Genomic DNA, 57464 nt, shown 5'->3' on the forward strand with positions numbered 1-57464 from the left:
CAGTACAGCCCCACCTCCGAGATCGGCAAGATCACCAAGTCGACGCCGATGGGATCCCTGGACGCCCCGTTCAACCCGGTCTCCCTCGCCCTCGGTGCCGAGGCGTCGTTCGTCGCCCGCACCATCGACTCCGACCGCAAGCACCTCACCGACGTGCTCCGCCAGGCCGCCGCCCACCCCGGCACCGCCCTCATCGAGATCTACCAGAACTGCAACATCTTCAACGACGGCGCCTTCGAAGCCCTGAAGGACAAGCAACAGGCCCAGGAGACGGTGATCCGGCTGGAACACGGACAGCCCATCCGCTTCGGCGCCGACCTGTCCAAGGGGGTCGTACGGGATGCGGCCACCGGCGACCTGAAGGTGGTCGCGGTGACCCCGGAGAACGAGGCCGACGTCCTGGTGCACGACGCGCACTCCGCCTCGCCGACGACCGCGTTCGCCCTCTCCCGGCTCGCCGACCCCGACACCCTGCACCACACCCCGATCGGCGTGTTCCGGTCCGTGGAGCGGCCGGTGTACGACACGCTGATGGCCGACCAGCTGGAGCGGGCCGTCGAACTGCACGGCAAGGGCGACCTCGCCACCCTTCTCACCGGCAACGACACCTGGACCGTGGGGAGTTCCTCATGACGTACGTGATCGCCCAGCCCTGCGTCGACATCAAGGACAAGGCCTGCGTCGACGAATGCCCCGTCGACTGCATCTACGAGGGGCCGCGCAAGCTGTACATCAACCCCGACGAATGCGTGGACTGCGGGGCCTGCGAGCCCGTGTGCCCGGTCGAGGCGATCTTCTACGAGGACTCGCTGCCCGACGAGTGGGCCGGCTATCTCACCGCCGAGCGGGACGTGTTCGCCGTGATCGGTACGCCCGGTGGCGCGAGCGCGGCCGGACCGCTGGCCGCGGACCACCCGATCGTCGGGGGCGAGCCGGTCCCGGTGGGCTGAACGCCCAGGTGGGGGCGGTAACGAGCGTTCGCTTCAGTGCGGCTTCCCCGGTCCTTCAGCGGAGTCGGGCAACGTGCTCTCCGTCAAGCGCACGTGCCCAGCCAGCCTTCCGCAGAGCCGCCGGACACCGCCGCAGAGGAAGTCCATGGACACCTACACCCCCACGTACACCCCCACGTCCCCCACCTCCCCCTCGCTCCTCGGACCCCACCATCTGGTCCACAGGCCCGGCAGCCCCGAGGCCTTCCTGTTCAAAGCGACCGCGCCGGTTCGGCAGAACTTCGCCTTCTCCGCGCAACTGCCCGAAGAACACCCCCTCTTCGGCGACTCCGTGTCGCGATACCACGACCTGCTGTTCCCCATCGAGTCGCTGCGCCGGACGATGCTGTTCGCGGCTCGCCGTTACTTCAGGGTGCCGGCGGACCGGCGGACCGTGCTGGGCTGTGCCGGCGCCGCGATCACGGGTCCGGACGCCTGGCGCCGCGACGGCGCCGGGACCAGGATCGCCCTGGACCTCGGCATGACACCGCTCGACGTGGTCGGCGGCGTGCCGCGCGGCCTGGAGTGCGAGGCCGCCGTCTCGATCGACGGCGAGCGCTGCGGGACCGCCTCGGCGCGGCTGGTCTTCCCCGTCCAGGGCGTCCGCCCCGGCGGTGCCGTGCTCGGCCGGCCGGAGAGCGAGGAATCGGCGGCGGCAGAGGGCGGCGTTCCGGCGTCGCCCGGCGTGCCGCTGCCCGAACAGGTGGGGCACCTCGACAGCCGGCACGTCCTCGTCGGACTGCCCGCGTACGCCGGGGCGGAGGGCGGCGACGGCCTGGTGTTCCCCGTCCACGCACCGGCGGCCGCCGGGGTGCCGAGCGAGGTGCCCGGCGTGATGGAGCCGACGCTGTTCCTGGAGGTGTCCCGCCAGGTCGGGCTGCTCGCCGCCGCCGAACTGCGCGGCTTCGTGCCGTCGTATGCCGTGCTGTCCCGGTGGCAGGCCTCGTTCGAGGGTGTCGCCGAGTCGGCCCTGCCGCTGCGCTGCGCGGTGCGCGAGGAGGCGCGCCGTGCGGACGGGCGGGTGTCCCGGGACGCGGAGGGCCGGCCGGTGATCGACCTGCGGATGTCGTTCTCCCAGGGCAGCCGGGTCGTGGCGCGCGTCTCCGCGGCCGTGCTGCAGGACTGCTGAGGCGCGCGATGAGATACCGCGTGCTCGGACCCGTGCACATGTCGCCCCGTACGCCGTCCGCGGCCAAGCCGCGCGCGGTCCTGGCCACCCTGCTGGTGCAGAGCAACACGGTGGTGTCGACCCACACTCTGATCGACGAGCTGTGGGGTTCCGAACCCCCGCGCACGGCCACCACCACCCTCCAGGTGTACGTCTCCCAGCTGCGCAAGGCCCTGCTGGCGGCGACCGGTGAGGCCCCGCCCGGAACGGACGCGACGCAGCCGCTGCTGACCCGCCCGCCCGGCTACCTGGTGCGGGTCGCCCCCGGTGATCTGGACCTGTCCGTCTTCGAGTCGCTGCGGGCCGAAGGCCGGGCCGCTTACGGCAGGGGCGAGTACCAGGCCGCCTCGCAGGCGCTGAGCCGTGCGCTGGGGCTCTGGACGGGGCCCGCGCTCTCGGGCATCCCGCACGGACCGTCGCTGCAGGCCTCCGCGATCAGACTGAACGAGTTGCGCGCCGAGGTGCTGGAGCAACGGATCTCCGCGGATCTGCGGCTCGGGCTGCACCAGGAGCTGATCGGCGAGCTGATGGCGCTGGCGCACGAGCATCCGCTGCGTGAGGCGCTGCACGGTCATCTGATGGTGGCGCTCTACCGCTCGGGCCGGCAGTCCGACGCCCTGCAGGTCTACCAGCGGGCGCGGCGGGCGCTGGTCGACGAACTGGGCGTGGAGCCCGGACCGGTGCTGAGCGGACTGCAGGAGCGGGTCCTGGCCTCCGACCCCGCACTGGCCTGGCGCGGCGAGCCCGAGCGCCGGCTCGTGCCGGTCGGCGGCCCGGCCGCCCGCCCGGCCGAGGGGTCCGGGAACGTGCGGCCCGAGACGGGTACGGGGCCCGGGAGAGACGCGGGGCCGACGGTGTGGCTGCCGCCCGCGGTGGCCGACTTCACCGGGCGCGAGGACCAACTGGCCGACGGTGAGCAGCTGTTGGCGGATGATGCCCCCGGCCGGACCAAGGTGCTGGTGCTGTCGGGCCGGGCGGGCGCCGGTAAGACGGCGCTGGCCGTGCGGCTGGCCCACGGAGCGGCCGGCCGGTTTCCCGACGGGCGGGTCCTGGTGTCGTTGCGGGATGCGGGCGGGCGGGCCGTCGAACCGAGGACGGCGCTGACGACCCTGCTGCGCCGGCTGCGCGGCCCGCGGGCGGCCGGGGAGGGGACGGACTCCGGGACGGAGCCGTTGCCGTCGTCCGAGGCGGAACTCGCGGAGCTGCTGCACAGGCGCACCGCCGGCCGCAGGATGCTCTTCGTCCTGGACGACGCGGTCTCGGAGGCGCAGGTCCGGCCGGTGCTGTCGGCCGTGCCGGACAGCACGGTGATCCTGACGAGCCGGCATGTGCTCGGCGCGCTGGGCGGCGTGCGGCGGCTGACCCTCGACGTGCTGTCCGCGCCGGAGGCCGAGGCGCTGCTCATGGCGTGCGGCGGGCGGCGGATGCGGGACGACCCGGAGGCGGCGGACGAGATCGCCCGGCTGTGCGGCCGGCTGCCGCTCGCGCTGCGGGTGGCCGCCGCCGGGCTCGCGGCCCGGCCGCACTGGACCGCCGCCGGGCTCGCCCGTCGGCTGCGTGACGAACGGACGCGGCTGGCCGCGCTCGCGCTGGGCGATCTCGACGTACGCAGCAGCCTGCTGACCGCCTACCGGGATGTGGACGAGGAGGCCCGGCACGCCTTCCGGATCCTCGCGCAGGCCTCGCTGCCCGACTTCGCCCTGTGGAGCGCGGCCGCGCTGCTCGGCACGGACCTGGCGGAGGCCGAACGGCTCACCGAGGAGCTGGTGCAGGCCCATCTGCTGGAGGCGCGGCGCCGGCCCGGACGGTCGGCCCCCGTGCGTTACGGCTTCCACGCGCTGCTGCGCTCGCTGGCCCTGGAGGTGCCGGCCGGGGAGGACCCGCGGGAGGGCCGTGCGGCCGTGGAGCGGCTGTGCCGTGCCTTCCTGGCGCTGGCCAGGCACGCGGACGCGCGTCTGACGCCCGGCCGGGTACTGCTCGCGCACGAGGCCGAGCCCCCGGCCGGGGTCTTCCCGGAGGAGGTGGTCGGCAGTGCGCCGCTGCGGTGGTTCCAGGAGGAGTCCGCAGGCCTGTCGGCGGCCGTACGGCAGGCCCACGCGGCCGGGCTGTGGGGCCTGTGCTGCGCCTTGGCGTCGGCATCGGCCGGCTACTACGAGGCGGCCGCGCTGTGGGAGGAGTGGGAGTCGACCCACCGCCTCGCGCTCGACGCGGCCCGCGGGTCCGGCGACGTCCACGCCGAGGCCGTCGTCCTGCGGTCCCTGGGTGACCTGGACTGGCAGCGCCAGCAGACGTCGGCGGCGATCGACCGGTACCGCCTCGCCGGGGAGCTGTTCACCCGGCACGGCGACCGGGCGGCGGCGGGCCGCTGCCTGTCCGCGGAGGCGGACGCGCTCCTCGGGACGGGGCGGGTCGCACAGGCCGGACGGGCTTACGCGCACGCCCTGTCGGTGAGCCGGCCGGCCGGCGACGTGCGCGGCACGGCCGAGTCGCTGCGCGGACTGGCGCTGGTGGCGGTACGCGAGGCCCGCCACGAGGAGGCGCTGGCCCGCCTGGCGGAGTGCGAGAACGCGGCGCGCTTCGCGGGCGACCGCCGGTGGACCGAGTACGCCCGCCGCACGGCATCCGCCCTCCGCGCGGCCCTCGGGTCCGGCGGTCCGGGCGCGGCGGCCTCGATGCCTCTCGAAGTCCGCCCGGGAGTCTGGCTGTTCTGCCCGTCGGAACCGGCCCGCCGGGCGGCGTGAGCCCCCGTCCCGCCCGCTGCCGGACACCGTCCCCGGCAGCGGGCGGGCGCCGCGCCGCGGATGCGGCCACGCCCGCCGCCCCAGCCCCGCACGAGACAGTGACCGTCGGCCCGACGAGCCACCTCACGGCGGACGGCACGGCCACCCTCTCCGACACCTGCCACCGCCCCGGCACCGGTGCTTGTGCGGCTCCGCCGGGCGGGCGTCAGCCGCCCGCGCCCGGCACCCGCTGCCGGCCCCACCACCGGCACCGCACCCGCTGCCGGCGCCCACCACCGGCGCCCGCGCGTACGGACCCCGTCTCACCACCCGTCGGCGGCGGCCGTCTCCCGCTCGTCCGCCGGCTCCCGCTCCGCCAGCGCCGCCGTCACGGCGTCGACGATGCCCGGGTCGAGTGCCGTGCCCGCCGCCGTGTCCCCCGTACGGCCGAAGCCCGCGTCCTCGACGGCGACGGCGACGGTGTAGCGGTCGCCGAGCGACCACGTGCGGAAGGTCCAGCTGCCGACCGGCGCGGGGGTGCCGTCGGGGCGCAGCACAGCCCGGGGCGCCCGGTCCGGGGTGAAGCCGAAGTCCGTGAAGCGGAAGCGCAGGCCGAGGCCGAGGGCCTTGCTGTAGGCCTCCTTCAGGGTCCACAGCCGGAGCACGGCGGGGTTGCGTTCCGCGAGCGGCAGGGCCTCGACGCGGTCCAGTTCGAACGGGGTGCACAGGTGCCGGTCCAGCCCCGGGCCGTACAGGATCCGCTCGGCGGGCTCGGCGTCGACACCGATCGCGCCGTCGGCGGCCAGGCCGACCAGCAGCAGGCCGTCGGTGTGGCTCAGGCTGACGTGGACGCCGTCGTAGCCGCGCAGGAAGGGGCGCCCGGTGAGGCCGTAGCCGATCTCGACCGACTCGGGCGGCACCCCGAGCGCGGCGGCGGCCGCGAACTTCAGCAGCACGCGCGAGGCGGCGAACCGGCCGCGGACCTGCGGGTGCGTCAGCTCCAGGTAGCGGTCCCAGTCCCGGCCCAGGAGCGCGCGCAGCCGTGGCAGGCCCGCCCGCTCCGGCCGCCAGGCGTCCCGGCGGGCGAACAGCACCGCGGCCCCGTGCCGGTCCAGGTCAGCGCGTACTCCGCCCCAGTCCCCCGACGGGCCGCGGATCGCGATCGGCTCCCCGAGCGTCCGTCCCGGGCCACGATGCTGTGCCGGCGGTGTCGCCTGCGCCGTCGGCGCCGTCCGTACTGTCATCGAACGCCTCCATCGTGTCGTGGAGATCGGACAGCACGTCGGCCGCGGTCGCGCCGTCGATCACCCGGTGATCGAAGGTGAGGCCGAGCCGCATCACGGGCGCGGGCACCACGACGCCGTCGCGCACCACCGCGCGGTCCGCGACCCGGCCCGCGCACAGGGTGACCGCGGTGCCGCCGGCCGAGTGGAAGCCGTCCACGGTGCGATGGCCGAGCGAGCTGACCGAGACGGTGCCGAACACGTCGGCGCGTCGGCGCGGATCGCGCAGCGCCGCGGCGAACGCGGCCCGGCCGAGCGGAACCGGGAGCCGGCCCAGCATCCGTACGCCCTTGAACTCGGGCAGTTCGGCGGCCTGTTCGCCCCGGTAGCGGTCGACGCGTTCCTGGATCTCGCCCAGGGTCGCCGACTCGAGGCCCGGCACGAGCGCCGAGAGCACGGTGCGCTCGCCGTCGACGGGCCGGTCCAGGGCGAGCTTGGCGGTGACGCCGTCGAAGCGGACGGTCCTCGGGCGCCGCAGCGGTCCGGGCCAGCCGGGGGCCATCGCGGCGTTGGCCTCCGGGTGGCGGTCCAGGACCCGGCCGGCGGCGTACAGCAGGTAGCTGACGACCGAGTAGCGCCGGCCGTCCGCGCGGGCGGCGGCGCGGTGCGCCTGGACGCGGGTCATGTCGATGTCCGTGTCCAGGTGCACGGGCCGCTGGGCCGCCGCCCACTCCAGGAAGTACAGGGTGTGGCGGCGGCGCCGTTCGGCGGTGACGGTGGGGGTCACCCGAGCACCGCCAGTTCGTAGATCTCCTTCAGGCTGCGGGCCTCCAGGACCTTGCCGACGGCGATCTTGCGGCCGACGGCGGTCTCCAGGGCGGTCACGAGCTTGAGGAGGTACAGCGAGTCCCAGTCGGGGAGTTCGTCGAAGTCGGCGGCCACCTGCCCGGCGGCGAGCGGGATCCCGATCTCCTCGTCGACGAGCCGGACGTAGTCGTCCAGGGTGAAGCCGCCTGTGGTGGGAACTGTGCTGTCGACGCTCATATTTTCTCCAGGGCGAAGCCGGCCTTGATCCACTTGCTGGACTCGACGGCGACGGCGAGGGCCTTCTCGCCGTCGGACATCCGTTCCAGCAACTTCTCGATCTGCAGGAAGGGCAGGGCGTTTCCGTTGTTGCCGGTGTCCGCGACGCAGCTGATGTCCTCGGCGGTGGGCACGTCGAGTTCCTCGGTGATGCGGCGGGTCATCCGGCCGGACAGCTGCGGCGGCAGCAGATAATCCAACTGGTCGGCCTCCCAGTCGAGTTCGCCGAGCATCTCCCAGAGGATCTCGACGGCCATGACGGGCACGGACTCCTCGATGGCCTTGTAGTCCTCGGTGAGGGCCTGCCGGTCGTCGTACCGGTCGGCCAGCCCGAACCACTCGATGACCTGGCCCGGCGCGCGGCCGAGGCCGGTGAAGCGGTTGAGGACGTGGCGCAGCGCGAGACGCTGTCCGCGCGGCTCGGCGGTGACGACGGCCGCGCCGGCGCCGTCGCCGAACAGGACGTAGTTGACGAGGTCGCCGGGGGCGGCGCCGGCCACGTCGCGCTGGAGGTCGAGGTGCTTGCTGCACACGTCGCCGCCGATGACGAGTCCGGAGCGGTACTGGCCGGAGGCGATCATCGTCTGCGCCAGGGAGAGGGCCTGTACGGCGCCGGCGCAGCCGGACTGGAGCTGGAAGGTGGGCACCTGGTCCAGGCCGAGCTGGTCGGCGACGTGGTTGACGGTGGCGGGCATCAGGGTGTCGGGGGTGGCCGTGCCGAGGACGACGAACTCGACCTCGGACGGGTCGACACCGGGGGCGGCGAGCGCCTTCTCGGCGGCCTGCGCGCAGAGGTCGGCGAGCGACCAGCGGACCACTCCGGTGCCCAGGTCCCGGGCGAAGTGCCGGGTCCTGGTGCCGATGAAGACCTCGATCCAGTCCTCGTTGATGCCGAGCACCTTGGACAGGGTGGCGTTGTCCACCGGGTCACCGGGCAGTGCGGTGCCCAGGGAGGCGAGATGGGCCGTGACAGCCGTCGGGGTGGTCATGCCGTCCTCTCTTCTTCCATCAGCTCCCGCCCGTCCGCGGGCTCGGCGGGGCCCGCGGGACCGGGGGCCGCGGCGCCGGACTCCCGCAGGAAGGCGACGAGGTCGCCGACGGAGGACAGGCGGGGCAGCAGGTCCTGGACCGTCAGGGCGCCGATGCCGGTGAGCCGGGACTCCAGCCGGTTCTTGAGCTCCATGATCATGACGGAGTCGAAGCCGAGATCCTCGTAGAGCCGGTCGTGCGGGCCGATCTCGGTGTCGGTGTAGCCGCCGACGGTCCGGACGGCGGCGAGGACGGCGTCCTCGACGGGGTCCGCCGGGCCGCCGGGCCGGTTCAGGGTGTTCAGGGTGTTCAGGGTGTTCAGGGTGAGGACGGCGGCGGGTGCGGTCTGCGCCTCCCCGCTACCCGTGGACGCAAGGTCCGCCGGCTCGTCGGCCGTCGCCCGGCCGCGCACCGGATTCCTCGCCCAGTAGCGGTGCTGCGTCGAGAACGCGTACGGCGGCAGCGGGTGCGGGACCCGCTCCCCGGGCGCGTACACGGCGTCCCAGTCGGGTTCGACGCCGCCCCGGTACAGCTCGGCGAGGGCCTCGGCGAGGTCCCGGCCGGCGGACTCGGGGCCGCGCACCGGCAGGACGTGCGCCGGGCCCGCACCCGGGCCCGCGGTGGCGCCGGGGAGGCGGCGCACCAGCCCGGAGAGCACCGGCCGGGGACCGATCTCCACCAGGTGGGTCGGGCCGTCGGCGAGGAGCGCGGCGGCCGCGTCGCCGAACAGCACGGTGGCGCCGATGTGTTCGACCCAGTACGCGGCGTCCATCGCCTCGCCGTCGAGCACCCGGCCGCGGACGGTCGAGTACAGCGGGATCTCGGGCACTGTCCCGCCGACCTCCTCGGCGATCTCCGCGAAACGGTCCAGGACGGGCCGCATCAGCGGTGAGTGGAAGGCGTGCGAGACGGTCAGGCGGCGGGTGTCGACTCCCTCGGCCCGCAGTTCGGCGCCGATCTTCTCCAGGGTCTCCAGGTCGCCGGAGAGCACCGTGGACGTGGGGCCGTTGACCGCGGCGACGCCGACCAGGGGTTCCTGTTCGATCCGGGCCGCCAGCCGCGCGCAGGGGGTGCGGACGGCCAGCATGCCTCCGCCGTCCGGGAGTTCCTGCATCAGGGCGCCGCGGGCGGCGATCAGCCGGGCGGCGCCGTCCAGCGGGAGCGCCCGGGCCAGGACGGCGGCGGCGAACTCGCCGACGCTGTGGCCGAGCAGCATCTCCGGGTGGACGCCGAGTTCCGTCAGGGTCCGGCCGAGGGCGTAGCCGACGGCGAACAGGGCGGGCTGCGTCCACCGCGTGTCGTGGACGGCCGCGTCGCCGGCGAGGAGCAGGTCGCGCACCGACTTTCCGGTGTGCGGCAGCAGCGCGGTGTCGGCCTCGTCGAGGAAGTGCCGGTACAGCGGCGACTGTTCGTACAGCGCGGCGGTCATCCGCGGGTACTGCGAGCCCTGCCCGGTGAACAGGAACGCGGTACGGGGCCGCTCGGCGGGCCTGCCGGAGAGCCGGGCCAGCAGCTCCGGGTCGGCGGCCGACTCCCGCAGTCTGGCGACGAGTTCGCGGGTGTCGGTGGCCGCGGCCGCGAAGCGGTGGCGGTGTCCGGCCTTCACGCGGTTGCTCGACCTGGCCAGCGGGCCGAGCGGTACCCGGCGGGCCGCCGCCGCGTCCGCCTGGGCCAGCAGGTTGCGGCGCAGCGCGTCGGCGTTCGGCGCGGTGAGGGTGAACACCGCGGCGCCGATACCGCCCGGCGCGGCGCTGTTCGCCGGTTCGGGGCGCGCGGCGTGTACGGGCGCGGACTCCAGGACGGCGTGGGCGTTGGTGCCGCCCATGCCGAAGCTGCTGAGCCCGGCGACTACGGGGCCGGCGGGCAGCCGCAGCGGTGCCTTGAGCAGCCGCAGGCCGTGGTCGCGCAGTTTCAGCCGCTTGCTCTCCCTGGCCGCGAAGCGGCTGGCGGGGACGATCCGGTGGTGCAGCGACAGGGCGACCTTGATCAGTCCGGCGATGCCGGCGGCGCCCTCGGTGTGGCCGAGGTTGCCCTTGACCGAACCGAGTGCCATGGGCTTCGCGGCGCGGCCGGCGTGGTGGTGGCCGAGCGCCTTGACCTCCATCATGTCGCCGAGGGCGGTGCCGGTGCCGTGCGCCTCGGTGAAGACCACGTCGGAGGGCTCGACGCCGGCCCTGCGGTAGGCGGCGCCGAGCACCTCCTGCTGGGCCCACCGGTTGGGCGCGGTCAGGCCGTTGCTGCGGCCGTCCTGGTTGACGGCGGTGCCGCGGATGACGGCGTACACGCGCTGGCCGTCGGCGACCGCGTCCCGCAGCCTGCGCAGTACGACCACGCCGACGCCCTCGCCGCGGCCGATGCCGTCCGCCTCGGCGCTGAAGGGCTTGCAGCGCCCGTCGGGGGCGGACAGCCCGGCCTGGGTGTAGAAGATCGACAGGGCCGGGGTGAGGGCCACGTTGACGCCGCCGACGAGCGCGTGGTCGCACTCCTCGGCCAGCAGCGCGTTCGCCGCGAGGTGCACGGCGACCAGCGAGGAGGAGCAGGCGGTGTCGACGGCGAGGCTGGGGCCCTTGAGGTCGAGGTGGTAGGAGATCCGGTTGGCGGTCATGCAGTAGCCGTTGCCGGAGCCGACCTGGGCGGTGACGTTGCCGTAGTCGGTGAGGTGCAGCTGCGCCCACTCGTTGCCCATGATGCCGACGAACACGCCGGTCCGGCTGCCGGCGAGGGTCCGCGGCGGGATGCCCGCGTCCTCGACCGCCCGCCACGCGGCCTGAAGCAGCAGCCGCTGCTGGGGGTCCATGGCCGCCGCCTCGCGCGGCGAGACGGTGAAGAACTCGTTGTCGAAGGCGTCCGGGTCGGCGATGAAGCCGCCCTCGGTGGTGTTGGAGTGTCCTTCGTCCCCGGCCGCCGAGTAGAACTCCTTGGCGTCCCACCGCAGCCGGGGCACCTCCCCCACCCCGTCCGCGCCGCGCATCAGCAGGTCCCAGTAGGCGCCGGTGTCGGGCGCCCCCGGGAATCTGCAGTCGATGCCGACGATGGCTATGGGCTCCATCAGGCGCCGCCGTCCTTCGCGGTCTGGGCGGCGAGTTCCTCCACGAGGTGGCCGGCGAGCGCGTGGACGGTCGGGTAGTCCCAGGCGGCGGTGGGCTCCATCACGACGTCGAAGTCGTCCTCGATGTCCCCGCACAGGCTGAGGGCGGCGACGGAGTCGAGGCCGTACTCGGCGAGGGGCACGTCCGGGTCGATCTCGGCGGGCCGCCGCTTGAGGTAGAGGGCGATGCGCTCGGCCAGCCACGTGGTCAGGGACTCGGTGGTGTGTGCGGTGGTGGGAACGGACATGGTGCACTCCTCGCGAGGGTGAGCGGTTGTCGCGTGCTGTCGGATGGTGGTCCGGTGGCCGTCACGGACGGGCGCTCCGTCACGGACGGGCGCTGTACGTCCCGGACGGGCGCTGTACGTCCCGGACGGGCGGCGTCCGGGGCGGCCGGCCGGTGTCCGTCAGCCGGCGAGCGGGGTGTCGTACAGGTCGTAGCTGGTGCGGGCGTGGAATCTGCGCAGGACTTCCTCGTGCACGCGGTCGTCCACGGACGACGGGAGGGCGGCGGGGCGCCGGCCGAGCCGGCGGGCGAGCCGGTGCAGTGCGGCGGCGAGCCAGGCCGGGTCGGCGAGGAACGCGTCGCCGCCGTCGTGGGACGCCTGCTGCCAGACGCCGGTCACGGCGGCGGCCGCGAGCAGGACGGCGTAGCGGTCGGCGAGGGCGAACGCGGCTGGGCCGGCGAGGGCCGTGCGGTCCCCGGGGGCGAGCGCGCGGCTCGCCTCCCCCACCTGCCGCAGTTCGTCGACCAGTTGCAGGGCGAGCGCCTGGACGGCCCGTTCCTCGGGTGAGGCGCCGGGCAGCCGGTCCACGGCGGCGACCAGGGTGGCGCTGAGCCCGTCCCGTCCGCTCGCCAGGGTGAGCCGGTCGTAGGGGAGGCCGGGCAGGTCCGTGCGCGGCTGGAAGAGTTCCGCGGGGGCGGGTTCGTCGCTGAACCAGGACCGCCGGGCGAGCCGGGACAGCTGGGGGATGATCGTGGCCTGGCAGGCCGCGGAGCCGGCGTGACCGAGGCTGAGCACCGGCAGGTCCCGCAGGTGCTTCTGGAAGATGCCGTGCTCGCCGTCGCGGATGTAGAAGCGGGCCCCGAGCACGACGGACAGCTCCTGCGTCGCCTCGGCGAGCACCTTCGGGACGAGGTACTTGGTGGCGGCGGCGAAGACGCTGGTCTGCTCGGGCAGCAGGTGCACCGCCCGGGTCGCGGCCAGCGAGAGACTGTCGCAGGTCAGCAGGTCGGTGAAGGCCCCGGACAGGGTGCCCCTGGCGTGCGGGATGTCCATGACGGACTTGCGGTAGAGGCGTCGCCCCAGCGCGAAGCGCACGACGGTCCGCAGGGCCGTGTCGGTGGTGCCGACGGCCATGCCGGGGAGCGCGGAGCGGGTGATCTGGAAGGCGCGCAGGGCGGTCTCCACGCCCTTTCCCTCCTCGCCGACGAGGGCCGAGGCGGGCACCGGGGTGCCGTCGAAGCGGAGTCCGGACAGCAGGCAGCCGCGCACGCCGACGGCGTCGTAGCGGGGCAGCACCTGCCAGGAGTCCGGGTCCAGGCCGTCGCGTTCGACCAGGAGCACGGAGTGGCTGCGGCTGCCCGGCGCGGGGCCGGTGCGGCTGAACAGGACCCAGGCGTCGGCGCGTGCGGCGTTGTTGATGACCTGCTTGGCGCCGTGCAGCCGGTATCCGCCGCCGTCGGCGGGGCGGGCCTCGAACTCGTTGCGCACGAAGTCGTTGCCGTGCGCGAGTTCGTGGTAGGCGACCGAGACCTTGCCGCCGCCGGTGAGGATGTGCGCGAGCCGGGCGCGCTGCGCGGCGTCCCCGGAGGTCCAGACGTTCACGGCGGCCATGAAGGAGGTCACGCCGTAGCCGAGGCCCAGGGCGACATCGCGGCGGAACACCTGCCGCATGACCCGTACCAGGGTGTCGAGCCGCTCCAGGCGGCCGCCCTCGGCGCGCGGCACGAAGTCGGCGCCCAGGCCGAGTTCGTCGAGGGCGCGCTCGCCGGGTGCGGAGAGTTCACCGGCCTCGTCCGCCTCCAGCAGCCTGGCGTACGACAGCTCGTTGCGCTCGTCGGTGGGGTCGCCGAGGCGCCGGTCCAGTTCGGCGACGCGGGCCGCGGCCCGGGCCTCCTGGTCCGTCGGTGCGGTCGCCGTCCGCGCGTCCTGGGGTTGAGTGCCGGTCAGCATGACGTCCTCTCCGTTCCGCCCGCGTCGGCACCGGCCGACGCGGGCTGCCGCTCGGGCAGGCGCTGCGGCAGCAGCGAGAACAGGCGGCCCGAGGAGCGGGCCGCTCGCAGGGCGCCGAGCAGTTCCTCGTACGTCTCCTCGCCGGCCGCCGCCGGTTCGCCGAGGCGGACCAGCAGCCGGTCGAGGGCGGTGTGCAGCCACAGGCCGTCGCGCCACAGCTCCCCGGTGGCGGGGTCGTCGGCGAGGTGGCCGGTGCTGTGCGTCCACAGGCCGAGGCAGGCCGCTCCGGCCCAGCACAGGGTGTAGCGGCGCGCGACCTCGAAGGCGGCGGGCGGGACCTCGGTGAGCACGCCCTGGTGTTCCTCCGCCTCGGCGTGCACCGCGCGGGTGACGTCGAGCAGCCGCCGCGCCGCCTCGGCCACGGGCGCGAGCGCGGGGTCCGCCTCGGCGCGCCGGGTGATCTCCTCGACGCAGGCCGGGAGGGACGCCGTGACCCCGCTGCCGTGCCGGGCGACCAGCGACAGCTGCGCCGGGTCGAGGGCCGGCAGCGGTGCGGCGAGGTCGAAGGCGGCGCCGGCGCCCGCCGTGTCGCCGGTGGAGCGGCGGAACCCGCGGACCAGCGAACGGAACTGGTTCACCAGGGAGTTGAGGTTCACCAGGGTGTTGCCGTCGAAGAGTCCGACGATGCGGTGGTCGCGTACGACCTTCTGGAACCGTCCGCCCGCGTGCACGCCCTTGAGGAAGGCGCGGGCGCCGAGCAGCCCGGTCAGGTCGGCCAGCACCTGGTCGGTGCCGGTGGGCAGCAGGTACTTGGTGACGGCCGAGGTGACGCCGAGTTCGGCGGTCTGGGTCTGTACGGCGCGGGCGGCGACCAGGGCGACCGCCTCGTGCAGCAGGACGTCGGCGGCGGCGCCGGCCAGCACGTGCCGGGCCTGCGGGAGGTCGATCAGCCGGCGGCCGTACAGCTCGCGGTCCTCGGCGAAGTCCAGGCCGAGCCGCAGCCCGTGGTCGGCGGCGCCGAGCGACAGCGCCGCGCACATGGTGCGGGTGAGCTGGAGCGCCTTGAGCACGATCTCCAGGCCGGCGCCCTCGGCCCCGACGAGGGCGCCGCGCGCCACGCGGGCCCCGTCGAAGGCGATGCCGGAGATGTCGGCGCCGCGGATGCCGTGGGTGCGGATCTTCGGCAGGTGGCGGTAGGTGCCCGCGTCGAGTTCCCGCTTGTCCACGAGGAGGACGCTGAAGCCGCGGGGGCCGCCGTCCGGCCGGGTGCGGGTCAGCAGCGACAGCACCGAGCCCCGCGTGGCGTTGTTGATCAGCCACTTCTCACCGCTGACCAGCCAGTGCCCGTCGGTGTCGGCCGCCTTGTCGTCGGTGCGCACGTCACCGGCCAGCAGGTCGCTGCCGTGGTCGCGTTCGGTGAGCCCGAGGGAGACCGGCACCCCGGCCATGATGTCGGCGCCGAGCCGGGCGCCCTGCTCCGCGGAGCCCGCGACCCAGACGCAGACCCCGCCGAGGTAGGTCTTGCCGTGGCCGATGGCGCAGGTCAGGTCGCGGCGGGCGACGGCGCGGACGAGTTGCAGCACCCGCTCGTAGTCGCGCAGCCGGCCGCCGTGCTCGACCGGTACGTACTGCGCGGGCAGGCCCCACTCCTCGAAGCGGCGGCAGATGTCGGCGGGGAACTCCTCCCGCTCGTCGAGCTCGGCGCAACGCGCGTAGGAGAAGACCTCGTCGGGGTCGTCGGGGTCGCCGAGGAAACGGTCGAACTCCTCGGCGAGCCGGTAGGACTGGTGTTCCATGTCAGACCACCGTTTCCAGGGACGGGGTGGCGTCGGCGTCGTCGTCAGCGGCAGCGGCGGCGGGGGAAGCGATCAGGTCGCGGACGGCGTCCTCCAGGACCTCGTGCAACGCGGTGATCCGTCCGTCGAGGAACAGCCTGCGCATCAGGGTCCGCTGGATCTTGCCGCTCGTGGTCTTGCGTACGGTGCCGGGCCGCACGAGCAGCACGTTGCCGGCGGGGACCGTGAACTCCCGGCTGATGAACCGCTGGACGTCGGAGGCGAGGGTGGGCAGGTCGGTGGAGACGGCGGCGGGGCGGACCTCCTGCACCGCCACCAGGTGCTCGCGGTCGGTGTCCACGGCGAAGACGGCGCCGGCGCCGGTGCCGAAGGCCGGATCGAGGGACTGCACGGCGCGTTCGACGTCCTGCGGGTAGAGGTTGCGGCCCGCCAGGATGACCATCTCCTTGAGCCGGCCGGTGACGTAGAGCTCTCCGCCGTGCAGCACGCCCATGTCGCCGGTGCGCAGCCAGCCGCCGCCGTCCTGGCCCCCGGCGCCGTCGGAGATCGCCGCGTCGAAGACCTCCTTGTTGGTCTCCGGCCGTTTCCAGTACCCCTCGGCGACGCTGTCGCCCTTGAGCCAGATCTCTCCGACGTGTCCCCCGGGCCTCTCGACGTGGGTCTCCGGGTCGACGACGCGGATCTCGAAGTCCCGTACGACTCCGCTGCTGACCAGGGAGCGGCTGGGCTCGTCGCCGCGCGGAACGGCCAGTTCACCGCGTTCCAGGGCCGCGGCGTCGACGTCGAGCACCCGGGGTCCTGCGGTGCGCGGGATGCCGGAGACCAGCAGGGTCGTCTCGGCCATGCCGTAGCAGGGGAAGAACGCCTCGGGGCGGAATCCCGCGGGCGCGAAGCGCTCGGCGAACGCGCGGATCGTCTCGGCCCGCACCGGTTCGGCGCCGTTGTTGGCGGTCGTCCAGGTGGACAGGTCCAGCGTCTGAAGCTGCGCGTCGGTGACCCTGCGCACGCACAGGTCGTAGGCGAAGTTGGGGCCGCCGCCGGTGGTCACGCCGTAGTCGCCGATCATCTTCAGCCAGCGGTGGGGGCGCTTGAGGAAGGTGAAGGGGGCCATCAGGACGGCGGGAACGCCGAGGTAGAGGGGGTGCAGGATGTGCCCGATCAGGCCCATGTCGTGGTAGAAGGGCAGCCACCCGCCGCACACGGTGTCCGGGCCGGTGCCGATCGACCGCTGGATCGCCGCCTCGTTGGCGAGCAGGTTGCGGTGCGAGACGGCGACGCCCTTGGGGTCGCTGGTCGAGCCCGAGGTGTACTGCAGGAAGGCCAGGCTCTCCGGGGTGAGGGAGGGCGCGTGCCAGGCGTCCGCGTCGCCGCCGGCCGGATCGTCGGTGGCCAGGCAGGGCACGTCGGTGAAGCCCTCCGCGGCCAGCCAGGCCGAGATCTCGGGGGCGTTCGCGGAGTCGGTGAGCACGGCGACCGCCTCGGCGTCGCGCAGGATGCCGGACACCCGCGTGAACTTCTGCCCCTGTTCGGTGGGCAGCGGCGCGGGCACCGCCACGGCGCCGGCGTACAGGCAGGCGGTGAACGCCTTGATGAAGTCCAGGCTGGACGGATAGAGCAGCAGGACCTGCCGGTTCGCCGCGCCGCGCGCCTGGAGCCAGGACGCGATCCGGCGCGCCTCCCGGTCCAGCCCGGCGAACGTGAGGTGCTGCGGCACCGAGCCGCGGGCGTCGTCGGGCAGGAAGACGAAGGCATCCGCGGCGCTGCGGGCTTCGGTCCGCTCCAGAACCAGTTCCGTGAAGGTTCGGAAGTTCGTCAACGTCTTTCTCCGACCTCTCCGAGATCCGCTGGCGTGGCGCCGGCACGGGTCGCTCTGACATCACGATCGTCGTCCGCGGCGCTAAGGAGACGCTTGTGCGCTCCGCTCCGCGGTGGGGGCGTGGTACGGCGTGTTACGGCGTGGGGTCCCGGTCATCCGGCGCCGTGGGCGGCGCCGTGGAAGTCCGCGGCGAGGCGCACGTGCGCGGGGACGTACGGGAGTTCGGTGAGCGCATGGCGGAACTCGAGCGTGCCGTCGGCCGATTCGGCGGTCCGCTCGAAGCCGAGCGACGGGTAGAGGTCGCGCACCTTGCGGTTCTTGGCGGTGGGCCGGTAGCTCGCGCGCACCTCGGCCGCCCCGGAGTCCCTGGCGTGCTCCAGCAGTGCGGCGAGCGCGGCCTGCTCGATGCCGCGGGCGAAGACCCGGCAGCTGAGCAGCATGTTGTCGATGCGCAGGGCCTCGTCCTCGCGGTGGGCGAAGAGGGCGCCGACGACGCCGTTGTCGCCGAAGCGGTCGCGGGAGCGTACGGCCAGCACCAGGTGGCCCGGAGAGTCGAGCCGTTCGCGGACGTCGGGCGCCTGGAGCCGGCGGGTGGTGAGGTTGAACTGGTTGGTGCGCAGCGTGATCTGCGCGATCCGGGCCACCTCGTGGTCGCGTACCGGGGCGACCTCCACGGTCACCCCGAGGGCGCGCAGGTACTCCTCCATGGAGCCGGTGGCCTGCTGGAGGTCCTGCCGCTCCGCCTCCTGGCGGTACTGCACGGCACGGCCCCGGTCCGCGGCGGTCAGTTCCGGTACGTCGAACCAGCCGTCGGCGAGCAGCCGGTCGACGTGCAGCGCCGGCTCCTCGTCGAGCGCGATCAGGGCGATCTCGGGCAACGAGGAGGCGACGAGGCCGCGTTCGAAGGCGGAGTCGTCGGCGAAGACGAAGCTGTCGGTGCCGAGGTTGAGCCGGCCGGCGATGGCGCGGATGGCGCCGTCCTTGGGCTCCCAGTCGGCGTGGATCCGCACGAAGTCGTCCTCGCGCAGGGTCATGTCGGGGTGGGTGCGCAGCACGTCGAGCACCGGCTCGCGGTCGTTCTTGCTGCACACCGCGAGCAGCACGCCCTGGCTGCCGATCTGCTTGACGACGCGCTGGAACCGGCCGAACGCCTCACCGCGGTAGGTGGTGGCGGCGGCGATGCCGTCGGGTCCGTCGTCGCCGAGGATGCCGTCCCAGAGGGTGTTGTCGAGGTCCACGACGAGGACCTTCCGGGTCCGGCCGCGCAGGGTCCGCAGCAGGTGGCCCGCCTGGCGCGCGTACCGGGCGAGCAGTTCCTCGCCCAGGTGCACCTTGGCGTAGGCGGCCAGCCGCGGGTCGCGGACCGGTCCGCCCTCGGCGATCAGCGGTTCCAGGTCGACGACGTGCAGCCGTGGGTGCGCGGCGGCCAGCCGCAGCACGCCGATGTTGAACTCCCTCCACAGGATGGACAGTTCGGTGCGGGAGCGGTGGTCGAGAAGCTGCCTCGGGTGCTCGGCGGGCAGCGGCAGCGTGTTGAGTACGAGCGTGCCGGTGCCGTGTTCGTCGTAGCGGGCGGCGAGCGCGTCGAGGAGTTCCAGCTTGCCGGCGACGGCCTTGGCGACGTCCTCCGGGTTCCAGGGCAGCGGCAGTTCGTCGAAGACGGCCTGGGCGTCGAGCAGGCACAGGGCGAGTTCGGTGCCGGGGGCGTACAGATGGCTGCCGGGGTCCTGGAGGTCGCGCAGCCAGGCGTCGTGTTCGCCGACGCTCACCCGCGACGGGATGCCGTGGCGGGCGAGTTCCGCGGTGAGCGGTGCGGTCAGCGCGTCAAGTGTGCCGTGTCCCGTGACGGCGACGCCGGCGGGTTCGACGCCGGGGTGCCGCTCGGCGACGTCCTCGGGGGCGACCCTGGCGAGCAGCCGGCCCGCGCGGGACAGCTGGGCGGGCCAGTCGTCCTGCCGCGCGAGTTCGGCGAGCAGTCCGGGCACCGCCGGGTATTCGGCGGCGAGCCTCTTCTCGCCGTACAGCGCGCGCAGCCGGTCGAGGGGGCTCGCGGGGCCGGTGGGCTCCGGGCCGGGCGGCGTCGTCACTGCTGTGCTCACGGTCTGTTCGCCTCTCTGCCGGGGCGGGCGGGCGTTCCGGAGCTTGTGCCCCGGCCCTAAAGACGGGCTTGCGCGGGGACGCCCGCCAGGGCCGCGCGGGCCGCCCGCGGGAGCAGCTTCGCGGCGCCCGCACGAGCCGCCCCGGCTCCCGCGAGAGCTGCCTCGAAGCTGGCTCGGCTCCCGCAAGAGCTGGCCCGGCTCCCGCAAGAGCTTCTTTAGGCGGGCTGCGGACCATCGGCGGAGGATGACTCCTTCTGAAAGGCAGCGTTGATGTCGACAAGTGAGCTGACCGCAGAGGTGTGTGTGGTCGGAGGAGGCCCGGCGGGACTCACGCTGGCCGTGGAACTCGCCAAGCGTTCGGTCTCCGTCGTGGTCGTGGAACAGAGCGGTCACTTCGACCGGTCGTTCCGGGGCGAGTCGGTCTCCCCCGACTCGGTGTGGCTGCTCGACAAGCTGGGCGTCCTCGGCCGCCTGAACGGCGCCTACCAGCAGATGCACAGAATGGAGATCGTCGACTCCGGCAGCACCGTGCTGCGCGCCGACTTCCGCCGCTTCCCGTACCCGCACCCCTACCCGGTGGAGATGCCCCAGCCGGCGCTGCTGTCGGCGCTGGCCGCTCTCGGGCAGGAGGAGCACCCGGACCACTTCGTCCTGGTGCGGCGGGCCACGGCGACCCGGCTGCTGCGCGCGGCCGACGGCAGCGGGCCGGTCACGGGGGTGACGGCGCGCACCCCGGAGGGCGAGATCACGGTGCGGGCGGCGCTCACCGTGGCGGCGGACGGCCGGTTCAGCAAGGTCCGCGAGATGGCGGGCCTGCCGTACACGAAGCTGCCGCTGGACCGTGACGTGGTGTGGCTGAAGCTGCCGTTCCCGCCCGAGTGGGACGACCGGACGTACCGCATCCGCATCCGCGGCGACCAGCACGGGCTGTTCATCCCGACCCACCCGAACAGCGTCCGCGTCGGCTTCAACATCCCCAAGGGCGGTCTGAAGGAACTGCGCGCCCAGGGTCTGACCGCGCTGTACGAGCGTCTCGACCTGCTCGCGCCGGAGCTGTCCGGGTCGGTGCGCAGCGAGGTCCGCTCGTGGTCCGACACGTCGATGCTGGACATCTTCACCGCGCTGGTGCCGCGCTGGTCCATGCCGGGTCTGGTGCTGATCGGCGACGCGGCGCACACGCTGACGCCGATCCTCGGGCAGGGCGTCAACCACGCGATCATCGACGCGGTGACGCTGGCCCCGCTGGTGCGCGAGGCGTTCGACGCGGGCGGGGACGAGACGGCGCTGCTGCGGGCCTGCGAGGAGTTCCAGCGGGCGCGCGAGGAGGCGGTCGGCAAGTCGCGCGGTCTGCAGCTGCGGCAGGAGCGGCTGTTCGCCCTGCACGGCGCCGGCGGTGTGTTCCGGCGCTCGCTGTACCGCGTGGTCGACCAGAGCCAGAAGCTGAAGGAGCGGGTGCTGGGAGGCGCGTACTTCCAGCTGCAGAAGCCGGGTCCGCACGTCGTGCGGGCGCAGTCCCCCGACACCCGCGTGTGACCGACGCCCCGCCCCCCTTCTTCAGGGATCCGGTGTCGTCCACGATGAACCCGGCCTCCGGGCCTCCGAGGCAGGGTCCTGCCGCACACCCGGCTCGCTGACGCGTGCGCGGACCCGACGCCGGCCCGGCAGGGCTCGGCCTGATCGGCGGGATGCCTACCGGTAGAGCCGCACGCCGCCGTTCGACCCGAGGGCGTTGAGTTCCAGCACGCCTTCCGCGGTGACGTACACCGTGCCGGAGGTGAAGTTCCACTTGCCGGTCCCCGTCGGCAGGCCCGCGACCGGGGTGGTCTCACCGGTGCGTCGGTCGATGGTGACGAGTTGCGGGGCGCCGGACGTGGTGACGGCGTACACCTTGCCGTCCGCGCCGGACGTGGTGACGGCGAGCGCGGCGGAGCGGTGGGTCCAGAGTTTGGCGCCGGTGGTGGTGTCGAAGCCGTCGATCACCATGTTGCCGGAGGCCGAGGCCGGGGTGACCAGAACGTCGCCGTGCAGCCGGGCGGAGTGGTCGGCTTCGGTGTTGTTGCCGGGCGTGAGTTCGTCGTCGCCGACGGCCAGTTTGCGGCCGGTGCCGGTGGTGCCGAGAACCCGCACGGCGTCCTGGCGCGCCGTGTGGACGGCGGCGACCAGCGGTGAGCCGGACAGGATGTGCGTCACGTCCGAGTGGGCTTTCTCGGACTTCCGCCAGATCACCTTCCCGGTTCTGCCGTCGTACGCGGTGAGGGTGAACCTGTTCTTCCGGTCGAGGCAGAAGTCGTCCACCAGCACGATGCCGTCGGCGCCCCAGTCGTAGGCGTTGCAGTAGTGACCGCGGGCCTTGTAGCCCCACACGCGGCTGCCGGTGCGGACGTCCACACCGCCGAGGTAGTTCTCGCTGACGACGGTGGCGACATTGCCCTGCACGTAGGTCGTGGCAAGGGCCGCCGCAGGATGCTTCTTCCCGGTCAGCGGCATGGACCAGAGGATCTTCCCGGTGGACGCCTTGACGCCCGCCAGCCAGGTGCAGGCGCTGCCGTCCTTGCCGAAGGCGACCGTGCCGATGCCCTGGGCGCTGAGCGTCGGCGACATCCCGCAGGGGACGGCGCCGCGCTCGGCGGCCGTGGCGGAGGCGGCGGCGTGCCATATCTCCTTGCCGTCGGTGAGGTCGTAGGCCCGCAGGCCGCCCCGGGTGCCGGCCCGGACGAGCAGCTCGTCGGTGAGCCAGCTGCCGACCAGCGCGTCGTCGGCGGCGGGCGCCGGGATCTGCCACGCCTGCGTCAGGTTCTTCGAGGCGACGGCGGCGGCATCCTCCTGCTTGAGCAGGACGGCGGCGGCCCCGCCTGCGGCGACGAGGACGGCGAGGGCGAGCGCGAGCCTGCCCACACGCCTGGTCTTCGGCGCCCGTTTGCCGTTCGCGCCCGCGTGGGGCCGCGGCTGCGCGGCGGCAGGCTCGGGGCGCGGGACCGCCCGGCCGGCGACGGTGCCCGTCCCTGACGGGTATCCGGGCGCCCGGTCCGTCGACTCGCTGCCCGGCCGGGTGTACGAGGGGGTCCGGCGGCCCGGCTCGCGCATGTCCTCCTGCGCGCCGGCGGGGGGCCGGGGGGATTGCAGCGGCATGGTGGAGTCCCACCGGGTGCCGGAGGATCCGCCGTACGGCTCGGCCGGCGACCGGTCGTCCCACGCTACGGCCGGCTCCGTCCGGTGCCGCTCCCCGTAGGACCGCGGGCCGGCAGCCGGCCGGCGGGGCCGGAAGGCCCAGCCGGGCTCCTCCTGCGGAGCCCCCTGGCCCGGCGACGATTCCGTCGTCATATCCGTGATCTCCCCCTGGTCGGGTTCCGCACCCGCATGTGGCAGTCGTACTGATGCGCGATGATAAAGGTCGTCTTCTGCGGGCTTGCGCCGGGCTTCTCCTGCTCGCGTCGGCGTCGGATCAGCCGCTCTTGGTCGGATCAGCCGCTCTTGAACGGGTGGCCGAAGCCGTAGCGGGTCGACTCCACCTGGAACGCGGCGCGTGCACCCAGCGAGGTGCTGATCCGCCAGTCCATCAACTGCTTGCTGCCCGGCCAGTCCTTGCGCTGGTCGTACCAGACGAGCCCGATGACGCCGGCTTTCGCGGCGCCCCGGAACAGGTCACGGATGCGCGCCTCCTTCTGGTCGCTCTGCGCCACCCCGGTCTCCGCGATCAGCACCCGCTTGCTGGAGAAGCCCGCGATCTGGCGCAGGGTGGGGGTGAACAGGCGGGAGAAGGCGGTGCCGTCGATCGGCCCGTAGTACCCGATGAGGCCGACCCAGTCGACGTAGGCGCTGCCCGGGTAGTAGGGGCGCAGCTCGGCGGTCGTGCCGGAGTCGACCACGTGCGGGGTCCACACCCAGATCACGTTGGTGACGCCGCGCGCGGTGAAGATGTCGTGCACACGCTTCCACGACGCGACGAAGTCGGCGGGCTTGCTGTGCTTGGGGCCCCAGGAGTTCCACGGACCGTTCATCTCGCCGGCGAAGGAGAGGGCCAATGGGCCGTCGTAGGCGGCGATCTGGCCCGCCAGCCGGCGGATGTAGGCGTCCTGCCCGCCCTTGGCGATGTCGGCGAGCGAGACGTCGAAGGGCACCAGCGCCATCATCGGGAGCTGGCCGTGCTTCCACAGGAAGGCGTTGCCCTCCGTGTCGAAGTCGTCGCCCCAGGAGCTGTAGTACTCGCGGATGTCAGGGGCCCGCCCCGCCTCCTTGGAGAAGGTGGTGACGATGCCGTACTGCCAGGGCGTCTTGTCGTCGACGACACCCAGTGCGCGGCCGGACGGGCTGAGCATGGACGAGACCCGGAAGTGCGGGGCCGGGGCGGTGGCGGCGCCGGCCTTGGCACCGTCCCCGCCTCCCAGGCCGCAGGCAGCCATGAGGAACGTGGCGGCGACCACCAGGATCGCGGCGACCGTCAGGCGGCTGCGGCGGCGGGCTATGGCCATGCGTGGAGGTCCGTTCGGGCTGGAGGCAAGCGGTGTCGCCCGAACTCTACGAGACCCACGTGACATCCATTGAATCTTCATATTACTCTTACGCAAGATCGAGCTTAGGTCGGATAACCTCCTCTTCCTGACGCATTGATCACTTTTTTCGCACTACTTACTCCATTCGCCGGCGCCGAGTCGGCAGCTGCAACACGATGAAGGAAGCTCGAGGCTGTCGATGAGCAGTGCCTCCACGGAGGTCGAGCCGGCTCCCGTCTTTGTGGACCGGACCGGTCAGCGCGGTCGGCGTCTGCGCGGTTTCGGCTGGCTGCTGGGCGTCGTCTGCACCGGGTTCGTGGTGGCGATGATCTCCGGCCTGGTCGGAACCCAGTCGCAGGCGCCCGCGCTCACCGTCCCCGGCAGCGCGGACACCACGCCGCCCAGCCAGTACCTGAACGCTCCGCTGCCCGCTGCTCCCGGTGCGGCCGGGAGCACCACCGCCACAACGGCCGTACGCGACACCACCGCGCCGGTCGCCGCGACGCCGGCGGCCGGTACGGCGGCGTCAGGCTCCGTGACCGCCGCCGCGCAGTAGCCGCCGCGACCGACCAGGAAGTCCATGTCCCGCTCCCGCCGTCACCGCTCCCGGCAGTCCATCGCGCGGCCGCGCCGACTCGCCGCACCGCCCCTGCGTTTCTTTCTGCCGGTGACCGTACTGGCGACCCTGCTGGCGCTGATGGTGCTGCGGGGCATGGCGAACAACGAGGTCTTCCACGACGAGCGCATCGCCGTCTCCGTGGACAAGGGCACCGTCCCGACCAGCGTGCTGGAGGGCGGCCCGGTCGTCGACGCGCGCGGCGACAAGAACAGCAAGCCGGTCAACTACACGATCCCGGACAAGACCGTCGTCCTCTCCTTCGACGACGGGCCGTCCACCCAGTGGACGCCGAAGATCCTCAAGGTACTGAAGGACGAGGACATCCGCGCCGACTTCTTCGTCACCGGCTCGATGGTCGCCCGCAATCCGGCGCTGATCCGTCAGATCGTGGCCGACGGCCATGAGATCGGCCTGCACACCTTCACCCACCCCGACCTCGCGCTGCACTCCGGCACCCGGCTCACCTGGGAGCTGGGCGAGACCCAGCTCGCGCTGGCCGGTGTCGCCGGCATCCACTCCAGCCTGTTCCGCCCGCCCTACTCCTCCACCGTGGACGCGCTGGACGACTGGTCGTGGCCGGTGACCAAACAGGCCGGAGCGGAGGGGTACCTGACCGCCTTCATCGACAAGGACACCGACGACTGGAAGCGCCCCGGCGTCGACTCCATCGTCAAGGCCGCCATGCCCGACCTCCCCGGCCAGGGCGAGATGATCCTGCTGCACGACGCGGGCGGCAACCGGGCGCAGACGCTGGCCGCGCTGCCGGTCGTCATCGAGAAGCTCAAGGCGCAGGGCTACAGCTTCAAGACCATCGGGGAGGCGCTCGGCACCGGCTCCGCCAACACCGAGGTCACCAGCTACAACCTGTGGGTCGGCAAGGCGTTCCTGTGGTGCACCACCTTCTCGGTGCGGCTGATGCCCTGGCTGGTCGGCCTGCTCGCGGTCGTCGGAGTGCTGGTCATGGCGCGGTTCGCGTTGATGCTGGTGCTCTCCGCGATCCATGTGCGGCGCACCCGCAAGCCGGGCTTCTCCTGGGGCGACCCGGTCACCGAACCGGTCACTGTCGTGGTACCCGCGTACAACGAGCAGGAGTGCATCACCAACACGCTGCTGTCACTGGCCAGAAGCGACCATCCCGTCGAAGTGATCGTGGTCGACGACGGATCGACCGACGACACCTCCGCCATCGTGGAGGAACTCGGCCTGCCGATGGTCCGGCTGATCCGCCAGCCGAACAGCGGGAAGTCCGTCGCCCTCAACACCGGTGTGGCCGCCGCCTCGTACGACCTGATCGTCATGATGGACGGCGACACGGTCTTTGAACCGTCCACCGTCCGGGAGCTGGTGCAGCCCTTCGGCGACCCGCGGGTCGGCGCGGTGGCCGGCAACGCCAAGGTCGGCAACCGCGACACGCTGATCGGCGCCTGGCAGCACATCGAGTACGTGATGGGCTTCAACCTCGACCGCCGGATGTACGACGTGCTCAACTGCATGCCGACCATCCCCGGTGCCGTGGGCGCCTTCCGCCGTACGGCACTGGAACAGGTCGGCGGCATGAGCGACGACACGCTCGCCGAGGACACCGACGTGACCATGGGCCTGCACCGGGCCGGCTGGAAGATCGTCTACGCCGAGAACGCCCGCGCCTGGACCGAGGCGCCCGTCAGCATGAAGCAGTTGTGGTCGCAGCGGTACCGCTGGAGCTACGGCACCATGCAGGCGATGTGGAAGCACCGGCACGCGGTGCTGGAGCGCGGCGCGGCCGGCCACTTCGGCCGGGTGGGCCTGCCGTTCGTCGCCCTGTTCATGGTGGTCACCCCGCTGCTCGCGCCCGCCATCGACATCGGCATGGTCTACGGCGTGGTCTTCGTCGACGCGTACAAGACTCTGGCCGCCTGGTTCGCGGTGATGGCGCTGCAGGCCGTCTGCGCCTGGTGGTCCTTCCACCTGGACAAGGAGAAGGCGTGGCATCTGATCACGCTCCCGGCCCAGCAGGTGGTCTACCGGGTGCTCATGTACATGGTGCTGATGCAGTCCGCCATCACCGCTCTGACCGGGGGCCGGTTGCGCTGGCAGAAGCTGCGGCGCACCGGCGAGGTGGGGCTCGACGTCACGACGGGGGCGATGTCTTCATGAATACCGCGGACCGAGGTGCCTTCGGCATCCAGGATTCCTCCGACACCGTCGCCCTGCGGGTGATGGACCCTGCCGCGCTTCCCGCGCAGCGGGCCCCGCATCCCGAGACGGCCGCACCGGCGCCCGCACGCAAGCCCGGCCGTGATCGCTACCTCGACCTGCTGCGGGCACTCGCCCTGGTCCGCGTGGTGATCTACCACAACTTCAGCTGGACCTGGCTGCCGATCGTCTTCCCCTCCATGGGTGTCATGTTCGCGCTGGCCGGGTCGCTGATGGTGCGGTCCCTCAACCGGCCGGCGCTGAGCGTGATCCGCGGCCGGCTGCGCCGTCTGCTGCCACCGATGTGGCTGTTCGGCGCGGTCGTGGTGCCTCTGATGCTCCTGGAGGGCTGGAGGCCCGACCACCACCACCCCAACTGGTGGTGGGCCGACCTGGCCTACTGGGTCCTGCCGCTCAGCGAGCCGCCGTTCGGGGCATCGCTGCACACCTTCGGCGGCCACCTGCCGAGTTCCTGGGCCGAACAGATCTGTGTGCCGCTGTGGTACCTGCGCGCCTACCTCTGGTTCGTGCTGCTGTCGCCGCTCATGCTCAAGGCGATGCGGAAGCTGCCCTGGGTCACCCTGCTGGTCCCGCTGGCGCTCGCCTTCGTCATCAACTCCGGCCTGGTCGACCAGTCCGGCCGGCTGATGGAAGCCGCCACCGACTTCACCACCTTCGGAGCCTGCTGGCTGCTCGGCATGGCCCACCAGGACGGGCTGTTGCGCAGGATCCCGCAGTACGTCGTGCCGTCCCTGGCACCGCTGGTGCTCATGTTCGGCTACTGGTGGCTGATGCGGTCGCCGATGGACAACCCCCGGACCGGGCACGACCTGGAAGGGGTACCGGTCGCCCAGGCGATCTGGTCGTTCGGCGCGGTACTGCTGCTGCTCCACCTGAGCCCTTCCTGGGAGCAGTGGCCCAAGCCGCTGGAGCGGTTCAACGGCGTGATCAGCCTGCTGAACTCCCGCGCGGTCACCGTCTATCTGTGGCACTCCTTCGCGCTGGTGCTGACCGAGCCGCTGATCGATCCTCTGTGGAGCAACACCTTCCTCTACGACCACGCGCAGTGGCTGCTGGCGAGCCAGTGGACCCCGCTGGTGATCGCCGTGCCGCTGATCTGCCTGGCGATCCTGCTCTTCGGCTGGATCGAGGACGTGGCCGCCAAGCGCCGCCCGCGGCTCTTCCCCTACCCTCGCCGCGCCAAGGGCCGCCGCCGCGGCCGCTAGCACTCCAGCAGCGTTTCGCTGTCCGCGCTGGTCAGCGGCGTCGTGCGGAAGAACGGCGGGACGCCGGCGGAGGCGGCCGGGTACACGGGCCCGGACCGCCTGCACCGGCTGCCGAACCGCATCGACCGGGACGCCGACGTGATCCTGGACGACGTACGCGACTACGTCGTCAGGCCGGCTGTGAGATGCGGTTCCTTGCGGCCGGCCCTCCGGAAGACAGGGCCTTCGTGCTGCCTGACGGGCGCGTCACCAGGTGACGGGCAGGCGGGTCAGGCCGTGCACCATCATGCCGGTCGTCAGTTCCAGGGACTCGACGTCCTCGGCGAGCCGCAGGCCCGGGAAGCGGTCGAGCAGCGAGGTGAGGACGATCTGCAGCTCCGCCCGGGCCAGCGCGGCGCCCAGGCAGAAGTGCGGGCCGTGGCCGAACGCGACGTGGTGGACGGCCTCGGGCCGCGCGGGGTCGAACTCGTTCGCCTGCGCGCCGGGGAAGCGGGCGGGGTCCTGGTTGGCGGAGCAGACCGCCGCCAGGACGGCGCTGCCCTTGGGGATGACGGTGCCGCCGACCTCGACGTCCTCCAGGGTGATCCGCAGCGGTCCGCCGTCGCCGATCGGGTTGACCCGCAGCAGCTCCTCGATGGCGTGGTCCATCATCTCGGGGTGTTCGCGCAGCGCGGCCATGTGCTCCGGGTGGCGCAGCAGGGTCAGGACCATCTTGCCGATCATGCTGACGGTGGTCTCGTGACCGGCGACGAGGATGGTCGCCGCCATCACGATCAGCTCGTACTCGTTGAGGCTGCCCTCCTCGTCGTGGGCGGCGACGAGCGCCCCCATCAGGTCGTCCGTCGGCTCCTCCCGCTTGCGCGCGACCAGGGCGGCCAGGTACTCGATCATCTGCTGGCGCTGCGCGGCGGTCTCCTCCGCGGTGTGCGCGGTCAGCGAGACGAACGCGTCCGACCACTCACGGAACCGGTCGCGGTCCTCGAAGGGGACGCCGAGCAGTTCGCAGATGACCATCACCGGCAGCGGGAAGGCCAGCGCCGCGTTGAGGTCCACCGGGCCCTGGAGCTTCTCCATCTCGTCCAGCAGACCGTCGGTCAGCTCCTGGATGCGCGGACGCATGTTCTGCACCCGGCGGGCGGTGAACTCGCGGGAGACGAGCCTGCGCAGCCGGGTGTGCTCGGGCGCGTCCGTGGTGAACAGGCTGCCCGGCACCGGGGGCGTGCCGGTGAGCTGCGGCGCGTCGGGGGAGATGGTGGCGGCCCGGCTGAACCTGGCGTCCGCGAGGACGGTGCGCACGTCGTCGTAGCGGGTCACCACGTAGCCCTCGTCGCCGCTGGGCAGCCGAACGTGGGCCACCGGGGACTTGTCCCTCAACTCCTCGTACACGGGAGGCACTTCGACGGCCGAAGGACGGTGGAACGGGTAGCTGAGTATCGGCTGGTCCGTCTCCGGTCCGCCCTGCGCAGTCTCCGTCGTGTCCGTCGTGTCCGTCGTCTCCGTCGTGTCCATGCGTTTCCTCCGGCAACAGTGCTCAGCGGTTACTGGGGTGCGGTGGTCCGGCCCCGGGGCGGCGGCGGGAGTCGCCGCGCCCCGGGGACCGGACGAGCCTCGCAGCAGGGGCTTGCGCGGGGCCAAAGCGCACCGATGCCGCCCGGGAACCGTGTCTTCTACCGGGGTCGCGCCGCGTCAGCGCTGCCAGCCGTCGGCCGTGCGCAGGCCGAAGCCGAAGGCCCGGTCGGAGGCGATGTGCTGGAGCCAGGCCAGACCGAGGTTGAACAGGGGAACGGCGACGGCCGGCGAGTCGGGGATCAGACAGCCGAGCATGACGGCGACGGCGACGACGGGCCGGTGCAGGAGGTTGTAGAGGGGGACGGCCCTGGGAGACAGCCGGCCGTGCTGGTGCGGGCCGGAGAGCCCGGCGAGGAACGACAGGTCGGGCACGACGATGCCGGCGACGACCGCGACGATCACCCATCCGCCGTACTTCACCGCCTCGAACACCGCCCAGATCAGGAGGAGGACGGCCAGCACGCCCCAGGCGATGCGGACCTGCCGTGAGGCCGAGCTCCTGATGGCGCCCTCGGTGGTGTCGTGGGTCACGCAGCTGTTCCTTTCGCGATGGTTCCGCGGGCACCGTGGGGCGCCGCCGTACGGGCGTGGTGATACCCGTACGGCGGGAGTCCGGCATGACCCGCGCATGGCCGGAACGTGAAATTGTCACGTCCGGCCGCGGCGGCGCCGGTTCACACCCCGATCCGCTCCCGCGTTGTGGCGTACCGGCGGGTAAGGGAGGCGAGTTCCCGCAGGAACACGTCCTCGTGCGACCTGACGAAGAAGTGCCCGCCGGGCATCGTCCGCACGGCGTAGCCGGCGCCCGCGTGCCGCCGCCAGGAGAGCACCTCGTCGACGCTGACGAGCCGGTCGCCCCGTCCGGCGAACAGGTGCAACGGTACCCGCAGCGGCTCGGTGTGCGCGGCCGTGCCGCCGAGGCACAGCCGCAGGTCGTCGCGGGCCACCGGGAGCAGCACGGAGAGGAATTCGGGATGGTCGAGCAGCGTCTGCGGGATGCCGCCGAGAGCCGCCAGACCGGCGACGAGCGCCTCGTCCCCGGCGTCCGGGTCGGCGATCGCCGGGGCCGGCAGGTGCGGGGCGCGGTAGGCGCTCAGCACGAGGGCCCGGGGCAGACGCGCGCCGCGCTGCTGCCGGCGCCGGGCCAGCGTGAACGCGATGAGCGCGCCCATGCTGTGCCCGTAGAAGAGGTGGGGTTCGGACAGCTCCTCGTCGAGCTGCGCGTCCATGTCGTCGATGAGAGCGTCCAGATCGGTGAACCGGGGTTCGCCGAACCGTTCCTCGCGGCCGGGGAGTTGCACGGGCATGACCCGTACTCGGGCGTCCAGGGCGTCGAGGCCGCGCTGCCATCGCCGGTACGCCGACGCTCCGCCGCCCGCGTAGGGGAAGCAGAACAACCGTGTCGCAGGGGCCGGTTCGTGGTCCGGGCGCTTCCGGGACAGGTATCGCGTCATGGGTGGTCCGTCTCGGTTCCGTCCAGGGGGTGGGTGGGGGGATGGCGCGGTGTGGGGGGTGGGATGCGGATCCCGGTGGGCCGGGCCCGGCGGGCGCGGGTCCCACACTGCCGGGGTCCGCTAAAAGGCCGCCAAACTCGGTACGACGAGGTCGAGTTGGGGATCGGCCGCGAGGATCGCCCGGTGCAGCTGCTGGACCCGGAGGGAGGGCTCGATGCCCAGCTCCTCGACGGTCGACGCGCGTAGCTTTCGAAAAATCTCGAGCGCCTGCCACGAGCGGCCGCTCCGGTAGAGCGCCAGCATCAGCAGCCCGTGCAGGCTCTCCTCCAGCGGGAACCGCTCGGTGAGCGTGAGGAGTTCACCGATGACCTCGGCATGTCTGCCGAGCCGCAGATCGGCGGTGATCCGTCCCTCCAGCGCGGAACGCCGGGTCTCCTCCAGCCGGAGCGACTCCAGGCGCAGCGCCGGTCCGATCCGTACGTCGGCGAGGACCGGACCCCGCCACAGGGCGAGCGCCTCGCCCAGCAGCTGCGACGCGGACTCGTCGTCGCCGCCGGCCAGGGACCGCAGCCCGCGGGCGGTGAGCCGCTGGAAGACCTCGGCGTCGATGGCGTACGTGGGCATGTTCAGCACGTACCCGGCGTAGCTGCGGCTCAGGACGTCCTTCGGCGCACGCTCGTGCTCCGGCCCCAGAGCCAGGGCGATGGCCCGGCGCAACTGCTTGACGTAGGTCTGCACGACTCCCGCGGGCCCGCTGGGGGGACTGGCGTCCCACAGCTCCTCCGTCAGGGTCGTCACCTTCACGTCCACGCCCGCGTTGACAGCCAACAGCGCGAGCATCTGGCGAGGTTTGGCCGCGCTCGGCACCACGGAGGTGCCGCAGATGTCCACCACGAGCGGCCCGAGAACTCCGATCTCCATACCACTGCTCCTTCCGCCTGCCGGAACAGTGACACGTCACCGCGTGCAAAGACACTTAGCCGATCATGTCCTCGGCTAGGAATTTGGCTGAGTCGGGGCATGAAATATTCACGCCGCCCCCGCTTTAAGCGACGCTTCAGGCCGGGCGGTGAGCATGGCGCCGACGGGGTCGCCGGGTGACGGCCCCGGACCAGGTCGGGAGAGGAGTGCCGGTATGAGGCTGAGGTTCTGGCTCGGCAGGGCCGGCGCGGTCGTGATGAGGCACCTGCTCATCCAGCTCAACGGTCTCGGTGTCCTCTTCACCGGTCCCCTGCCCGGTGTCCACTACGTCGACCTGGGCACCGATGCCGACCGCGCCCTCCGGAAAGCCCCGTCGGGGCCCTCGCCGGGGCCCCCGCCCGGCCATCCGGAGCGGCACTGCGCGATTCCGCCGAGCCGTCAGGAGCGGGAGCTGTGGGCGTCGCTCGGCATCGACACGGAACGAACCGGCGGCTGACGCGCTGCCGCGGTCGTCGGCGGTCGCCTGCGGGGGCCGACGGGTGCCCGGCGCCACCGCGACGCCGGGGCGCCGGGCGTTTCGACTGTTCGGCTGTTCAGCTGTTCAGCCGCTCAGCCGCTCAGCCGTTCAGCGGTTCTTGAGTGTCGCCTCCTGCTGCTGTGCCGCGCGGAAGCTGGGCAGGGGCAGGCCGTTCCCGGAGCGGAGTTCCATCAGGGTGGCCGCGACCCGGGCCTGCCGGGGACGAGGGTGTCCGGGGTGCCGGGCGCGCCCGTGTTCACCCAGCGGTGTTCCGCGCCGTCGCACACCGCGCGGGTGCCGCCGATGCCGTGGCGGATGCCGGCAGAGTCCTGGCTGAGGGACGAGCTGACGTGGACCGGGCCCGTGCTGCCGAGACAGCGGTAGGTGCCGGAGAGGGTGACGGTGCCGTCCGGCGCGAGGCGGCCCGTCCGGTCGACGGTCACCGTCTCGTGCGGGTCCGCGGCGGCGGGGGTGGCGGGGACGGCGGCCAGCAGGAGCAGGACGGCCGCGCCGGGTACCGGGCGCAAGGGCATGGGAGATCTCCTGGGGATGGGGGGCTTCCACTGCTACCGGGCGCGGGCGGGCGCGACCGTCATCGTCACCCCTTCGGTGGCGAGTCCGCACCGGCGGTGGTGGAACCGTCCGGGGGAGTGTTCCGGGTGCCGTCCGGGTGCTTTTTCCGGGTGCCGTCCGGGTGCTGTCCGGGTTTCGCTGTCCGCGTGCTGTCCGCAGGATGTCAGCGTGTTGTAAACGCTTCGCGGCAGGGCGTTCCGGCCCACGCGCGGCGGGAGCATCGTCTTTCCAGGGGATCCGGCACGGTGATTCCCGCAGACGTGGAGGTGCGCCATGTGTTCCAGCCGGTCTTCGTGCCCTTCCTCCGACAGCGCCGCCCAGCACGTGGTCGCCGCCCACCCCGAACAGGGCTGGAGCCTGCTCTGCGACGGCACCGTCGTGTTCGACGACACCGGTGAGCTGACGCCCGACGGCCGGGCCGTCGCGCCGCACCGGCCGCCGGTCGAGCAGCCGGCCGTGGCCGCCTGACCGGAGCCGGTCCGCGGCCCGCGGTCTGGCCAGGGGCGGGTCCGGTTACAGCCCACGGTCAGGTGCCGGTGCCGCGTCAGGGCAGTACCGCGAACCCGTCCAGCTCCACCATCGCCTTGTCGTCCCACAGGCGCACGACCTCCACGACCGCCATCGCCGGGTAGTCCCGCCCCGCCAGGTCCCGCCAGATCCCGCCGAGTCGCGGGGCGTGGGCGCGGTAGGCGGCGACGTCCGTGGCGTAGACGGTGACGCGGGCGAGGTCCGCGGGGGTGCCGCCGGCGGACGCGAGGGCGGCGAGGAGGTTGGCGAGGGCCTTCTCGAACTGCTCGGCCAGGGTGTCGCCGACGACCTCGCCCCCGGTGTCGAGGGCGGTCTGGCCGGCCAGGAACACCACGCGGGACCCGGTCGCCACGACGGCGTGCGAGAAGCCGGTGGGCGGCGACAGCTCCGGCGGATTGACGCGCTCGACGGTCACGAGGCGCCCCCCGTGGCGTACGGCTCCGTATCGGTCCCCACGTCCATCCCCACGGCCGCCTCCGCGTCCATCCCCACGTCCGCCTCCGCGTACAACTCCTTTGCGATGATCGCGCGTTGGACTTCGCTGGCGCCCTCGTAGATGCGTGGGGCGCGCACCTCGCGGTACAGGTGCTCCAGCAGGTGGCCGCGTTGCAGGGCGCGCGCGCCGTGCAACTGGACGGCCGCGTCGACGACGTACTGCGCGGTCTCGGTGGCGAGCAGTTTCGCCATCGCGGCGCGCCGGGGCACGTCGGGGGCACCCGCGTCGTACGCCGTCGCCGCCGCGTAGACCATGAGCCGGGCCGCCTCCGTGCGCAGGGACATCTCGGCGACCTGGTGGGCGACGGTCTGCAGGTCCTTCAGCTTCCCGCCGAAGGCGGCCCGGCGCGAGGTGTGGACGACGGCCGCGTCGAGGGCCGCCTGCGCCATGCCGACGGCGAACGCGCCGACGCTGGGGCGGAACAGGTTGAGGGTGGTCATGGCGACGCGGAAGCCGCGGTCGACGTCGCCCAGCACGTCGTCGGCCGTGACCGGTACGCCGTCGAAGCGCAGGGCGCCGACGGGGTGCGGGGAGAGCAGGTCGAGGGGTTCGCCGGTGAGTCCGGGGCGGTCGGCCGGGACCAGGAAGGCGGTGACGCCGCGGGCGCCGGCGCCCGGGGTGGTGCGCGCGAAGACGGTGTGCAGGTCGGCCTCGGGGGCGTTGGAGATCCAGCGTTTGTCGCCGGTGAGCCGCCAGCGTCCGGTGCCGTCGGGGTCGGCCGACAGGGCGAGCGCCGCCGCGTCCGAGCCCGCCCGCGGCTCGCTGAGGGCGAAGGCGGCCACCGTGGTCCCCTCGGCGACGCCGGGGAGCCAGCGGTCGCGCTGGGCCGGGGTGCCGTACGCATGGACGGGGTGGGCGCCCAGGCCCTGGAGGGCGAGCGCGGTCTCCGCCTCCGTGCAGGCGCGGGCGAGGGACTCGCGCATCAGGCAGAGGTCGAGGGCGCCCGAGGTGAACAGGCGCTCCAGCAGGCCGAGCCGGCCGAGCTCGGCAACCAGCGGGCGGTTGACGTGGCCCGGCTCCCCCTTCTCGGCGATCGGGCGCAGCCGCTGGGCGGCCAGCGAGCGCAGTTCGGCGCACCAGGCGGTCTGTGCGGGGTCGAGCGAGAATGCGGGCATCGCCGGTCCTCTCCGCCGCGGGCCCGCGGCCGCTCCTGCGCGGCCGGGCGGCCACTCCCCCGACGGTATCGCGGAGCATTGACTGCCGTCACCAAGACGATACGCTCGTTGCGCGAGCCCGTCCTGACGCCCGCCATGACGCCCACCCGGCAAGGGGGCACCGGCATGCACGACTCGGCCCATGTCGACACCTTCGCGCGCGACCACCTCCCGCCACCCGAGGAGTGGCCGGAACTCCGCTTCGACCTGCCGGAGCTGCGCTACCCCGCCCGGCTGAACTGCGCCGCCGAGCTGCTGGCCGGGACCGACTCCGGCCGCCCGGCGTTCCACACGCCCGCCGGCCCCTCCTGGTCGTACGGCGACCTGCGCGCCCGCGTGGACCGCCTGGCGCACGTCCTCACCCGCGACCTCGGAGTGGTGCCCGGCAACCGGATCCTGCTGCGCGGCCCGACCACACCGTGGCTGGCGGCGTGCTGGCTGGCGGTGCTGAAGGCGGGCGGGGTGGCGGTCACGGTGCTGGCGCAGCAGCGGCCGCACGAGCTGGCGGTGATCTGCGAGATGGCGCTGGTCCGGCACGCCCTGTGCGACATCCGGTCCGTCGACGACCTGGCCAGGGCGGAGATCCCCGGCCTGCGCATCACCACCTACGGCGGCGACACCCCCGACGACCTCCTCAACCGCCCGGCGCCGTCGGCCCCGTTCCCGGCCGTCGGCACCGCGGCCGACGACGTCGCGCTGATCGCGTTCACGTCGGGGACCACCGGCCGTCCGAAGGGGTGCGTGCACTTCCACCGGGACGTGCTCGCCGTGGCCGACACCTTCTCCCGGCACGTGCTGCGGCCGCGCGCGGACGACGTGTTCGCCGGCAGTCCCCCGCTCGGCTTCACCTTCGGCCTCGGCGGGCTGGTGATCTTCCCGCTGCGGGCCGGGGCCGCCGCGCTGCTGCTCGAACAGGCCGGTCCCCGGCAGCTGCTGCCCGCGATCGCCGGACACCGGGTCTCCGTGCTGTTCACCGCGCCGACCGCCTACCGCGCCATGCTCGACGCCCTCGGTTCCCACGACGTCTCGTCGCTGCGCCGCTGCGTCTCCGCCGGCGAGAACCTGCCCGCCGCCACCTGGCACGCCTGGCACGAGCGCACGGGCCTGCGCATCATCAACGGCATCGGCGCCACCGAGCTGCTGCACATCTTCGTCTCCGCGGCCGACGAGCAGATCAGACCCGGCACGACCGGGGTGCCGGTGCCGGGGTGGCAGGCGCGCGTGCAGGACGCGGACGGGCGGCCGGTGCCCGACGGGGAGCCGGGGCTGCTCGCCGTGCGGGGCCCGGTCGGCTGCCGCTATCTCGCCGACCCGCGCCAGCGGGAGTACGTCCGGGACGGCTGGAACATCACCGGCGACACCTACGTCCGGGAGGCCGACGGCTGGTTCCGGTACGTCGCCCGCGCCGACGACATGATCATCTCGGCCGGGTACAACATCGCCGGGCCGGAGGTCGAGGACGCGCTGCTGCGCCACCCGAGCGTGCTGGAGGCGGCGGTGGTGGGGCGGCCGGACGAGGCGCGCGGCCAGGTCGCCGTGGCCTACGCGGTCCTGAAGGAGGGCGCCGCGCGGGACGCCGAGGCGCTGCGCGACTTCGTCAAGTCGGAACTGGCGCCGTACAAGTGCCCGCGCGAGATCGTGTTCGTGGACGCGCTGCCGCGCACGGCGACCGGCAAACTGCAGAGGTTCCGGCTGCGCACCCGCCCCGACCGGCCGTGATGCCGGCCGACGACCTAAGATGATCAACGTGTCCGACCAGCATGCACCACGGTCTCTCATCGTCACGCTCTACGGCGCCTACGGCCGCTTCGTACCGGGCCCGGTCCCCGTCGCCGAGCTGATCCGGCTGCTGGCCGCGGTCGGCGTGGACGCGCCCTCGGTGCGCTCGTCGGTCTCCCGTCTCAAACGGCGCGGGCTGCTGCTGCCGGCCCGCACGGCGCGGGGCGCGGCCGGGTACGAACTCTCGCCGGAAGCACGGCAGTTGCTCGAGGACGGCGACCGGCGCATCTACGCCACCTCCCCGCCCGAGGACGAGGGCTGGGTGCTCGCGGTGTTCTCCGTCCCGGAATCGGAGCGGCAGCGGCGCCACGTGCTGCGCTCGCGGCTGGCCGGCCTGGGCTTCGGCACGGCGGCGCCCGGGGTGTGGATCGCCCCGGCACGACTGTACGAGGAGACCCGGCACACCCTGCGCCGGCTGCGCCTGGAGCCGTACGTCGACCTGTTCCGGGGCGAGCACCTCGGCTTCGCCGCGACCGCCGAGGCGGTGGCCCGCTGGTGGGACCTGGCCGCGATCGCCAAGGAGCACGAGGCGTTCCTCGACCGTCACGCGCGCGTGCTCCAGGCGTGGGAGCGGCGTACGGACACCCCGCCGGATGAGGCCTACCACGACTACCTGCTGGCCCTGGACTCCTGGCGCCACCTGCCCTACACCGACCCCGGCCTGCCCGCCCGGCTGCTGCCCGGGGACTGGCCGGGCGCCCGCTCGGCCGCGGTGTTCCGCGGACTGCACGAGCGGCTCAGGGACGCGGGGGCCGAGTTCGCGGGGCTGTGACCCAAGGGGCCGAGTTCGCGGACTGTGACCTCAGGCACATCACCGGTCACTTATGGAACCCTCAGCTTGTTCTGTCCCTCTTCTCAAGTTTCTTACCTAGCGTTCCACGAACCGTCCGCCGGGTAGAGAAAGAGGACCGTTGCGCATGACCACCACGGGCAGGGCTCAGGGAGCCACCGTCTGGCTCACCGGGCTGCCGAGCGCGGGCAAGACGACCATCGCCCGCCTCCTCGGCGAACGGCTCAAGGCCGAGGGACATCGCGTGGAGGTCCTCGACGGCGACGAGATACGCCGTTTCCTCTCCGCCGGCCTGGGCTTCTCCCGGGAGGACCGCAACACCAACGTCCAGCGCATCGGCCTGGTCTCCGAGGTGCTCGCGCGCAACGGCGTGCTGTCGGTCGTCCCGGTGATCGCGCCGTACGCCGACAGCCGCGCCGCCGTCCGCGAGCGGCACCGGGCGAGCGCGACGCCGTACATCGAGGTGCACGTGGCCACGCCGGTGGAGGTGTGCAGCGAGCGGGACGTCAAGGGGCTGTACGCGCGGCAGGCCGCGGGGCGGCTGACCGGGCTCACGGGTGTCGACGACCCCTACGAGCCGCCGGCCGACCCGGACCTCGTCCTGCCGACGCAGCAGCAGACCCCGCAGGAGTCGGCCGGCGCCGTGTACGCGGTGCTGGCCGAGCGGGGGCTGGTGTGAACCGCGGTCTGTCCCACCTGGACGTCCTGGAATCGGAGTCGGCGCACATCTTCCGGGAGGTCGCGGGCGAGTTCGAGCGGCCGGTGATCCTGTTCTCCGGCGGCAAGGACTCCATCGTCATGCTGCACCTGGCGCTGAAGGCGTTCGCGCCGGCGCCGGTGCCCTTCTCGCTGCTGCACGTGGACACCGGGCACAACTTTCCCGAGGTGCTCGACTACCGGGACCGTGTGGTCGCCGCCCATGGGCTGCGCCTCCATGTGGCCTCCGTACAGGACTACATCGACCGGGGTGTGCTGCGCGAACGTCCCGACTCCACCCGCAACCCGCTGCAGACGCTGCCGCTGACGGAGAGGATCCGGAGCGAGCGGTTCGACGCGGTCTTCGGCGGCGGACGCCGTGACGAGGAGAAGGCCCGCGCCAAGGAACGGGTGTTCAGCCTCCGCGACGAGTTCTCGCAGTGGGACCCGCGCCGCCAGCGGCCCGAGCTGTGGAACCTCTACAACGGCCGCCACGCGCCCGGCGAGCACGTCCGCGTCTTCCCGCTGTCCAACTGGACCGAGCTGGACGTCTGGCAGTACATCGCCCGCGAGCAGATCGAGCTGCCGTCCATCTACTTCGCGCACCACCGCGAGGTGTTCCGGCGCGGCGGCATGTGGCTGACCGCGGGCGAGTGGGGCGGGCCGAAGCCGGGCGAGACCGTGGAGAAGCGGCAGGTCCGCTACCGCACGGTCGGCGACATGTCCTGCACCGGCGCCGTCGACTCCGGCGCCGACACCGTCGAGAAGGTGATCGCCGAGATCGCCGCCTCCCGGCTGACCGAACGCGGCGCGACCCGCGCCGACGACAAGCTCTCCGAGGCCGCGATGGAAGACCGCAAGCGCGAGGGGTACTTCTAGCCATGACCGGCACGACCATCGGGACCACGGCCATCGGGACCACGGCCATCGCGACCACGGCCATCGACAGCCCGACCATCGACACCCCGGCCATCGACACCCTGCGGTTCGCGACGGCCGGCTCCGTCGACGACGGCAAGTCCACGCTCGTCGGACGGCTGCTGCACGACTCCAAGTCGGTCCTCACCGACCAGTTGGAGGCCGTGCAGCGCGCCTCCGCGAGCCGCGGCCAGGAGGGTCCCGACCTGGCGCTGCTGACGGACGGCCTGCGCGCCGAGCGCGAGCAGGGCATCACCATCGACGTCGCCCACCGCTACTTCGCCACCCCGCGCCGCCGGTTCATCCTCGCCGACACGCCGGGCCACGTGCAGTACACCCGCAACATGGTCACCGGCGCCTCGACGGCCGACCTGGCGATCATCCTGGTCGACGCCCGTCACGGCGTCGTCGGGCAGACCCGCCGGCACGCCGCCGTCGCCGGGCTGCTGCGCGTCCCGCACGTCGTCCTCGCCGTCAACAAGATGGATCTGGTCGGGTACGAGGAGCGGGAGTTCGAGCGGATCGTCGAGGAGTTCGCCGGTGACGCGGCCGAGTCGGGACTCCCGGGGTTCACCCCGATCCCGGTCTCGGCGCTCGCCGGGGACAACGTCGTGGCACGCTCGGCGCACATGGACTGGTACCGGGGCCCGGCGCTGCTGGAGTTCCTGGAGACCGTGCCCGTGGGGGCCGGGGCGGCCGGCGGCCCCGCCCGCTTCCCGGTGCAGTACGTGATCCGGCACGGCGAGGAGCGCTACTACGCGGGCCAGTTGGTGTCCGGGGCGCTGCGCGTCGGCGACCGGGTCACCGTGCACCCGTCCGGCGCGACCTCGGAGATCACCGGCATCGACGTGCTGGGCACGGCGGCCCCGGCGGCCTGCGCGCCGCAGTCCGTGAGCGTGCGCCTGGCCGACCAGCGGGACGTCTCGCGCGGCGACATGATCACGGCGGGCGTCGACGTCCCGGTGCTCACCCAGCGCGTCCGGGCGGCCGTGTGCCACCTGGCCGACCGTCCGCTGCGGGTCGGCGACCGGGTGCTGGTGCGGCACACGACCAGGACCGTCAAGGCGGTCGTCGAGGACCTGGCCGGCGCACCCGAGCTGTCCGTGAACGACCTGGGCCGGATCTCCCTGCGCACCGCCGAGCCGCTCGCGCTGGACGACTACGCCGACTGCCGGCGCACGGGCGCGTTCGTCCTGATCGACCCGGCGGACGGGGCGACGCTCACCGCGGGCATGGCCGACCTCAACCGCCCAGGGTGAGCCGGGGTTTGGGGGCGTCGGTCCGCCCGGTCTGCGGGCGGCGGCTGCCCGCCCGGTAGGGGGCGGGCCAGACGGCGGCCGTGCCGCCGTAGCCCTGCTCGGCCGCCGCGTGCAGCGTCCAGTGCGGGTCGTACAGGTGCGGGCGGGCCAGCGCGCACAGGTCGGCGCGGCCCGCCAGGATCAGCGAGTTGACGTCGTCCCAGGAGGAGATCGCGCCGACCGCGATCACCGGTACGCCGGTGGCGTGCCGGATGCGGTCCGCGTACGGCGTCTGGTACGACCGCCCGAACTCGGGCCGCTCGTCGGCCACCACCTGCCCGGTCGACACGTCGATCGCGTCGGCGCCGTGCGCGGCGAAGGCGCGGGCGATGTCGACCGCGTCCGCGGCCGTGGTCCCGCCCTCGGCCCAGTCGGTGGCGGAGATGCGCACGGTCATGGGTTTCTCCTGCGGCCACACATCGCGTACGGCGTCGAAGACCTCCAGCGGGAAGCGCAGCCGCCCCTCCGGCGAGCCGCCGTAGGCGTCGGTGCGGCGGTTGGTCAGCGGGGAGAGGAACCCGGAGAGCAGATAGCCGTGCGCGCAGTGCAGTTCGAGCAGGTCGAAGCCGGCCCGCGCGGCGCGCGCGGCGGCCACCGCGAACTGCTGCCGGATGTCGGTCAGCTGAGCACGAGTCAGCTCGCGCGGGGTCTGGCTGAAGGGCTTGTACGGCAACGGGGAGGCGGCCACCAGCGGCCAGTTGCCCTCCCGGAGCGGCTCGTCCATGCCCTCCCACATCAGCTTGGTCGAGCCCTTGCGGCCGGAGTGGCCGAGCTGCACGCCGATCGCGGTGCCCGGCGCCTGCCGGTGCACGAAGTCGGTGATCCGCCGCCAGGCCTCGCCCTGCCTGCCGGTGTAGAGGCCGGTACAGCCGGGGGTGATGCGGCCCTCGGGGCTCACGCACACCATCTCCGTCATCACCAGTCCGGCCCCGCCGAGCGCGCGGGCGCCCAGGTGGACGAGGTGGAAGTCGCCGGGGACGCCGTCCACGGCCGAGTACATGTCCATGGGCGAGACGACGACGCGGTTGCGCAGGGTCAGGCCGCGCAGCCGGAACGGGGTGAACATGGGGGGCGTGCCGGGCGGGCAGCCGAACTCGCGCTCGACGGCCTCGGTGAACCGGGCGTCGCGCAGCCGCAGGTTGTCGTGGGTGACGCGGCGGCTGCGGGTGAGCAGGTTGAAGGCGAACCGGAGGGGCGGCTGGTCCAGGTACAGGCCGAGGTTCTCGAACCACTCCAGGCTGGCGCGGGCGGCGCGCTGGGTGGAGGCCACGACGGGCCGGCGCTCCTCCTCGTAGGCCGCCAGCGCCTGTTCCGTGGAGGGCTGTTCCGCCAGGCAGGCGGCCAGGGCGAGGGCGTCCTCGACGGCGAGCTTGGTGCCGGAGCCGATGGAGAAGTGGGCGGTGTGGGCGGCGTCGCCGAGCAGCACGACGTTGCCGTGCGACCAGCGCTCGTTGACGACCGTGCGGAAGGTGGTCCAGGCCGACTTGTTGGAGCGCAGGGGGCGGCCGCCGAGGGCGTCGGCGAAGATCTTGGCGCAGCGGTCGAGGGACGCCTGCGGGTCGAGGTCGGCGAATCCGGCCGCACGCCACACCTCCTCGCGCATCTCGACGATCACCGTGGAGGCGTCGGGCGCGTAGGGGTAGCCGTGCAGTTGCATGACGCCGTGCTCGGTCTCGGCGATCTCGAAGCGGAAGGCGTCGAAGGCGAAGTCCGCGGCGAGCCATATGTAGCGGCAGCGGTGCGAGGCCACATGGGGCCGGAACACATTGGCGTAGGCCTCGCGGGTGGTGCTGTGCACACCGTCGGCGGCGATGACGAGGTCGTGATCGGCGGCGAGCCGGGACGGGTGCGGCGCCTCGGAGCGGAAGCGCAGCTCGACGCCGAGGTCGCGGCAGCGGGTGTGCAGGACGTCCAGGAGCCGTCTCCTGCCGAGGGCGGCGAAGCCGTGCCCGGAGGAGGTGTGACGGACTCCGCGGTGGACGATGTCGATGTCGTCCCAGCGCACGAACTGTCTGCGGAGGGCCTCGTAGACCACCGGGTCGGCGTGCTCGATGCCGCCGAGGGTCTCGTCGGAGAGAACGACGCCGAAGCCGAAGGTGTCGTCGGGGGCGTTGCGTTCCCAGACGGTGACCTCGCGGGCCGGGTCGAGGCGCTTGAGCAGCGCCGCCGCGTACAGGCCGCCGGGGCCGCCGCCGACGATCGCGATGCGCCGGGCCCGGCCGGTGGCGTCCGGTGACGCCGTCATGGTCACCGCCCCTGCCACTTCGGCGGCCGCTTCTCGGTGAAGGCGGCGTGGAACTCGGCGTAGTCCTCGCCGTTCATGAGGAGCGCCTGGGTGGCGGCGTCCAGTTCCACCGCGGCCGCCAGCGGCATGTCCAGTTCGGCCGTCAGGAGCGCCTTGGTCTGCGCGTACGCCAGGGCCGGGCCCTCGGCGAGGCGGCGGGCCAGCGCGTGCGCGGCCTCGTCGGCGCCTCCCTCCCCGGTCAGTTCGCTGATCAGGCCGATCCGCTCCGCCTCGGGCGCCCGCACCGGCTCGCCGAGCATCAGCAGCCGGGTGGCGTGGCCGAGCCCGACGACCCTGGGCAGCAGGTAGGCGGCGCCCATGTCGCCACCGGACAGGCCCACGCGGGTGAACAGGAACGCGAAGCGCGCGGTGGGGTCGGCGACCCGGAAGTCGGCCGCCAGGGCCAGCACGGCGCCGGCGCCCGCGGCCACCCCGTGCACGGCGGCGATCACCGGGAAGGGGCACTCCCGCACGGCCCGGACGACCTGCCCGGTCATCCGGTTGAAGTCGAGGAGCTGGGCGGTGTCCAGGGAGAGCGTCGCGCCGATGATCTCGTCGACGTCGCCGCCGGAGCAGAAGCCGCGTCCCTCGCCGGCCAGCACCAGGGCCCGTACCGACCGCTCCCGGGACAGTTCGGCGAGCAGGTCGCGCAGGTCGGCGTAGGCGCCGAAGGTGAGGGCGTTGAGCTTGTCGGGGCGGGCCAGGGTGACGGTGGCGACGCCGTCGGCGAGGTCGACGCGCAGGTGCCGCCAACGGGGGGTGCGGGCGGCGGAGCCGGTGAAGGGACTCATGACGTGCGGCCTCCTCGGGGGCGGGCACTGCCTCACGGACCTCTGCCCCTCGAAGCTATCACCGATGTGTGACTGTCGTCATGATGGCGCGATACGTCGGGGCGCGTGCCCGGGCTTGACACGACCGGGCTTCGTAGGTTCATGTGACCTGGCTTCGTCACATACGTCACGGCTCGTCCATGGATCGGTAACAGCGGGATCGGCGCTGCGCGGGCCGGCGTTCACCCGGGTAAGCCGCCTGTCATCGGGGCCGACGCCCCCGAGCGGCGCCCGCCCGGTGTCCCCGCCGGACGGACCCGTACCATGCACACGGTTGACGGCAGGACAGCCTGCTCATGAACGGACCCGCCTTGTACGATCCCCCCTCCCCCTCCCCCTCCGCCTCCGCCTCCTGGCGCATCGCGCTGCCGCACTCCGCCGCGGCCGTGCCCGTGGCCCGTGCGCTGGTGCGCGCGGCGCTGACCGAGCTGGAGGACGGGGCCGACCGCGACACCGCGGAACTGCTCACGGCCGAGCTGGTGGCGAACGCGGTGGAGCACACGGCGGGCGACGCGCCCATAGAGCTCGTGGTGGAACTGCTGCCGACCGGCTGCCGGGTGGAGGTGCACGACCCGGATCCGGCGCCGCCGGGCAACCTGACGCGGCCCGACGCCCGCGAACCCGACCCGTGGCAGGAGCACGGGCGCGGGCTGCTGCTGATCCGGGCCCTCAGCTCGTCCTGCGGACACCGCCCCACCGGGTCGGGCAAGGCGGTGTGGTTCCGCCTGTCGGCCGTCCCGCCCCAGCGGCGGCCGGTGTAGCCGGGGCGGGCAAGCGGGTACGGCGCGGTCCGGCCGGGCGGGCGGAGGGGAGGTCCGGTCGGTCAGGCGAGGGTGGCCACCAGGACGGCCTTGATGGTGTGCAGCCGGTTCTCGGCCTCGTCGAAGACGACCGAGTGGGCGGACTCGAAGACCTCGTCGGTGACCTCGAGGGAGTCCAGGCCGTGGGTCTCGAAGATCTCCCGCCCGACCTTGGTGCCGAGGTCGTGGAAGGCCGGCAGGCAGTGCAGGAACTTCACGTCCGGGTTGCCGGTGGCGCGCAGCACGTCCATGGTCACCGCGTACGGCGCGAGCGCGGCGATCCGCTCGTCCCACACCTCCTTGGGCTCGCCCATGGACACCCACACGTCGGTGGCGACGAAGTCGGCGCCGAGGACGCCCTCGCCCAGGGACTCGGTGAGCGTCACCCGGGCTCCGCTGGCCTCGGCGAGCTCACGGGCCCGGTCGACGATCTCCTGGGCGGGCCAGTAGGACTTCGGCGCGACGATGCGCACGTCCATGCCGAGCAGCGCGCCGGTGATCAGGTAGGAGTTGCCCATGTTGAAGCGGGCGTCGCCGAGGTAGGCGAAGGCGGTCTCGGTCAGCGGCTTGGCGCTGTGCTCGGTCATGGTGAGCACGTCGGCCAGCATCTGGGTGGGGTGCCAGTCGTCGGTGAGCCCGTTGTAGACCGGCACGCCGGCGTGCGCCGCGAGTTCCTCGACCTTCGCCTGGCTGTCGCCGCGGTACTCGATGCCGTCGTACATCCGCCCCAGCACGCGCGCGGTGTCCTTCACGGACTCCTTGTGCCCGATCTGCGAGCCGGAGGGGTCCAGGTACGTCGTGGAGGCTCCCTGGTCGGCCGCCGCGACCTCGAAGGCGCAGCGCGTGCGGGTCGAGGTCTTCTCGAAGATCAGCGCGATGTTCTTGCCGCGCAGGTACTGCGTCTCGGTCCCGGCCTTCTTGGCGGCCTTCAGTTCGGCGGCCAGCTCGATCAGGCCGCGGAACTCCGCCTCGGTGAAGTCCAGTTCCTTGAGGAAGTGGCGGCCGGCGAGGGCGGTCGGGACTGTCGCCATGGGGGCGCTCCAGAGGTGCAGGGGCAGGGACCGTGGAAGTCTATACGACGCCCAGCATTTCTATGCAAACCTTTGTTCCCCCGCTCCCCCGGTTCCCCCTCCCCTCCGCCCCCCCCTCTATCCCCCTATCCGCCTATCCGCCTATCCGCCTATCCGCCTACGGCGTCCCGTTCGACCGGGCAGCTCATGCAGCGCGGTCCGCCCCTGCCCCGCCCCAGTTCGCTGCCCGGGATCTCGATCACCTCGACGCCCTGCTTGCGCAGGTGGGTGTTGGTGGTGGAGTTGCGCTCGTAGGCGACGACCACGCCCGGCTCGACGGCCAGCACGTTGCAGCCGTCGTCCCACTGCTCACGCTCGGCGGCGTGCACGTCCTGGGTCGCGGTCAGCACGCGGATCTCGCTCAGCCCGAGGGCGGCGGCGATCGCGCGGTGCATGTGCTCCGGCGGATGGTCGGTGACCTTCAGCTCCTTGTCGCCCGCGCCGGGCTCGATGGTGTACGAGCGGAGCATGCCGAGACCGGCGTACTGGGTGAAGGTGTCACCGTCGACCATCGTCATCACGGTGTCGAGGTGCATGAAGGCGCGGCGCTTCGGCATGTCGAGCGCCACGATCGTCCGCGCGGAACCCGCGGCGAACAGCTTGTGCGCGAGCATCTCCACCGCCTGCGGGGTGGTGCGCTCGCTCATGCCGATGAGGACGGCGCCGTTGCCGATGACCAGGACGTCGCCGCCCTCGATGGTGGACGGGTAGTCGGCCTGCCCCTCCGACCAGACGCGGAACGTCTCGTCACGGAAGAGCGGGTGGTGGCGGTAGATCGCCTCGAAGTGGACCGTCTCACGCTGCCGGGCCGGCCAGCGCATGGCGTTGACCGCGACGCCGTCGTAGATCCAGGCTGAGGTGTCGCGGGTGAAGAGGTGGTTGGGCAGCGGGGCGAGGAGGAAGTCGTCGAGGTCCATGACGTGGAACCGCACGGAGACCGGCTCCGGGTGCGCCTCGAGGAACTCGCGCTTCGTCATGCCGCCGACAAGGAGTTCGACCAGCTCACGGGCAGGGAGGTGCTCGACGGCGGCTCTGAGGTGGTCGGTGGCCAGGACGCCGTACTCCTTCTCGTCGAAGACCCGGTCCAGGACGAGCGTTCTGGCCGCCGGGATCTCCAGGGCCTCCGTGAGCAGGTCGCCGAAGAGGTGGACGGCGACCCCGCGGTCACGCAGGACGTCGGCGAAACCGTCGTGCTCGGCGCGCGCCCGGCGGACCCACAGCACGTCGTCGAACAGGAGGGTGTCCTTGTTGCTGGGGGTGAGCCTTTTGAGCTCGAGATCCGGCCGGTGCAGGATGACGCGGCGCAGCCGCCCGGCCTCGGAGTCGACATGGAATCCCATGACTCCATCCTGACCACCGGGACCCGCCTTCACCCCCCGCTCGGCAGTTTCGGCAGCAGACCAATTTTCGTCCCCTTGACGATTAACGGGTCCGGTCAATATCGTCCCACTGACGAGATCAGCGCCCGGGACCGCCGGGGGAAACGCCCGGGACCGCGCGGGACCGCCCGAGCCTCGAGGACGACGGGGGTGTCGTCGAGGCCCGGGCTCGGTCACGGGCTCAGTCCCGGGTCACAGCCGCGGGTCCACCGGCTCCGACTCCAGCGCGAGCACCCCGAACACCGCCTCGTGCACCCGCCACAGCGGCTCGCCCCCGGCCAGCCGCTCCAGCGCCTCCAGACCGAGCGCGTACTCGCGCAGTGCGAGCGAGCGCTTGTGGTTGAGGAACCGGTTCCGCAGCCTCGCCAGGTTGTCGGGGCGGGTGTACTCCGGCCCGTAGATGATCCGCAGGTACTCCCGTCCCCGGCACTTGACGCCGGGCTGCACCAGGCGCCCCTCCCCGTTGCGCACCAGCGCCCCGAGCGGCTTGACGACCATGCCCTCGCCGCCGCGGCCGGTCATCTCCAGCCACCAGTCGACGCCGGACCGCACCGACTCCGGGTCGCCGGTGTCGACGTACAGCCGGCGCGTCGTCTGCAGCAGGCCGCTGCCGTCGTGCTCGACGAGCCGGTCGAGCAGCGCGAGCTGCTCGTCGTGCGGCAGGACGGCGAGGCTGCGGCCCTGCGCGGCGAGTATCTGGAACGGGGCGAGGCGTACGCCGTCCAGGCCGTCCGTCGTCCAGCAGTAGCGGCGGTACGCCTGCGTGAACGCGGCGGCGTCCGCGGCCCGCTCGCGCTGGCGGGCGAGCAGGCCGGACACGTCCACGCCGCGGGCCGCGGCGCCCTCCAGCGCGGCCAGCGCGCCGGGGAACACCGCCCCGGACGCGGCGCCCACGGCCGCGTACTGCGACCGCAGCAGCCCGGACGCCTTCAGCGACCACGGCATCAGCTCGGCGTCCAGCAGCAGCCAGTCGGTGTCCAGTTCCTCCCACAGGCCGGCCTCGCCGACCGCGGTCCGCACCCGGTCGAGGACCGTCTCCGTCACCGACCCGTCGTCGAAGAACGGGCGCCCGGTACGGGTGTAGAGGGACCCGGTGGGACCCGCCTCGACCCCGAACCGCCTGCGGGCCGCGTCCGCGTCGCGGCACACCAGGAGCACCGCCCGCGAGCCCATGTGCTTCTCCTCGCACACGACCCGGGCGACGCCGTCCCCGGCGTACTGCGCGAAGGCCTCCACCGGGTGCTCCAGGTAGCCCTCGACGTGGCTGGTGGCCGTCGGCGCCATGGTCGGCGGCAGGTACGGCAGCAGCCGCGGGTCCACCGCGAAGCGGCTCATGACCTCCAGGGCAGCTGCCGCGTTCTCCTCACGCACCGCCACCCGGCCGGCGTGCCCGGTCTCCACCACCCGGCGGCCTCGCACGTCCGCCAGGTCCAGCGGCCGGCCGTCCTGCCCGCCCGGCGCCTCGGTGCGCAGCGGCCTGGCCGGCTCGTACCAGACCCGCTCGGCCGGTACGTCGACCAGTTCCCGCTCCGGCCAGCGCAGCGCGGTCAGCTTGCCGCCGAACACGGCGCCGGTGTCCAGGCAGATGGTGTTGTTGAGCCAGGTGGCCTCCGGGACCGGGGTGTGGCCGTAGACCACGGCCGCACGGCCCCGGTAGTCCTCCGCCCACGGGTAGCGCACCGGCAGCCCGAACTCGTCGGTCTCGCCGGTCGTTTCGCCGTACAGCGCGTGCGAACGGACCCGGCCGGAGGTGCGGCCGTGGTATTTCTCCGGCAGACCGGCGTGGCAGACCACCAGCCGGCCGCCGTCGAGGACGTAGTGGCTGACCAGCCCGTCGATGAACTCGCGGACCTGCTGCCGGAACTCCTCGCTCTCGCCCTCCATCTGCTCGACCGTCTCGGCGAGTCCGTGGGTGTGCTGGACCTTGCGGCCCCTGAGGTGACGGCCGTACTTGTTCTCGTGGTTGCCCGGCACGCACAGCGCGTAGCCCGACTTCACCATCGCCATCACGCGGCGCAGCACGCCGGGGCTGTCCGGGCCGCGGTCGACCAGGTCGCCGACGAAGACGGCCGTACGGCCCTCCGGGTGCGCGCCGTCGACGTAGCCCAGCTTGCCCAGCAGCGCCTCCAGTTCGGCCGCGCAGCCGTGGACGTCGCCGATGATGTCGAACGGTCCGGTGAGGTGCGTCAGGTCGTTGAGCCGCTTCTCGGTGACGACGGTGGCGTTCTCCACCTCCTCCACGCCCCGCAGGACGTGCACCTTGCGGAAGCCCTCGCGCTCCAGGTGCCGAAGCGAGCGCCGCAGTTCGCGGATGTGCCGCTGGATGACCCGGCGCGGCATGTCGGCCCGGTCGGTGCGGGCGGCGTTGCGCTCGGCGCACACCTCCTCCGGCACGTCCAGCACGATGGCGACGGGCAGCACGTCGTGCTGCCTGGCCAGCTCGATCAGCTGCCGGCGGGCGTCCTGCTGCACGCTGGTGGCGTCCACGACCGTGCGGCGGCCCGCGGCCAGGCGCTTGCCGGCGATGTAGTGCAGCACGTCGAAGGCGTCCTTCGTGGCGCTCTGGTCGTTCTCGTCGTCCGAGACCAGGCCGCGGCAGAAGTCGGAGGAGATGACCTCGGTCGGCTTGAAGTGCCTGCGGGCGAACGTGGACTTACCCGATCCGGAGGCGCCGACGAGGACGACGAGGGACAGGTCGGTGACGGGCAGCACGCGCCCCTTGCTCCGCGTCTCGTCGCTGTGCGTCTCGCTGCTCTGCGTCTCGCTGCTCTGTGTCTCGCTGCTCTGCGTCTCGGTCATGCCGCCTTCGCCTCCTTCACTGTCTCCACGCTGAACACGGCCATCTGGGTGGGCGGTCCGACCTCGGGGTCGTCCGGGCCGACGGGCAGGAACTCCACGCCGTAGCCGTGGCGTCCGGCGACGGCGTGCGCCCAGGAGCGGAACTCCTCCCGCGTCCACTCGAAGCGGTGGTCGCCGTGCCGGACGTGCCCGGCCGGGAGGGACTCCCAGCGCACGTTGTACTCGACGTTCGGGGTGGTCACGAGGACCGTCCGGGGACGGGCCGCGCCGAACACCGCGTACTCCAGGGCGGGCAGCCTCGGCAGGTCCAGGTGCTCGATCACCTCGCTGAGCACGGCGGCGTCGTAACCCTTGAGCCGGCTGTCGGTGTAGGCGAGCGAGCCCTGGAGGAGCTTGACGCGCGCGGCCTGCCGCTCGCCCATGCGGTCCAGCTTCAGCCGCCGGCCCGCGACGGTCAGGGCCCGCATCGACACGTCCACGCCGACGATCTCCGTGAACCGCGGGTCCTTCAGCAGCGCCTGCACCAACTGGCCCTGCCCGCAGCCGAGATCGAGGACGCGGGCGGCGCCCGCCTGCCGCAGCACCGCGAGGATCGCGTCCCGGCGCTGCGCGGCGAGCGGAACGGACTTCTCCTCCGCCCCGGTCTCCCCTTCGGCCTCCGCTCCGGTCTCCCCTTCGGACTCCGCCCCGGTCTCCCCTTCCGGCTCCGGCCCGACGGCGTTGTCGATCTCCTCGACCGCGCTGTCGTCCGTCTCGGCGAGCCGCACCAGTTCCAGCCGCTCCATCGCCTCCCGGGTCAGCGACCAGCGGCGCGAGAGGTAACGGCTGGTGATGAGCTTCTGCTCCGGATGCCCGGGCAGCCAGCCCTCTCCGGCCCGCAGCAGTTTGTCGACCTCGTCGGGAGAGACCCAGTAGTGCTTGGCGTCGTCGAGCACCGGCAGCAGCACGTACAGGTGCCGCAGCGCCTCGGCAAGGGTCAGCGCGGCGGACTCCAGGACGAGCCGGACGTACCGCGACTCGCCCCACTCGGGGAACTCGGCGTCCAGCGCAACGGGTTCGGCGGTGACCGTCCAGCCGAGCGGCTCGAACAGGTGCCGTACGAGGTCCGGGCCGCCGCGGGCGGGCAGCGCGGGCACCTCGACCCGCAGCGGCATCGGCTGTCCCGGCAGCTGCGGACGGGCGGTGCAGACGCCCTTCATCGCGCTGGAGAAGACGCCGCTCAGCGCGACCGCGAGCAGCGAGGAGGCCGCGTAGGGGCGGTCGTTGACGTACTGCGCCAGCGCCGCGTCGGGTGCGCCGCCCCGGCCCTTGCCCTTGCCCCTGCGCACCAGCGCCACCGTGTCGACCTCCAGCAGCAGCGCCGCCGTGCAACGCCGGTCGTCCGCCTCGGGGTAGAAAACGTGCGCCGTGCCATAGGACGTGGAGAACGCCTGCGCCCTGTCGGGGTGCTTGTGCAACAGGAATCCGAGGTCGGTGGCCGGGCGTCCGGGGGTGCCGGTGGTGCTGATCGTCAGGAACATGCGGAGGGCCTCTCCGGCTGGGTGGTCGATGCGGTGCCGTGCGTGCGAAAGCCCCCGGGGCGCTGATCCCCGGGGGCCTGCCGGACGACGGTCACACCTTCGCACACCGGGGAGGACCGGCGCCTTTCGTTTATCGCCGCTGCCGTCGCCGCCGTCGCCGCCGCGTGCCCGAGTCCGTCGCCGCGACGGCTACGACAGTTGAGACGGTTACGACAGCTGCGTCTGGACCTGGGAGGAGATCAGCTCCAGGTGGTCCAGGTCGTGGAGGTCGAGGACCTGGAGGTAGATCCGCCGCGCACCGATCTCGGCGTAGCGGCCGATCTTGTCGACGACCTCGGCCGGGGAGCCGGCCAGGCCGTTGGCCTTGAGCTCGTCGACCTCGCGGCCGATGGCGGCGGCGCGGCGGGCCACCTCCTGGTCGTCGCCGCCGACGCAGACGACGAGGGCGTTGGAGTAGACGAGGTCGTCCGCGCGGCGGCCGGCCGCCTCGGCGGCGGCGCGCACCCGGCCGAACTGCCGCTCGCTGTCCTCGATCGAGGCGAACGGCATGTTGAACTCGTCGGCGTAGCGGGCGGCGAGGCGGGGGGTGCGGGTCGCGCCGTGGCCGCCGATCAGGACGGGGACCTTGTCCTGGGCGGGCTTGGGCAGCGCGGGCGAGTCCGTGAGGTCGTAGTAGGTGCCGTGGAAGTCGAAGGTCTCGCCGGTCTTCGTCGCCCACAGGCCGGTGACGATCTCCAGCTGCTCCTCCAGGCGGGCGAACTTCTCCTTCGGGAACGGGATGCCGTAGGCCTTGTGCTCCTGCTCGAACCAGCCCGCGCCCAGGCCGAGTTCGACGCGGCCGCCGGACATCTGGTCGACCTGGGCGACCTGGATGGCGAGCACGCCGGGCAGCCGGAAGGTGCCGGCGGTCATCAGGGTGCCGAGGCGGATGCGCTTGGTCTCGCGGGCGAGTCCGGCGAGGGTGATCCAGGCGTCGGTGGGTCCGGGGAGGCCGTCCACGGCGCCCATGCGGAGGTAGTGGTCGGACCGGAAGAACGCGTCGAATCCGAGGTCCTCGGTGGCCTTCGCCACGGTGAGCAAGGTGTCGTAGGTGGCCCCCTGCTGGGGCTCGGTAAAGATGCGAAGATCCATGCCCCCATCCTGCCCGCTGTCGTGGCGGCCGCTGTCGCTGGTTCCTCGGAGCGTCGCCGGGAAAGCCGCCGGCGGTCCGGGCGACGGACCCCGTCCACGAGCGGACCCCTCCACGAGCGGGCGCGGTCCACGAGCGGGCGCGGTCCGGTGTCGGCCCGCCTACCGGTCGGGCACGGTTTCCGCTCTGTCCGCCAGTCGGCGCAGCATCTCGCGGACGCGGTCGCGGGACTCGTCGGCCGCGTCGATCGCCTCCATGCACTGCCAGTACGTGCTCTCGTCGGCCGCGGCGCAGGCGATGCCCACGAGGGCGATGCCGACCTCGCCGAGGAGGCCGCCGAGGTACGTCAGTGCCTGGCGGGCGTCGCCCAGGTCGGTGAGCTGGGCGGCGCGCAGGTCCTCCAGGGCGAGCTGCGGCGTGCCCAGCACACCGCAGCCCCGGCCGGCCAGTTCGGTCAGGCCCAGTGCCTCGCCGCGCAGTTCGGGTGGGCCGGTGACCGCGAGGCGGCTGCCTATCGCCTGGGCCAGGGCCTGTGCCTGCCACACCTCCGTCAGGAGGTCCGGCGGGCTGCCGCCGGCCGCCAGGGCACGTCTGCTCGTCACGATGAGTCGCACCGCGTCCATGCGTTACCCCCGTCCGTCACAGCGTGCTACCAGCACGCCCGCCCGACCTCAGCCCGTCCACTACATAGAGTGAGGCAACGCGGGGCGAAAAGCCAGAGGTGGGAGGAAATCTGTGGACAGTGGACCGACATGCGGCGGGATTCGAACTACTGAGAGTGAAAGCGGAGTCGATAACTCATCGTCACCTTCGGTCGTCTCGCCTCACGGGGCCGGAAACCTCCGCTCGTTGCGGTCGATCTTCGCGTCCAGCGCGGCCAGCGGATCGATCCGCAGCGCCTCGCACAGTTGCAGCAGATAGGCGAGCACGTCCGCGACCTCGTCCGTCACCCGGTGCGCCGTCTCCGGGTCGTCCATCACCCGCGCCGACTCCTCCGGCGTCAGCCACTGGAAGATCTCCAGGAGTTCGGCGGCCTCGACGCTGAGGGCGGCGGCGAGGTTCTTGGGAGTGTGGTACGGCTGCCAGTCGCGGGCTGCCGCGAACTCGGCCAGCCGGCGCTGCAGCTTCGTCACGTCGAGAGGTTCTGTCACGGCCCCAGGTGTACCACCGTGACGCCGTCCGCCCCGGCGGCCCATGATGCGTCGCTCACCGCGGCGACGAGGCGGATGTGCCCGCGGCGGCCCATGCGCGCGGCCAGCAGCAGCAGTTCGCGCCGCTGCCGCGCGTCCAGCGACCGTTCGAAGCGGTCGGCGAGGACGGTGAGCGTCTGCATCGCCGCGGGCACCTCCCCGGCGGGGTCCACCTCCAGCACCCCGGGCCCGGTCAGCAGGACCAGCGCGAGCGCGACGTACCTCAACTCGCCGTCGCCGAGGCGGCCCAGGGGCGTCCGGTGCCCGTCCCCGCGGTCGAGCAGCGCCCGGACCGTCCCGTCGCCCAGCGGCTCCGCGCGCACGTCCGCCACGTCTCCGGCGCATCCGGCGCGCACCGCCTCGACGAGCAGGGCGTGCCGGCGGCCGCACTCGGTCCGGGTGCGCCACAGGACGTCGGCGAGGTTGTCGCAGCCGCCGAGGAGACGGCCGGAGCCGGCCGGGACGGGGGCCCGCATCCGGCCGGGGCGCGGGTCGCAGGCGAAGACGGAGCGCAGGGCGACGACCGTCTGCTCGGCGGCGGCGAGCACCCGGCGCTGTCCGTCGGTCCGGCCGGCCACCCGCAGCGGCAGCAGCGCGGTGCCGAGCCGGTCGTCCGGCAGCGGCGCCCGGGTCACCGGCGACGGCCCGCCCGTGTGCCAGGCGGCCTGCACGAAGCGGCGCGCCGGGTCGCGCAGGGCCGTCTCCAGCAGCACCCGCCCGCCCGAGGTCAGCCGCTCCCCCACCACGCGCAGCTCGGGCTCGGCCTGTACGGCGACGTCGAGCCGTACCGGTCCCTCGGGTCCGTCGGCCGTGCAGCCGATGCGGAACCCGCGCCGCCGCTGGGCGTCGGGCCGGGCGCGCTCCGGCACACAGGCGCCCGGGTCCGGGAACGCCTCGCCGACCGGGGCGCCGCCGCCGAGCCGTGCCAGCGCCTCGTACGCCCGCAGCGCCCCGGTCTTGCCGCATCCGCTGCCCCCGGCGAACAGGGTGACGGGGCCGAGTCCGAACGCCGCCCTACGGTGCCCCGCGAAGGCGGACAGCCGCAGCTCCGTGACACAGGGCCGCGGCACGACCGTTCCGGCCGGCGGGGAGGAGGACGACGGAGGGGACGAGGACTGGAACGGGGACGAGGACTGGAATGCGGACGGGGACTGAGACGGAGACGAAGGGAGCGTGGGGAGCGGGGGCACGGGTGACACGGTCATGTGCGGACCGTAGGGGGCCCGGCGGGCGGCGAACCGTTCCGGCGCCGCCGCCTTCCCACGATCGGGGGACCGGCCGGAGCGCCGGGTCAGACGCCGGGGACCCCGGCGTTCTGCATCAGGCCGGTCACCTCGGTGTCGGCCGGGGTCAGCAGGAACACGTTCCGGTCGACCCGGTGCATGCCGCTGGCGAGGCCGAAGACGACGCCGGTGCTGAAGTCGAGGACGCGCTTGGCGACATCGGCCTCCGCACCGCTCAGGTCGAGCAGGACGGGCACCCCGGCCATCAGCGTCTCGGCGACCTCGCGGGCGTCCGAGAAGACGTTGACCCTGAGGACGACGAGACGGCGGCGGGTCTCGGTCTCCGCGTCCGCGAACGCGCGGTGGTCCACCGCGGACGGCCAGGAGTCCCGTCCGCGCAGCGGCACGACCTGGGCAAGCCCCTCCCACTGTTCATCGGTGACGTGGCGGTTCACCGGCTCCCCCCGACCTGACTCGCACTCGTTGCCTGCACCAGCCAATTCTTACGCCAAGTCACCCGTTCGGCCCAACAACGACACGGTCCGCGACCGCTCCGGCGGCATCACATCGCCACTGTGGCCACATCCGTGCGCATTCGCACGCATCCGCACGCATTCGGCACCATCGCTTCATCATCGGCCCGCCATGACCTTTTCGTTCCCGATCACGGCTTCTTACCGGCCTCACACCGCGCTCTTCACCTCCCCCCGCGCCCCGTTCACCGGGCCCCACTAGCGTCCGGGCCGTGCACACGGCAGAGACCAAGCCGGTGACACCCGGCCGGCGGACACAGTCGGCGGTGTCCGCCGCCCCGGAACCCCCCGCACAGTGGCACCGCGTCCTGACCCTGCTCGCCGACGTCAGCCTCTTCATAGGCACCCGGTCGGTGTGGACGGACGCGGCCGGTCACCGGCTCGCCGTGGCCGCGGTCATCTCGGTCTGCTACGCCTCCGTCCTGGTGTGCGGGGTGCTGGCCCTGGTGGTGCGCCGGACGCGCACGCTGGCCCGGCTGGACCTGTGCGTGCTGGCGACCGCCGTGACGCTCGCCCTGTGCGCCTGGGTGATGTACCACCGGGGCTCCGACGAGGCGCTGCTCACCACGCAGGCCGCCCGCGAACTGGTCGCCGGTCACCAGGTGTACGGGCAGCCCTGGCCCTGGCTGTTCGGTCACGGCATCGCGCTCACCCCGACGGTGACCGGCGGCTACGACTTCACCTACGGCTACCCGCCGCTCGTTCCGCTGCTCACCGCGCCGCTGCTGTGGCTGGGCCACGGTGGCGCCCCGGCGACGGCGGTGAGCACGGGCGCGCTCGTCGCCGGCACGGTCGTGCTGTGGCGCATGCTGCCGGTGCCGTGGCGGCCGGCGGCGACCATGGTGTGCCTGGGCTTCGGCTTCCTGCCCATGTACGCCCGCCTCGGCTATCCGGCGATCACCGCGCTGGCGCTGCTGGTGCCGGTGGTGGTGGGCTGGCCGCGGACCGGGCGGGGCGGGCGGCTCGGTCCGGCCGGTGTGATGCGCGCCGGATGCCTGGGCGCGGCCTGCGCGGCGCAGCAACTGCCCTGGTTCCTCGCGCCGTTCCTGCTCGTCGGCATCTACGCGGTGCGCCGGGGGGAGCTGGGCGGCCGGGCGGCGGCGCTGGTGGTGCTGCGGATCGCCGGCGCCGCCGCGACCGTGTGGCTGCTGCTGAACACGTACTTCCTGGTGAGCGAGCCGGGCACCTGGCTCACCGGCATCGCGCTGCCGCTCACGCAGGGGGCGACGGTGCACGGGCAGGGCCTGGTGGACGTCTCGCTGTACCTCACCGACGGCAGCGACCGGATCGACTGGTACGCGCACGCGAGTCTGCTGCTGGCCGCCGCGCTGCTCGCGCTGCTGGTGCTGTTCCCGCGCCGCCTGGGCGCGGCGGCGACCGTCCTGCCCTGGTGCGCCTTCTACCTGGCGACCCGTTCCCAGGACGGCTATTACCTGATGATGACGCCGCTGTGGCTGGCGGCCGCGGTCACCGCTCCGCCCTCGGAGTTCGCCCGCGCCTGGCAGCCCCGGCCGCGGCCGCTTTCGGGGCCGTACCGTCGTCCCGCGCTGGCCGCGGCGGCGGTGCTGGTGGTGCTGCCGGCGTCGGCGAGCGCGGTCTTCGCGGTCACCGGGTCGCCGCCGCTGCGGATGCGCGTCGCCGCGGTGCGGCGGGTCTCGGCGGACGTCGTCTCGCGACTGACGGTGCGGGTGGCCAACACCGGGGGCACCGCCCTCACGCCCCACTTCATGCTGACCACGGACCAGGGTTCGGGCCGTTACTGGTCGCTGGTGCGGGGGCCGGCGACGGTGCCCGCCCACGACACCGTACGGATGGAGATCAGGCCGTCCGGCGGCCGGTTCCGGCTGCCCGCGCCGGGCGTGCGGATCCGGCTGCGCGCCTTCACGGCGACGCCGCAGACGCTGTCGAGCACGGACATCCGGCTGCGGCCGGCACGGGCGGGGGGACGGACGCCGTAGGACCGTGGGACCGAACGCCGTAGGCCGTCGGACGGGGGACGGGACGCCGTAGGGCCGGGGACGAGACGCCGTAGGCCGTCGGACGGGGGACGGAACGCCGTAGGGCCGGGGACCAGACGCCGTAGGCCGTCGGACGGGGGACGGGACGCCGTAGGGCGGCAGCCCGGGAGGCCGTGGAACGGGAACCGAGACCGCCACAGAGCGCGAGGCGCGACGCCAAGAGCGCGTGGCGGCCCGGCACGGCGCGGGTGGCCCGGCACGGCGCGGGTGGCCCGGGCGGGGCTGGGTACCCGGCGGGCCCCTGCCGTGACCGCACCGGCGACCGAAGGAGGAGACCATGGGCGCGCTGGATCTGCCC

General features: G+C 73.1%; 46 protein-coding genes and 3 pseudogenes (1 of these 49 running past the window's edge). 19 read left to right on the top strand and 30 right to left on the bottom strand.

Features of this window, described 5'->3' with window-relative positions; translation table 11 throughout:
• The 4 genes and pseudogenes from AB0G63_RS11395 to AB0G63_RS11410 all read left to right on the top strand — a co-directional run.
• A pseudogene (locus tag AB0G63_RS11395) lies at nt 1-633 on the top strand (2-oxoacid:ferredoxin oxidoreductase subunit beta); the annotation flags it as partial.
• On the top strand, nt 630-950 hold the full coding sequence (fdxA, locus tag AB0G63_RS11400) for a ferredoxin (protein WP_360747849.1): 321 nt from the start codon (nt 630-632) through the stop codon (nt 948-950). The pseudogene AB0G63_RS11395 and the gene fdxA, both read left to right, overlap by 4 nt.
• A gap of 145 nt (nt 951-1095) precedes the next feature.
• Nucleotides 1096-2118 (top strand): AfsA-related hotdog domain-containing protein, encoded by a 1023-nt coding sequence (locus AB0G63_RS11405; RefSeq protein WP_360747852.1) that lies wholly within the window; start codon nt 1096-1098, stop codon nt 2116-2118.
• A gap of 20 nt (nt 2119-2138) precedes the next feature.
• Entirely contained in the window at nt 2139-4898 is a 2760-nt protein-coding gene (locus AB0G63_RS11410) for a BTAD domain-containing putative transcriptional regulator (RefSeq protein ID WP_360747855.1), read from the top strand.
• 302 nt (nt 4899-5200) lie between these two features.
• On the opposite strand, the gene AB0G63_RS11415 is transcribed toward AB0G63_RS11410, so the two are convergent.
• From AB0G63_RS11415 to AB0G63_RS11460, 10 genes are all read right to left on the bottom strand, one after another.
• Entirely contained in the window at nt 5201-5971 is a 771-nt protein-coding gene (locus AB0G63_RS11415) for a 4'-phosphopantetheinyl transferase superfamily protein (protein WP_360747858.1), read from the bottom strand.
• Between the two features lie 22 nt (nt 5972-5993).
• The gene (locus AB0G63_RS11420; protein ID WP_360747861.1) at nt 5994-6887 is read right to left on the bottom strand and encodes a 2-oxo acid dehydrogenase subunit E2; all 894 of its coding nucleotides are present in this window, start codon (nt 6885-6887) and stop codon (nt 5994-5996) included.
• Nucleotides 6884-7144, bottom strand: a complete 261-nt coding sequence (locus tag AB0G63_RS11425) for an acyl carrier protein (RefSeq protein WP_324785325.1) — start codon at nt 7142-7144, stop codon at nt 6884-6886. Before AB0G63_RS11425 ends, AB0G63_RS11420 begins: the two co-directional genes overlap by 4 nt.
• Nucleotides 7141-8172, bottom strand: a complete 1032-nt coding sequence (locus AB0G63_RS11430; protein WP_360747865.1) for a 3-oxoacyl-ACP synthase III family protein — start codon at nt 8170-8172, stop codon at nt 7141-7143. The genes AB0G63_RS11425 and AB0G63_RS11430 overlap by 4 nt, the downstream gene beginning before the upstream one ends.
• Nucleotides 8169-11261, bottom strand: coding sequence for a beta-ketoacyl synthase N-terminal-like domain-containing protein (locus AB0G63_RS11435; protein ID WP_360747868.1), 3093 nt, complete (start codon nt 11259-11261; stop codon nt 8169-8171). Before AB0G63_RS11435 ends, AB0G63_RS11430 begins: the two co-directional genes overlap by 4 nt.
• A complete protein-coding gene (locus AB0G63_RS11440) occupies nt 11261-11548 on the bottom strand; it encodes an acyl carrier protein (RefSeq protein WP_360747871.1) in 288 nt (95 codons plus the stop codon). The genes AB0G63_RS11435 and AB0G63_RS11440 overlap by 1 nt, the downstream gene beginning before the upstream one ends.
• Nucleotides 11549-11707: 159 nt before the next feature.
• On the bottom strand, nt 11708-13477 hold the full coding sequence (locus AB0G63_RS11445) for an acyl-CoA dehydrogenase family protein (RefSeq protein ID WP_360747874.1): 1770 nt from the start codon (nt 13475-13477) through the stop codon (nt 11708-11710).
• A complete protein-coding gene (locus tag AB0G63_RS11450; RefSeq protein WP_360747877.1) occupies nt 13471-15273 on the bottom strand; it encodes an acyl-CoA dehydrogenase family protein in 1803 nt (600 codons plus the stop codon). Before AB0G63_RS11450 ends, AB0G63_RS11445 begins: the two co-directional genes overlap by 7 nt.
• Before the next feature lies 1 nt (nt 15274).
• On the bottom strand, nt 15275-17089 hold the full coding sequence (locus tag AB0G63_RS11455) for a fatty acyl-AMP ligase (protein WP_360747880.1): 1815 nt from the start codon (nt 17087-17089) through the stop codon (nt 15275-15277).
• 152 nt (nt 17090-17241) lie between these two features.
• Nucleotides 17242-19188, bottom strand: a complete 1947-nt coding sequence (locus AB0G63_RS11460; protein WP_360747883.1) for an HAD-IIIC family phosphatase — start codon at nt 19186-19188, stop codon at nt 17242-17244.
• Nucleotides 19189-19458: 270 nt separating this feature from the next.
• Here AB0G63_RS11460 and AB0G63_RS11465 point away from each other — a divergent pair, with 270 nt between their 5' ends.
• A complete protein-coding gene (locus AB0G63_RS11465; protein ID WP_360747886.1) occupies nt 19459-20721 on the top strand; it encodes an FAD-dependent monooxygenase in 1263 nt (420 codons plus the stop codon).
• Nucleotides 20722-20877: 156 nt separating this feature from the next.
• Here AB0G63_RS11465 and AB0G63_RS11470 read toward each other — a convergent pair whose 3' ends face one another.
• Nucleotides 20878-22509, bottom strand: a complete 1632-nt coding sequence (locus AB0G63_RS11470) for a PQQ-binding-like beta-propeller repeat protein (RefSeq protein ID WP_360747889.1) — start codon at nt 22507-22509, stop codon at nt 20878-20880.
• Nucleotides 22510-22649: 140 nt separating this feature from the next.
• On the bottom strand, nt 22650-23657 hold the full coding sequence (locus AB0G63_RS11475) for a glycosyl hydrolase (protein WP_360747892.1): 1008 nt from the start codon (nt 23655-23657) through the stop codon (nt 22650-22652).
• A gap of 220 nt (nt 23658-23877) precedes the next feature.
• Between AB0G63_RS11475 and AB0G63_RS11480 the strand changes: the two genes are divergently transcribed.
• The 4 genes and pseudogenes from AB0G63_RS11480 to AB0G63_RS11495 all read left to right on the top strand — a co-directional run.
• Nucleotides 23878-24234: a hypothetical protein gene (locus AB0G63_RS11480; protein ID WP_360747894.1), complete on the top strand. Its 357-nt coding sequence runs from the start codon at nt 23878-23880 to the stop codon at nt 24232-24234.
• 24 nt (nt 24235-24258) lie between these two features.
• On the top strand, nt 24259-26433 hold the full coding sequence (locus AB0G63_RS11485) for a glycosyltransferase (protein WP_360747897.1): 2175 nt from the start codon (nt 24259-24261) through the stop codon (nt 26431-26433).
• On the top strand, nt 26430-27698 hold the full coding sequence (locus tag AB0G63_RS11490) for an acyltransferase (RefSeq protein ID WP_360747900.1): 1269 nt from the start codon (nt 26430-26432) through the stop codon (nt 27696-27698). The genes AB0G63_RS11485 and AB0G63_RS11490 overlap by 4 nt, the downstream gene beginning before the upstream one ends.
• Before the next feature lie 27 nt (nt 27699-27725).
• Nucleotides 27726-27869 (top strand): annotated as a pseudogene (locus AB0G63_RS11495) (IS701 family transposase); the annotation flags it as partial.
• 75 nt (nt 27870-27944) lie between these two features.
• Here AB0G63_RS11495 and AB0G63_RS11500 read toward each other — a convergent pair.
• From AB0G63_RS11500 to AB0G63_RS11515, 4 genes are all read right to left on the bottom strand, one after another.
• The gene (locus AB0G63_RS11500; RefSeq protein WP_360747903.1) at nt 27945-29207 is read right to left on the bottom strand and encodes a cytochrome P450; all 1263 of its coding nucleotides are present in this window, start codon (nt 29205-29207) and stop codon (nt 27945-27947) included.
• Nucleotides 29208-29384: 177 nt separating this feature from the next.
• Nucleotides 29385-29798 (bottom strand): DUF4260 family protein, encoded by a 414-nt coding sequence (locus AB0G63_RS11505; RefSeq protein WP_360747906.1) that lies wholly within the window; start codon nt 29796-29798, stop codon nt 29385-29387.
• 143 nt (nt 29799-29941) lie between these two features.
• A complete protein-coding gene (locus AB0G63_RS11510) occupies nt 29942-30721 on the bottom strand; it encodes an alpha/beta fold hydrolase (protein WP_360747909.1) in 780 nt (259 codons plus the stop codon).
• 120 nt (nt 30722-30841) lie between these two features.
• Entirely contained in the window at nt 30842-31642 is an 801-nt protein-coding gene (locus AB0G63_RS11515; protein WP_324785313.1) for an AfsR/SARP family transcriptional regulator, read from the bottom strand.
• Between the two features lie 214 nt (nt 31643-31856).
• Here AB0G63_RS11515 and AB0G63_RS11520 point away from each other — a divergent pair, with 214 nt between their 5' ends.
• A complete protein-coding gene (locus AB0G63_RS11520; RefSeq protein WP_360747912.1) occupies nt 31857-32138 on the top strand; it encodes a DUF6059 family protein in 282 nt (93 codons plus the stop codon).
• Between the two features lie 129 nt (nt 32139-32267).
• Here AB0G63_RS11520 and AB0G63_RS11525 read toward each other — a convergent pair.
• A pseudogene (locus AB0G63_RS11525) lies at nt 32268-32692 on the bottom strand (DUF6299 family protein).
• Between the two features lie 313 nt (nt 32693-33005).
• Between AB0G63_RS11525 and AB0G63_RS11530 the strand changes: the two are divergent.
• Nucleotides 33006-33200, top strand: a complete 195-nt coding sequence (locus tag AB0G63_RS11530) for a DUF5999 family protein (protein WP_360747915.1) — start codon at nt 33006-33008, stop codon at nt 33198-33200.
• 76 nt (nt 33201-33276) lie between these two features.
• Here AB0G63_RS11530 and AB0G63_RS11535 read toward each other — a convergent pair whose 3' ends face one another.
• Together AB0G63_RS11535 and AB0G63_RS11540 are read right to left on the bottom strand one after the other, a co-directional pair.
• On the bottom strand, nt 33277-33675 hold the full coding sequence (locus AB0G63_RS11535; RefSeq protein WP_360747918.1) for a RidA family protein: 399 nt from the start codon (nt 33673-33675) through the stop codon (nt 33277-33279).
• On the bottom strand, nt 33672-34871 hold the full coding sequence (locus tag AB0G63_RS11540; protein WP_360747920.1) for an acyl-CoA dehydrogenase: 1200 nt from the start codon (nt 34869-34871) through the stop codon (nt 33672-33674). Before AB0G63_RS11540 ends, AB0G63_RS11535 begins: the two co-directional genes overlap by 4 nt.
• A gap of 165 nt (nt 34872-35036) precedes the next feature.
• On the opposite strand from AB0G63_RS11540, the gene AB0G63_RS11545 reads away from it, so the two are divergent.
• The 5 genes from AB0G63_RS11545 (at nt 35037) to AB0G63_RS11565 (ending at nt 40352) form a co-directional block, all read left to right on the top strand.
• Nucleotides 35037-36629 carry an AMP-binding protein gene (locus AB0G63_RS11545; RefSeq protein ID WP_360748245.1) on the top strand — a complete coding sequence of 531 codons (1593 nt, stop codon included), beginning with the start codon at nt 35037-35039 and terminating at the stop codon, nt 36627-36629.
• 19 nt (nt 36630-36648) lie between these two features.
• On the top strand, nt 36649-37461 hold the full coding sequence (locus tag AB0G63_RS11550) for a PaaX family transcriptional regulator C-terminal domain-containing protein (RefSeq protein WP_360747922.1): 813 nt from the start codon (nt 36649-36651) through the stop codon (nt 37459-37461).
• A gap of 145 nt (nt 37462-37606) precedes the next feature.
• Nucleotides 37607-38158, top strand: coding sequence for an adenylyl-sulfate kinase (gene cysC, locus AB0G63_RS11555; RefSeq protein WP_360747926.1), 552 nt, complete (start codon nt 37607-37609; stop codon nt 38156-38158).
• Complete coding sequence (gene cysD, locus AB0G63_RS11560; RefSeq protein ID WP_360747928.1) at nt 38155-39054, top strand: sulfate adenylyltransferase subunit CysD; 900 nt, start codon at nt 38155-38157, stop codon at nt 39052-39054. Before cysC ends, cysD begins: the two co-directional genes overlap by 4 nt.
• 77 nt (nt 39055-39131) lie before the next feature.
• A complete protein-coding gene (locus tag AB0G63_RS11565) occupies nt 39132-40352 on the top strand; it encodes a GTP-binding protein (RefSeq protein WP_360748248.1) in 1221 nt (406 codons plus the stop codon).
• On the opposite strand, the gene AB0G63_RS11570 is transcribed toward AB0G63_RS11565, so the two are convergent.
• Nucleotides 40336-42636 (bottom strand): bifunctional salicylyl-CoA 5-hydroxylase/oxidoreductase, encoded by a 2301-nt coding sequence (locus AB0G63_RS11570; protein ID WP_360747930.1) that lies wholly within the window; start codon nt 42634-42636, stop codon nt 40336-40338. The genes AB0G63_RS11565 and AB0G63_RS11570 overlap by 17 nt on opposite strands.
• A gap of 2 nt (nt 42637-42638) precedes the next feature.
• Complete coding sequence (locus tag AB0G63_RS11575) at nt 42639-43466, bottom strand: enoyl-CoA hydratase family protein (RefSeq protein WP_360747933.1); 828 nt, start codon at nt 43464-43466, stop codon at nt 42639-42641.
• A gap of 335 nt (nt 43467-43801) precedes the next feature.
• Between AB0G63_RS11575 and AB0G63_RS11580 the strand changes: the two genes are divergently transcribed.
• Nucleotides 43802-44266, top strand: coding sequence for an ATP-binding protein (locus AB0G63_RS11580; protein WP_360747936.1), 465 nt, complete (start codon nt 43802-43804; stop codon nt 44264-44266).
• 62 nt (nt 44267-44328) lie between these two features.
• On the opposite strand, the gene argF is transcribed toward AB0G63_RS11580, so the two are convergent.
• The 9 genes from argF to AB0G63_RS11625 form a co-directional block, all read right to left on the bottom strand.
• The gene (gene argF / locus AB0G63_RS11585; protein ID WP_360747939.1) at nt 44329-45336 is read right to left on the bottom strand and encodes an ornithine carbamoyltransferase; all 1008 of its coding nucleotides are present in this window, start codon (nt 45334-45336) and stop codon (nt 44329-44331) included.
• Nucleotides 45337-45485: 149 nt separating this feature from the next.
• Nucleotides 45486-46715: an arginine deiminase gene (locus tag AB0G63_RS11590; RefSeq protein ID WP_360747942.1), complete on the bottom strand. Its 1230-nt coding sequence runs from the start codon at nt 46713-46715 to the stop codon at nt 45486-45488.
• Between the two features lie 231 nt (nt 46716-46946).
• On the bottom strand, nt 46947-49553 hold the full coding sequence (locus AB0G63_RS11595) for a polynucleotide kinase-phosphatase (protein WP_360747945.1): 2607 nt from the start codon (nt 49551-49553) through the stop codon (nt 46947-46949).
• Entirely contained in the window at nt 49550-51073 is a 1524-nt protein-coding gene (locus tag AB0G63_RS11600; protein WP_360747948.1) for a 3' terminal RNA ribose 2'-O-methyltransferase Hen1, read from the bottom strand. The genes AB0G63_RS11595 and AB0G63_RS11600 overlap by 4 nt, the downstream gene beginning before the upstream one ends.
• A gap of 207 nt (nt 51074-51280) precedes the next feature.
• Nucleotides 51281-52204, bottom strand: a complete 924-nt coding sequence (locus AB0G63_RS11605; protein WP_360747951.1) for an LLM class F420-dependent oxidoreductase — start codon at nt 52202-52204, stop codon at nt 51281-51283.
• 159 nt (nt 52205-52363) lie between these two features.
• A complete protein-coding gene (locus tag AB0G63_RS11610; protein ID WP_360747954.1) occupies nt 52364-52825 on the bottom strand; it encodes a DUF6099 family protein in 462 nt (153 codons plus the stop codon).
• A 201-nt stretch (nt 52826-53026) separates the two neighbouring features.
• Nucleotides 53027-53353: a nucleotide pyrophosphohydrolase gene (locus tag AB0G63_RS11615; RefSeq protein WP_360747957.1), complete on the bottom strand. Its 327-nt coding sequence runs from the start codon at nt 53351-53353 to the stop codon at nt 53027-53029.
• The gene (locus AB0G63_RS11620) at nt 53350-54597 is read right to left on the bottom strand and encodes an ATP-binding protein (RefSeq protein ID WP_360747960.1); all 1248 of its coding nucleotides are present in this window, start codon (nt 54595-54597) and stop codon (nt 53350-53352) included. The genes AB0G63_RS11615 and AB0G63_RS11620 overlap by 4 nt, the downstream gene beginning before the upstream one ends.
• Nucleotides 54598-54683: 86 nt before the next feature.
• Nucleotides 54684-55070, bottom strand: a complete 387-nt coding sequence (locus tag AB0G63_RS11625) for a cell division protein SepF (RefSeq protein WP_360747963.1) — start codon at nt 55068-55070, stop codon at nt 54684-54686.
• A 290-nt stretch (nt 55071-55360) separates the two neighbouring features.
• Here AB0G63_RS11625 and AB0G63_RS11630 point away from each other — a divergent pair, with 290 nt between their 5' ends.
• Together AB0G63_RS11630 and AB0G63_RS11635 are read left to right on the top strand one after the other, a co-directional pair.
• The gene (locus tag AB0G63_RS11630; protein WP_360747966.1) at nt 55361-57106 is read left to right on the top strand and encodes a hypothetical protein; all 1746 of its coding nucleotides are present in this window, start codon (nt 55361-55363) and stop codon (nt 57104-57106) included.
• 337 nt (nt 57107-57443) lie between these two features.
• Nucleotides 57444-57464, top strand: the beginning of a protein-coding gene (locus tag AB0G63_RS11635; RefSeq protein ID WP_360747969.1) for an FAD-binding and (Fe-S)-binding domain-containing protein. 3117 nt of this gene lie beyond the right edge of the window; 21 of the gene's 3138 nt are visible here — the first part of the coding sequence; the start codon lies at nt 57444-57446; its stop codon lies off the right edge, out of view.

It is taken from the genome of Streptomyces sp. NPDC020996 (assembly GCF_040641355.1).
Taxonomy (GTDB): Bacteria; Actinomycetota; Actinomycetes; order Streptomycetales; family Streptomycetaceae; genus Streptomyces.

Coding starts and splice junctions, on each gene's coding strand:
- fdxA (WP_360747849.1), top strand. CDS start 630: ATGACGTACGTGATCGCCCAGCCCTGCGTCGACATCAAGGACAAGGCC.
- AB0G63_RS11405 (WP_360747852.1), top strand. CDS start 1,096: ATGGACACCTACACCCCCACGTACACCCCCACGTCCCCCACCTCCCCC.
- AB0G63_RS11425 (WP_324785325.1), bottom strand. CDS start 7,144: ATGAGCGTCGACAGCACAGTTCCCACCACAGGCGGCTTCACCCTGGAC.
- AB0G63_RS11430 (WP_360747865.1), bottom strand. CDS start 8,172: ATGACCACCCCGACGGCTGTCACGGCCCATCTCGCCTCCCTGGGCACC.
- AB0G63_RS11435 (WP_360747868.1), bottom strand. CDS start 11,261: ATGGAGCCCATAGCCATCGTCGGCATCGACTGCAGATTCCCGGGGGCG.
- AB0G63_RS11440 (WP_360747871.1), bottom strand. CDS start 11,548: ATGTCCGTTCCCACCACCGCACACACCACCGAGTCCCTGACCACGTGG.
- AB0G63_RS11445 (WP_360747874.1), bottom strand. CDS start 13,477: ATGCTGACCGGCACTCAACCCCAGGACGCGCGGACGGCGACCGCACCG.
- AB0G63_RS11450 (WP_360747877.1), bottom strand. CDS start 15,273: ATGGAACACCAGTCCTACCGGCTCGCCGAGGAGTTCGACCGTTTCCTC.
- AB0G63_RS11465 (WP_360747886.1), top strand. CDS start 19,459: ATGTCGACAAGTGAGCTGACCGCAGAGGTGTGTGTGGTCGGAGGAGGC.
- AB0G63_RS11470 (WP_360747889.1), bottom strand. CDS start 22,509: ATGACGACGGAATCGTCGCCGGGCCAGGGGGCTCCGCAGGAGGAGCCC.
- AB0G63_RS11475 (WP_360747892.1), bottom strand. CDS start 23,657: ATGGCCATAGCCCGCCGCCGCAGCCGCCTGACGGTCGCCGCGATCCTG.
- AB0G63_RS11480 (WP_360747894.1), top strand. CDS start 23,878: ATGAGCAGTGCCTCCACGGAGGTCGAGCCGGCTCCCGTCTTTGTGGAC.
- AB0G63_RS11485 (WP_360747897.1), top strand. CDS start 24,259: ATGTCCCGCTCCCGCCGTCACCGCTCCCGGCAGTCCATCGCGCGGCCG.
- AB0G63_RS11490 (WP_360747900.1), top strand. CDS start 26,430: ATGAATACCGCGGACCGAGGTGCCTTCGGCATCCAGGATTCCTCCGAC.
- AB0G63_RS11500 (WP_360747903.1), bottom strand. CDS start 29,207: ATGGACACGACGGAGACGACGGACACGACGGACACGACGGAGACTGCG.
- AB0G63_RS11510 (WP_360747909.1), bottom strand. CDS start 30,721: ATGACGCGATACCTGTCCCGGAAGCGCCCGGACCACGAACCGGCCCCT.
- AB0G63_RS11515 (WP_324785313.1), bottom strand. CDS start 31,642: ATGGAGATCGGAGTTCTCGGGCCGCTCGTGGTGGACATCTGCGGCACC.
- AB0G63_RS11520 (WP_360747912.1), top strand. CDS start 31,857: ATGAGGCTGAGGTTCTGGCTCGGCAGGGCCGGCGCGGTCGTGATGAGG.
- AB0G63_RS11530 (WP_360747915.1), top strand. CDS start 33,006: ATGTGTTCCAGCCGGTCTTCGTGCCCTTCCTCCGACAGCGCCGCCCAG.
- AB0G63_RS11540 (WP_360747920.1), bottom strand. CDS start 34,871: ATGCCCGCATTCTCGCTCGACCCCGCACAGACCGCCTGGTGCGCCGAA.
- AB0G63_RS11545 (WP_360748245.1), top strand. CDS start 35,037: ATGCACGACTCGGCCCATGTCGACACCTTCGCGCGCGACCACCTCCCG.
- AB0G63_RS11550 (WP_360747922.1), top strand. CDS start 36,649: ATGATCAACGTGTCCGACCAGCATGCACCACGGTCTCTCATCGTCACG.
- cysC (WP_360747926.1), top strand. CDS start 37,607: ATGACCACCACGGGCAGGGCTCAGGGAGCCACCGTCTGGCTCACCGGG.
- AB0G63_RS11570 (WP_360747930.1), bottom strand. CDS start 42,636: ATGACGGCGTCACCGGACGCCACCGGCCGGGCCCGGCGCATCGCGATC.
- AB0G63_RS11575 (WP_360747933.1), bottom strand. CDS start 43,466: ATGAGTCCCTTCACCGGCTCCGCCGCCCGCACCCCCCGTTGGCGGCAC.
- AB0G63_RS11580 (WP_360747936.1), top strand. CDS start 43,802: ATGAACGGACCCGCCTTGTACGATCCCCCCTCCCCCTCCCCCTCCGCC.
- argF (WP_360747939.1), bottom strand. CDS start 45,336: ATGGCGACAGTCCCGACCGCCCTCGCCGGCCGCCACTTCCTCAAGGAA.
- AB0G63_RS11590 (WP_360747942.1), bottom strand. CDS start 46,715: ATGGGATTCCATGTCGACTCCGAGGCCGGGCGGCTGCGCCGCGTCATC.
- AB0G63_RS11595 (WP_360747945.1), bottom strand. CDS start 49,553: ATGACCGAGACGCAGAGCAGCGAGACACAGAGCAGCGAGACGCAGAGC.
- AB0G63_RS11600 (WP_360747948.1), bottom strand. CDS start 51,073: ATGTTCCTGACGATCAGCACCACCGGCACCCCCGGACGCCCGGCCACC.
- AB0G63_RS11605 (WP_360747951.1), bottom strand. CDS start 52,204: ATGGATCTTCGCATCTTTACCGAGCCCCAGCAGGGGGCCACCTACGAC.
- AB0G63_RS11610 (WP_360747954.1), bottom strand. CDS start 52,825: ATGGACGCGGTGCGACTCATCGTGACGAGCAGACGTGCCCTGGCGGCC.
- AB0G63_RS11620 (WP_360747960.1), bottom strand. CDS start 54,597: ATGACCGTGTCACCCGTGCCCCCGCTCCCCACGCTCCCTTCGTCTCCG.